This window comes from Gordonia sp. CNJ-863 (assembly GCF_001942325.1).
In the GTDB taxonomy this organism is placed as follows: domain Bacteria; phylum Actinomycetota; class Actinomycetes; order Mycobacteriales; family Mycobacteriaceae; genus Gordonia; species Gordonia alkanivorans.
In genome coordinates this window covers 1-57,671 of the sequence record NZ_MKKG01000006.1, presented here as the reverse complement: position 1 = coordinate 57,671, position 57,671 = coordinate 1, and the positions used below count along the sequence as shown (strand labels likewise).

33 protein-coding genes and 7 pseudogenes (1 of these 40 running past the window's edge) are annotated in these 57,671 nt (G+C 68.0%); 23 read left to right on the top strand and 17 right to left on the bottom strand.

Annotated features, from left to right (window positions below; genetic code table 11):
- A protein-coding gene (locus BJF87_RS03460) for a hypothetical protein (RefSeq protein ID WP_006358828.1) crosses the window boundary here: on the top strand, window positions 1-695 show its 3' portion. 184 nt of this gene lie to the left of the window's left edge; only the last 695 of its 879 coding nucleotides appear in the window; the start codon falls outside the window, past its left edge; its stop codon occupies window positions 693-695.
- Between the two features lie 62 nt (window positions 696-757).
- Window positions 758-2,004: pseudogene (locus BJF87_RS03455) on the top strand (lipase family protein).
- 25 nt (window positions 2,005-2,029) lie between these two features.
- On the opposite strand, the gene BJF87_RS03450 reads toward BJF87_RS03455, so the two are convergent.
- The 3 genes from BJF87_RS03450 to BJF87_RS03440 all read right to left on the bottom strand — a co-directional run bounded on the left by BJF87_RS03450 (window position 2,030) and on the right by BJF87_RS03440 (window position 4,515).
- Window positions 2,030-2,242: a hypothetical protein gene (locus tag BJF87_RS03450; RefSeq protein WP_006358826.1), complete on the bottom strand. Its 213-nt coding sequence runs from the start codon at window positions 2,240-2,242 to the stop codon at window positions 2,030-2,032.
- A gap of 168 nt (window positions 2,243-2,410) precedes the next feature.
- Window positions 2,411-2,815, bottom strand: coding sequence for a four-helix bundle copper-binding protein (locus BJF87_RS03445; protein ID WP_035754237.1), 405 nt, complete (start codon window positions 2,813-2,815; stop codon window positions 2,411-2,413).
- 98 nt (window positions 2,816-2,913) lie between these two features.
- Entirely contained in the window at window positions 2,914-4,515 is a 1,602-nt protein-coding gene (locus BJF87_RS03440; protein ID WP_006358824.1) for a Rieske 2Fe-2S domain-containing protein, read from the bottom strand.
- Window positions 4,516-4,642: 127 nt separating this feature from the next.
- Between BJF87_RS03440 and BJF87_RS03435 the strand changes: the two genes are divergently transcribed.
- The 4 genes and pseudogenes from BJF87_RS03435 to BJF87_RS03420 all read left to right on the top strand — a co-directional run bounded on the left by BJF87_RS03435 (window position 4,643) and on the right by BJF87_RS03420 (window position 7,296).
- Entirely contained in the window at window positions 4,643-5,257 is a 615-nt protein-coding gene (locus tag BJF87_RS03435; protein ID WP_006358823.1) for a TetR/AcrR family transcriptional regulator, read from the top strand.
- Window positions 5,258-5,292: 35 nt separating this feature from the next.
- A complete protein-coding gene (locus BJF87_RS03430; RefSeq protein WP_006358822.1) occupies window positions 5,293-6,051 on the top strand; it encodes a 1-acyl-sn-glycerol-3-phosphate acyltransferase in 759 nt (252 codons plus the stop codon).
- Window positions 6,052-6,068: 17 nt separating this feature from the next.
- Window positions 6,069-6,466 (top strand): annotated as a pseudogene (locus BJF87_RS03425) (hypothetical protein).
- Window positions 6,463-7,296, top strand: coding sequence for a Cof-type HAD-IIB family hydrolase (locus tag BJF87_RS03420; protein WP_006358820.1), 834 nt, complete (start codon window positions 6,463-6,465; stop codon window positions 7,294-7,296). The pseudogene BJF87_RS03425 and the gene BJF87_RS03420 overlap by 4 nt, the downstream one beginning before the upstream one ends.
- Before the next feature lie 7 nt (window positions 7,297-7,303).
- On the opposite strand, the gene BJF87_RS03415 is transcribed toward BJF87_RS03420, so the two are convergent.
- Entirely contained in the window at window positions 7,304-8,902 is a 1,599-nt protein-coding gene (locus tag BJF87_RS03415; RefSeq protein WP_075862647.1) for an N-acetylmuramoyl-L-alanine amidase, read from the bottom strand.
- A 460-nt stretch (window positions 8,903-9,362) separates the two neighbouring features.
- Between BJF87_RS03415 and BJF87_RS03410 the strand changes: the two genes are divergently transcribed.
- A complete protein-coding gene (locus BJF87_RS03410) occupies window positions 9,363-10,850 on the top strand; it encodes a SpoIID/LytB domain-containing protein (RefSeq protein ID WP_006358816.1) in 1,488 nt (495 codons plus the stop codon).
- On the opposite strand, the gene BJF87_RS03405 is transcribed toward BJF87_RS03410, so the two are convergent.
- From BJF87_RS03405 to BJF87_RS03385, 5 genes are all read right to left on the bottom strand, one after another.
- Entirely contained in the window at window positions 10,847-11,533 is a 687-nt protein-coding gene (locus tag BJF87_RS03405) for a GAF and ANTAR domain-containing protein (protein ID WP_006358815.1), read from the bottom strand. The genes BJF87_RS03410 and BJF87_RS03405 overlap by 4 nt on opposite strands.
- 111 nt (window positions 11,534-11,644) lie before the next feature.
- Window positions 11,645-12,250: a class I SAM-dependent methyltransferase gene (locus BJF87_RS03400; protein ID WP_006358814.1), complete on the bottom strand. Its 606-nt coding sequence runs from the start codon at window positions 12,248-12,250 to the stop codon at window positions 11,645-11,647.
- Window positions 12,247-13,029, bottom strand: coding sequence for a PIG-L deacetylase family protein (locus BJF87_RS03395; RefSeq protein WP_006358813.1), 783 nt, complete (start codon window positions 13,027-13,029; stop codon window positions 12,247-12,249). The genes BJF87_RS03400 and BJF87_RS03395 overlap by 4 nt, the downstream gene beginning before the upstream one ends.
- A complete protein-coding gene (locus tag BJF87_RS03390; RefSeq protein WP_006358812.1) occupies window positions 13,026-13,988 on the bottom strand; it encodes an acyl-CoA dehydrogenase family protein in 963 nt (320 codons plus the stop codon). The genes BJF87_RS03395 and BJF87_RS03390 overlap by 4 nt, the downstream gene beginning before the upstream one ends.
- Complete coding sequence (locus BJF87_RS03385; RefSeq protein ID WP_006358811.1) at window positions 13,985-14,692, bottom strand: glycosyltransferase family 2 protein; 708 nt, start codon at window positions 14,690-14,692, stop codon at window positions 13,985-13,987. The genes BJF87_RS03390 and BJF87_RS03385 overlap by 4 nt, the downstream gene beginning before the upstream one ends.
- Before the next feature lie 164 nt (window positions 14,693-14,856).
- Between BJF87_RS03385 and glf the strand changes: the two genes are divergently transcribed.
- From glf to BJF87_RS03320, 13 genes and pseudogenes are all read left to right on the top strand, one after another.
- Window positions 14,857-16,065 (top strand): UDP-galactopyranose mutase, encoded by a 1,209-nt coding sequence (gene glf / locus BJF87_RS03380; RefSeq protein ID WP_006358810.1) that lies wholly within the window; start codon window positions 14,857-14,859, stop codon window positions 16,063-16,065.
- Window positions 16,066-18,009 (top strand): glycosyltransferase, encoded by a 1,944-nt coding sequence (locus BJF87_RS03375; RefSeq protein ID WP_006358809.1) that lies wholly within the window; start codon window positions 16,066-16,068, stop codon window positions 18,007-18,009. It begins immediately after the preceding gene.
- Window positions 17,990-18,748 (top strand): phosphatase PAP2 family protein, encoded by a 759-nt coding sequence (locus tag BJF87_RS03370; protein ID WP_040004119.1) that lies wholly within the window; start codon window positions 17,990-17,992, stop codon window positions 18,746-18,748. Before BJF87_RS03375 ends, BJF87_RS03370 begins: the two co-directional genes overlap by 20 nt.
- Window positions 18,745-19,665 (top strand): decaprenyl-phosphate phosphoribosyltransferase, encoded by a 921-nt coding sequence (locus BJF87_RS03365; protein ID WP_006358807.1) that lies wholly within the window; start codon window positions 18,745-18,747, stop codon window positions 19,663-19,665. The genes BJF87_RS03370 and BJF87_RS03365 overlap by 4 nt, the downstream gene beginning before the upstream one ends.
- Window positions 19,652-21,732: pseudogene (gene zomB, locus BJF87_RS03360) on the top strand (flagellar motor control protein ZomB). Before BJF87_RS03365 ends, zomB begins: the two are co-directional and overlap by 14 nt.
- Window positions 21,733-22,133: 401 nt before the next feature.
- A complete protein-coding gene (locus BJF87_RS03355) occupies window positions 22,134-23,123 on the top strand; it encodes an alpha/beta hydrolase family protein (RefSeq protein WP_035754246.1) in 990 nt (329 codons plus the stop codon).
- Between the two features lie 278 nt (window positions 23,124-23,401).
- The gene (locus tag BJF87_RS03350; RefSeq protein WP_081724853.1) at window positions 23,402-24,862 is read left to right on the top strand and encodes an alpha/beta hydrolase-fold protein; all 1,461 of its coding nucleotides are present in this window, start codon (window positions 23,402-23,404) and stop codon (window positions 24,860-24,862) included.
- Window positions 24,863-25,045: 183 nt separating this feature from the next.
- Window positions 25,046-25,593 (top strand): annotated as a pseudogene (locus BJF87_RS03345) (DUF732 domain-containing protein).
- Window position 25,594: 1 nt separating this feature from the next.
- A complete protein-coding gene (locus BJF87_RS03340) occupies window positions 25,595-26,602 on the top strand; it encodes a cutinase family protein (protein WP_035754252.1) in 1,008 nt (335 codons plus the stop codon).
- A 180-nt stretch (window positions 26,603-26,782) separates the two neighbouring features.
- Window positions 26,783-27,793, top strand: a complete 1,011-nt coding sequence (locus BJF87_RS03335) for an LLM class F420-dependent oxidoreductase (RefSeq protein WP_006358800.1) — start codon at window positions 26,783-26,785, stop codon at window positions 27,791-27,793.
- Between the two features lie 258 nt (window positions 27,794-28,051).
- A pseudogene (fadD32, locus tag BJF87_RS03330) lies at window positions 28,052-29,955 on the top strand (long-chain-fatty-acid--AMP ligase FadD32).
- 63 nt (window positions 29,956-30,018) lie between these two features.
- Window positions 30,019-35,406 carry a polyketide synthase Pks13 gene (pks13, locus tag BJF87_RS03325; RefSeq protein WP_139319411.1) on the top strand — a complete coding sequence of 1,796 codons (5,388 nt, stop codon included), beginning with the start codon at window positions 30,019-30,021 and terminating at the stop codon, window positions 35,404-35,406.
- Window positions 35,403-36,953: an acyl-CoA carboxylase subunit beta gene (locus BJF87_RS03320; protein ID WP_075862646.1), complete on the top strand. Its 1,551-nt coding sequence runs from the start codon at window positions 35,403-35,405 to the stop codon at window positions 36,951-36,953. Before pks13 ends, BJF87_RS03320 begins: the two co-directional genes overlap by 4 nt.
- 81 nt (window positions 36,954-37,034) lie before the next feature.
- On the opposite strand, the gene BJF87_RS03315 is transcribed toward BJF87_RS03320, so the two are convergent.
- From BJF87_RS03315 to BJF87_RS03285, 7 genes are all read right to left on the bottom strand, one after another.
- Window positions 37,035-40,400, bottom strand: coding sequence for an arabinosyltransferase domain-containing protein (locus BJF87_RS03315; RefSeq protein ID WP_075862645.1), 3,366 nt, complete (start codon window positions 40,398-40,400; stop codon window positions 37,035-37,037).
- Window positions 40,393-43,650, bottom strand: coding sequence for an arabinosyltransferase domain-containing protein (locus BJF87_RS03310; RefSeq protein ID WP_084813143.1), 3,258 nt, complete (start codon window positions 43,648-43,650; stop codon window positions 40,393-40,395). The genes BJF87_RS03315 and BJF87_RS03310 overlap by 8 nt, the downstream gene beginning before the upstream one ends.
- 150 nt (window positions 43,651-43,800) lie before the next feature.
- Window positions 43,801-45,009, bottom strand: coding sequence for a DICT sensory domain-containing protein (locus BJF87_RS03305; protein WP_075862643.1), 1,209 nt, complete (start codon window positions 45,007-45,009; stop codon window positions 43,801-43,803).
- Between the two features lie 269 nt (window positions 45,010-45,278).
- The gene (locus BJF87_RS03300) at window positions 45,279-45,818 is read right to left on the bottom strand and encodes a Dps family protein (protein WP_006358793.1); all 540 of its coding nucleotides are present in this window, start codon (window positions 45,816-45,818) and stop codon (window positions 45,279-45,281) included.
- A gap of 163 nt (window positions 45,819-45,981) precedes the next feature.
- Entirely contained in the window at window positions 45,982-49,308 is a 3,327-nt protein-coding gene (locus BJF87_RS03295; RefSeq protein ID WP_006358792.1) for an arabinosyltransferase domain-containing protein, read from the bottom strand.
- Entirely contained in the window at window positions 49,301-52,624 is a 3,324-nt protein-coding gene (locus BJF87_RS03290; RefSeq protein WP_396246692.1) for an arabinosyltransferase domain-containing protein, read from the bottom strand. The genes BJF87_RS03295 and BJF87_RS03290 overlap by 8 nt, the downstream gene beginning before the upstream one ends.
- 63 nt (window positions 52,625-52,687) lie before the next feature.
- On the bottom strand, window positions 52,688-56,050 hold the full coding sequence (locus tag BJF87_RS03285) for an arabinosyltransferase domain-containing protein (protein ID WP_075862641.1): 3,363 nt from the start codon (window positions 56,048-56,050) through the stop codon (window positions 52,688-52,690).
- Window positions 56,051-56,118: 68 nt separating this feature from the next.
- Between BJF87_RS03285 and aroQ the strand changes: the two are divergent.
- The 3 genes and pseudogenes from aroQ to BJF87_RS03270 all read left to right on the top strand — a co-directional run bounded on the left by aroQ (window position 56,119) and on the right by BJF87_RS03270 (window position 57,468).
- Window positions 56,119-56,588 (top strand): annotated as a pseudogene (gene aroQ, locus BJF87_RS03280) (type II 3-dehydroquinate dehydratase).
- An 87-nt stretch (window positions 56,589-56,675) separates the two neighbouring features.
- A complete protein-coding gene (locus BJF87_RS03275; RefSeq protein ID WP_075862640.1) occupies window positions 56,676-57,158 on the top strand; it encodes an ATPase in 483 nt (160 codons plus the stop codon).
- The gene (locus BJF87_RS03270; protein WP_075862639.1) at window positions 57,151-57,468 is read left to right on the top strand and encodes a helix-turn-helix transcriptional regulator; all 318 of its coding nucleotides are present in this window, start codon (window positions 57,151-57,153) and stop codon (window positions 57,466-57,468) included. The genes BJF87_RS03275 and BJF87_RS03270 overlap by 8 nt, the downstream gene beginning before the upstream one ends.
- Before the next feature lie 30 nt (window positions 57,469-57,498).
- On the opposite strand, the pseudogene BJF87_RS26550 reads toward BJF87_RS03270, so the two are convergent.
- A pseudogene (locus BJF87_RS26550) lies at window positions 57,499-57,671 on the bottom strand (HNH endonuclease); the annotation flags it as partial.

Genomic DNA, 57,671 nt, shown 5'->3' with positions numbered 1-57,671 from the left:
GCATCGGGTTTCTCGGCAACCTCGTGGCGGCGCGGATGATCCCGCTGTTCCTCGCGCAGCCCATCGTCAGCGCCAATCTGGTCGTGACGGTGGTGCTGGCGACCATCGTGCTGAAAGCAAAGCTGTCCCAGCGTGATTGGATCGCGATCGGCGTCGTCGTGGTGGCGTTGGTGCTGCTCGGGTTCGCCGCGGGCGACGAGGGACGCAAACACGAGTGGTGGCTGCACTGGGCCGTTCTCATCGCGGCGGTGGTCATCCTCGGTCTCGGAGCAGCGATCCTGCCGCGGATGCAGAGTCGGGTCGCGGTGCTGGCAGGTTTGTCCGGCGGTGTGCTGTTCGGCGTTCTCGCCGTGGCGGTCCGAATCCTCGACGGCCTGGACCCCTTCGATCTCGGTGAACTCTTCACCGACCCCGCCCTGTACGCGATCATCCTGGCCGGACCGGGTGGGTTCTACATGTTCACGGTGGCCCTGCAGAAGGGCGCGGTGAGTGCGGCGTCGGCGTCGCTGGTGGTCGGCGAGACCGTGGTGCCCGGCGTTATCGGGATCGTGGTCCTCGGCGACACCGTCCGGGAAGGCTGGGGACCGGTCGCGGTGATCGCGTTCATCGCCGCCGTCATCGGCGCGGTGGTCGTCGCGATGTCGCCGGTCATCGAAGAGGTCGAACGCGCGGGGGAGAGCACGCCGGTCGGCTGAACTGTGCCGTCTATACCGTGTAACCCGTCCAAAATCCGACAACACCGGCATCATTACTGCTCATGCGCCTGACATTGCGGTTCCTGGTGACGCTGACCTCCGTGATCGGCATGGGGGTCTCCCTGTGCCTGGTGGCCCAACCGGTCACCGCCGCGCCGCTGCCGAACCCGGTCGCGGCGCCGAGCCAGCTGCCGTCGCAGGACCCCTTCTATGTCCCGCCCCGCGGCTACGAGAACCGGGTGCCGGGTGCGGTACTGCGGACACGACAGGTTCAACTCGGTTGGCGCGCAACGAATGTGCCGATATCTGCGACACAGATCCTCTACCGCAGCACCAACAACTTCGGCAACCCGACGTCGACGGTCACCACCGTGATCTCACCGCCGGGTGTGGGACCGGGGGCACCGCGTCGTCTGGTGTCCTACCACTCGTTCTACGACGCGCTGGGCTCTCAGTGCGACCCGTCGTACACGCTGCGCGGCGGCAACATGTCCGAGCGGCCGATCGACATCAGCCTGGTCACCGGCCTGATGGCCGCCGGGTACACGGTGTCGGTGCCCGACTACGAAGGGCGTGGCCTGCGCTGGACGATTGCGCGGGAATCCGGCTACGCCGCACTCGACGGTCTCCGGGCGAGCCTGCGTCAGCTTCGTGCTCCGGCACGCACTCCGATCGGACTGTTCGGCTACTCCGGCGGATCGGTGCCGACGGGCTTCGGTGCGGAACTGGCGCCGAAGTACGCGCCGGAGCTGAACATCGTCGGGGCAGCCGCCGGCGGAGTGGTCGTCGATCCCATCCACAACCTGGGCTACGTCAACGGCAAGAAGGACTGGACCGGAGTCATCCCGGCGCTGATGGCGTCTACGACGAGACCTACGGCCTGAACCTGGCCGACTACCTGTCCCCGAAGGGCACGCGCATCCTGCGTCAGGTGGCCGGGCAGTGCATAGAACAATTCGCCGACGCATACCCGGGGCTCACCGACCGTCAGCTCCTGAAGCCCGGGGTCGGTGGCATCCTCGACGTTCCCGGTGCACGCCGGGCACTTTCGGCCAACATCATGGGGACGCTCGGTACCCCGCGGGCGCCGATGATGTTGGGAGTCGGGAACTCCGACGGCGTCGGCGACGGCGTGATGATCGCCGGTGACGTCGCGCGCCTGGCCGGGAGTTTTTGTCGTCGCGGAGTGCCCACGACGTTCACCGAGTACCGCGGCCAGTCACATACGGCGGCGTTCATCCCCTGGAGCGTCGAGGCTCTTGCATTTCTGGACAATCGGTTCGCCGGACGACCGACGGGAGGCTGCTGAAGCAACCGCCCGCCGGCCTCGGACGTCAGTCTGCGTCGGCTGAGGGGTGCTTGTTGGTGCCGCCGTCGGACACCTCGAAGTTCTTCCATTCGCCGTTGTCGTGGACCTGCATGACGGTCCCGAGGCTGTCGTCGGGCGCGGCGACGGTCTTGAACCAGTCGTAAGCACTGGTGGCGTCGTCGAAATCCTTCTCCTCGATGACCTTTTCGTCGGAATCCACGACGCGGTACTGAGCCATGATCTTCTCTCCTCACTGTCGGGTTCGACATCGCGCCTCGGTCGAGGCGCCTCTTGCGACGGTATCCACCCGCCTACCCACCGGAGTTCGACGGCAATCATCGACGTCGGATCGTGCCCGGCCGACAACACGTGCATAACGAACGACTACTGCGCGTTTACGCCGAGATCAGCCGAGCACGAGCAGCAGGGCGCGGCAAGCCTCCTCGCACTGTCGGCAGACGTCGGCACAGATCCGGCAATGCTGATGAAGGTCGGCGTGCTTCGCGCACTCGTCAGCGCAGGTTGCACATGCGACGGCACACGCTTCCAGGGTCTTCCGCACAACCGCGATGCCGGCCTCGGTGCGCCGGAGCAGCACTCGCTCGGTGATGGAACACAGGTCGGCGCAGTCGAGGTCGGCGCGGATGCACTCGACGAGGTGCTCGACGCCGCTCTCGCCGAGGCATGCGTCCGCGCACGAGGTGCAGGCCTGCGTACATTCGGCGCACGCCTGGATACAGGCCGCGAGCACGGCGTCGTCGATGTCGTCGCGGACCGGATGTGCCTCGAGTATCTCGGTCACAGTTGTCATGTGGGGTGGAATACCCCCCATTTCAGGGCTGAAACCGCCCGAGTTCCTGGTCGCCGACCGGCCTTCCGGCGTAGGTCCGTTCGGACGCCGTCATCGCGTCAGTCGAGCTTGCTCGCGCGCAGCTCGTGGCCCTTCGACGTCAGGCAGCGGCCCGACGCCAGGTCCCACTGCCAGCCGTGGAGATTGCAGGTCAGCTTCTCGCCCTCGATGACACCGAACTTGCCGAGATCGGCCTTCAGGTGCGGGCAGCGGCGCTGGATCTCCCAGCCGTCCTTGGTGATCGACGCAGAATCGTCGTGTGCCTCGGCGAACCAGCCGTCGGCGTAGGCGATGCGCTCGTCGGTCAGGCACTTGAAGAAGGTGTACAGGAACTCGTTGTATCCGCCGATGCGCCACGTGGTGAAACGCGTGGACAGGAAGATGGTGTTCACCCAGTCCGGCTCGTTGTCCCGGAGAACCGTGCGCACGAGTTCGGTGGCGATTCGGAAACCGTAGCGGTACTTGCCTTCTCCCTCCTTCGGCTCACGCACGATGCGGTTGGGGAAGTCGAGTACGACGGTCTCGGTGGCGTCGTTCGCCGGACCGCCGCCCGGGGTCATCACCAGGCCGACGGGGTAACCGATGCCGTCGCAGATCAGATCCGACTGGGCCATGATCGGCTCGAAGAGTTCGCGGAGGGCGCCGATCAGCGGTTCCCCCTCGGCGGGCGCCCAGGTGGCCTTGTCCGCGGCGATCACCGGTGCGAACTTCTCCTTCATCCGCTCGAGGTAGGCGCGCTTGTTCTCGCCGAACACGTCGCCCGGCGCGTACGGGTGGCTGACCTCGTTCAGCGTCGAACCGGTGAAGTCGGCGACCGATCCGGAGACCATCATCAGGCCGCGATGCTTCTCGCCGTCGTCGGTGCCGTGGATGCGCATCTGCTCCAGGAAGGTCTCCTGATCGGGGAAGATCGAGGTGTCGTCCGCGGTGTCGGCGGAACCGAAGTCGTTGAGGTGGAAAAGATCTTCGTCGAGGAACATCGGCGGACCGGCCGACGGCACGACCCAGGTCGCACCGACCTGCTCGATGTACGATCGCGCGCGGTCCATTCCGCGCTGACGCTTCTGAGATGCGAAGTTGGCCTTCGACTTCCGCGGGATGTCGTAGACCATCGGGTACCAGATGGCGCCTGAGTACTGCAGCAGGTGCACGTCGACGTGGCCGAACGCGTCATCGATGACGTCGAGGTCGATCGGGCGGGCGTCGTTCATGTTGAAGCAGACGGTCTCGCCGTCGGAGACGACCAGGCCGCTGTCGCCGATCGGCCCGTCGGCCGGGGCGCGCAGCGCGATGATCATGACGTCGAGCGAACCCTTGTCGTTGGTCACCGTCGTCTTCACCGAGTCGGTGGTTTCGACGAACTTGGTGAAGCCGAGCTTCTCGAGTTCACCACGCAGGTCCGGCACCGGGTAGTCGGGGAGCAGGACCGTCGCGTCCTTGTTGACGTTCTCGCGAAGGTTCTTCTCGTCGAAGTGGTCACGGTGGAGGTGCGAGACGTAGAGGTAGTCGCAGTCGCCGAGCGTCTTCCAGTCGAGCTCGGAATTGTCCGGGAACGGCACCCACGAGGCGAAGTAGGTGGGGTTGACCCAGGGGTCGCAGAGGATCGATCCGGCGTTGGTCTGGATGTGGAAACCGGCGTGACCGATGCTGGTGATCTGCACGAAGGGGGCCTTTCCTGGTGTGCGCGGGGCTGCGCGTCAAAGCACTACAGTCCACCAATGTATCGAGCCGCGCGGACCGCCCGCGTGGGCCATGAGTCCCGCCGCGCGCAGATGCGACGATGAACACATGAGTTCTCCCAAGCTGTGGCGCGGGCAGACGCTCGAGGACCGGTCCACCGACCGGCGCGAGCAGATGCTCGCCGTCGCCGAGACCCTGCTGGGCACCGGCGGTACCGCTGCGGTGACGATGCGGGCCGTCGTGCGCGAGGCCGGCCTCAGCCCCCGCTACTTCTACGAGAGCTTCTCCTCGACCGAGGAGCTGGTCACCGCGGTGTACGACCGCGTCACCGAACAACTCCTCGCTCGGATCGCCGTCATCGAGCGGCCCGCCGACCGGCGGGGAAACGTCCGTGCGCTGCTCGAGGGCTTTCGCGAGTTCTTCCAGGACGAGCCGGGGCGGGCTCGCATCCTGTTGCGCGAACCGCTCGCCGACGACGTCCTCCGCGCCCATCGTGCCGCCACCGTGCCCGGATTCGTCCAGGCCGTCCTGGCCATGGTCACCGACGAGAACTCACTCGCCCCCGAACGCGTCGCGGTGATCTCCTCGGCGCTCACCGGGGCACTCGTGGCGCTCTACCTCGACCACATCGACGGCCGACTCGCCCTCACGCCCGAACAGCTCTCCGACGCCGCCGTCGACCTCGTGTTCGCCGTCACCCGCATCGGTGCCGACCAGGCCTGACCTGCCGCGTCCGATCACTGGTTAAGCTTTCCGGCATGGAACCCGTCTACGACACCGTGATCACCGCCGCCCGCCTGCTGTGGCTGGCCGAAGGTCTCAAGTTCAAGGTGTCGGGCGTCGAGCATGTACCGGCCGAGGGCCCCGGCGTCGTCGCGATCAACCACACCGGCTACCTCGACTTCACCTACGCCGGCATCCCCGCCCATCTGCAGGGACGTCGCAAGGTGCGGTTCATGGCGAAGAAAGAGGTCTTCGACAACAAGATCTCCGGCCCGATCATGCGCTCGCTCAAGCACATCCCCGTCGACCGTACCGCCGGTGCGGACAGCTACCGGGCCGCGGTCGAGTACCTCAAGCGCGGCGAGCTCGTCGGCGTCTACCCGGAGGCGACGATCAGCCGCAGCTTCGAGCTGAAGGCGTTCAAGTCGGGTGCGGCACGCATGGCGATCGAGTCCGGTGCGCCGATCATCCCGACCGTGATCTGGGGTGCCCAGCGCGTGTGGACCAAGGGACATCCGAAGCAGCTCGGCCGCACCGGCTACCCGATCTCGATCGGGGTCTGCGAAGCGCTCGAGCCCACCGGCGATCCCGACGCCCTCACCGCGAAGCTGCACGAGGTCATGAGCGCGAAGTTGCTCGAACTGCAGGACGCCTACGGCGAGCACCCCAAGGGTGAGTTCTGGGTTCCCGCACGCCTCGGCGGGTCGGCACCGACGCTCGAGGAGGCGAACCGCATGGACGCCGAGGAGCAGGCCGAACGCGCCGCCAAGCGCGCTCAGCGTGACAACCGCTGACCGTTAACCTTGGAGGAATGAGCAGCGGGCCGCGTCGAGGACGGGAGCCGGTCTACCGGACCCTGGAGATCATCGCGAACACGCTCGTCCGCGCCCAGGCGCTCGACCTGCACTTCACCGGGGTCCAGAACATCCCGGAGGTCGGCGGCGCGGTGCTGTGCATCAACCACACGGGCTACGTCGACTTCATCCCGGCCGCGTGGATTCCATGCTCCACGAGGTCCAGGACGCCTACGGCCCGCACCCGGCGGGCGAGTTCTGGGTACCGGCACGGCTCGGCGGATCGGCCCCGACACCACCGGAGGCCGCGGTCATCGAGGCCGACGAAGCGCTCCGCAAAGCCGAGGGCCGCGCCCGCAAGGCGGCCGAGAAACAACGTGAGGCCTACCAGGCCCGAGACAGAGGAAACAGATGACATTCGGTCCACCCACCCTCATCGCCAGCGACGTGGACGGGACACTGATCGACGACGACAACCGGGTGTCGTCGCGAACCGTGGCCGCGTTGTCGGCGGCCCGTGCGGCGGGCGTCGAGTTCGTGCTCGCGACCGGTCGCCCGCCCCGGTGGATCGCCGAGATCACCGACCAGTTCGCCGACACCGATGCCTTCGTCCGGTACGCGGTGTGCGCCAACGGCGCCATCATCTACGACGCCGAGCACGACCAGGTCCTGTGGTCGGCCAATCTCGAACCCGACGCCCTCGTGAAGTTGGGTGAGATCGCCTACCAGGAGATCCCGGGGTGTGGCATCGCCGCCGAGCGTGCCGGCCGGTCGGCGCACGACGCGGCGACGCCGCCGTTCGTCGCGAGCGCCGGTTACGAACACGCCTGGCTGAACCCGGATCACGTCGAGGTCGGCGACGACGAGGTGTTCAGCGAACCGGCGGTGAAGCTGCTCGTGCGCAAACCGGACATGCCGAGCGGCGAGATGGCCGCGCGGCTGCAGCCGTTCGTCGGCGACCTCGCCCAGGTGACGTTCTCCACCGACAACGGGCTCGTCGAACTGTCGGTGCCCGGTACGCACAAGGCGTCCGGACTCGCGCGTCTCTGTGAGGCCACCGGTCTCCCCGGCGACGGCCTGATCGCCTTCGGCGACATGCCCAACGACGTCGAGATGCTCACGTGGGCATCCCACGGCGTGGCCATGGGACACGGTCATCAGGCCGCGCTCGACGCCGCCGACGAGATCACCGTCGGCAACAACGACGACGGCGTCGCGAAAGTTCTCGAGCGCTGGTTCGGCTGACGCCCGCTCAGGCGGCGGGTGGGGCGGCTTCCGGTGCCGGTGCCGGTGCCGGTGCGGGTGCTCCCGGCTCGGCGGGAGGTGCTCCTTCCGGTGTCGCCTCGGGCGTCGCCTCCGGGGCCGGCGCAGCGCCACCTGCCAGCGCCCGGACCTGCTCCAGCGCCGAGTAGCCGTGCACGCCGGGGCAGCTGGTGCTGTTGTAGTCGCGGTGGCCGGAGATCATCGGCAGGTTGGATTGAGTCCCGGCCGCGAACTTGGTGCCCGCGAAACCCTCTGACCTGAGGTTCGCGGTGCCCGCAGGGTTCAGACCGGCCTTGCCGAGCCGCCAGCGCAGGAACCGTCCGGCCGCGGCCACTGCCGCCGCGGTGGGCTGCACCTCTTCCAGGTTGCCGATGAACGACAGGCCGACCGTGTCCTTGTTGAATCCGCCGGTGTGGGTGCCCTCCACGTTGCGGTCGAGTCCGCCGAACGCGCCTTCGAAGATCTGTCCGTACTTGTCGACGAGCACGTTGTAGCCGATGTCGCACCAGTTCAGGCTCTGTGCGTGGTACGCGTAGATGCCCCGCACGATCTCGATCGACTGTTGCGGTGTGTAGTCGTTGCTGCCCGCGGTGTGATGCACGATCGCGCCCTTGAGTTGCGGCGAGTACACCGGCTGCGAGCAGCGGATTCCCTCGTCCGCACCCCACTGCTGGCGTGCGACCACCTGCGGTCCGCCGGTCAGCGGGGACAGCAGCGACGAGCCCAGCGACAGCAGCCCCTCGGGGCTGATCAGGGTCGCCTTGAGGGTGTTGAGAGCCGTCTCGGCCAGCTTCGTCACGATCTCGCTCGCGGAGCCGACGGCCAGCTGCGCGAGGTCGCCGCCCTGGGTCTCGGCGGCCGGGATCGCCAGACCGTCCTTCGACGCGGCGACCTGCACCTCACGTGCATCGCCGACCCACACCGGTTCGGTGCCCGCCGGCTTCTCGGCACTCGGGGCGCCGCCCTTCGAGATCTGCTCCAAGACCGTCCACGGACTCCACTTCCCGTCGGGCTGTTTCGCGCGCAGCTTCAGGTCGACGTCGACGGGGCGGTCCCAGGTGAAGGCGACCATCTTGATGGGGTCCTCGCGCACGATGTGCGTCACCGCGGCACCCACCTCGCGCCCGTCACGCATCGTCGTCACGGGAGGGGGAGTGGTGCTCGTCGGTGCGGAAGCCGGATCCGATTCGGTTGTCGGCACGGGCGCCTCGGCGGAAGTGGTCTCCGGGGAGCTCGACTCGGTGGTGCTCGACTCGGTGGTGCTCGAATCGCGGGAAGCGCTCGGCACGATCCCCTTCGGCAGCGGGACCGTCAGATCGGGGAGGGGGAACGCATCGGGATCGATCTCCGGCAGCGTGACGCCGGCGGCGGCGAGGCCCGAGGACGCGACATCGAGGATGGCGGCGGGCAGCTCACGCATCGGTACCTGTTCGATCTCGGTGTTGGAGATCTTCTGCTTGTTGTCGACGAGCCGGGTGTCGCCGGCCTGCGGGCCTGAGGTGCTCGCGATCACCGCGAACGGACTCGCGACGACCGCCGCGGCGATGGCCGCGAGAGCGATCGAATGCTTCGGTCGGGGGTAACGCACTGGGGTCTCCTCGCCGGAGGGGGGATCCGGTCATCGATGCGATGTGTGCAGCCTCGCGCGCCGGGCGGGCGTCGAGGCGTGCTCGGTGTCGGCCGCCATCGTGATGCGGATCGGCGCTTCGTGGACATGACACACGCCGACGTCTGACCACTCGTGACTCTCTTGTTACTTATGAGGCCTGTGTTACTGGTGATATTCATGAGGTCACGATCCGGGAGACAACTCGTGATCCGGTTGTGATCTGCTCGACTTGGTGAACGCGAATGAGGTTCACTAATGTCACTTAAGTCCCAATCGTCACATCGGCCACGATTGAGTGAAAGTTGCAGCTTGCTGGAACTTCTGAGGCTGGTGTCGTCGCGACCGAAGGATGTGTTCTGTAGTGAACGAAGCCCGACCCAGACGGCTCCTGCCGGGGAGGCCGGCGACCGGCTCCCGGCCCGCACGGACTCGCGGAAAGTTGCTGACCTGGGCCGCGGCCGGGCTCGCGCCCGCACTGCTGGCCGGAGGACTCGTTGCCGCGAGTTCGACGGAATCGACCCCCGGGGTCGAGCTTTCGGTCGGGTCGACGGTGACGCTGATCGGGCACGGTCATGGCCACGGCCGCGGAATGGGGCAATGGGGTGCGTACGGCTACGCCCGTAAGGGCTGGTCGGCACAGCAGATCCTGCGTCACTTCTACGGTGGAACCACCGCGGGGAAGGTGGACAGGCCCGAGATCATCGTGGCCCTCACGGGTCAGAACTCGGTGAATGTGCATGCGGACGCCGGAATGCGCGTCGGAGGTCAGACGGTGGCTCCCGGACAGGCGGTCAGCCTGTCCGGGGGCACGGCCGCCATTCGCAGCGGCTGCGGCGGTAACGTGCTCCGCTCCGTCCCGGCCACGTTCGTCGAACCGCTGAGCATGGCGCCGAACCGGCCCGCGGCCGAGTTCCTCAAGTTCTGTGGTTCCGAGAAGGCCTACCGAGGCGCATTGGGCCTCGAAGGTGGACGCGTGGTCAACCGCATCCACATCGACGACTACGTCAAGGGCGTCATCCCGCGTGAGAGCCTGCCCGCCTGGGCCGACTCCGGCGGCGCGGCGGCACTGCAGGCGCAAGCCGTCGCCGCCCGCACCTATGCACTCGCCGCGATCGCCGGCGGCAAGAAGATCGACGACACCCAGAACTCCCAGGTGTACGGCGGCGTCTCCGGCGAGGATCGTCGGACCAATGTGGCGGCCGACGCGACCGCAGGCCAGATCCTGCTGCAGAACGGCCAGCCCGCGTTCACCGAGTTCTCCGCCTCGACGGGTGGCTTCTCGGCCGGCGGCCGCTTCCCGGCCGTACCCGACGAGGGTGACACGGTCTCGCCCAATCACAACTGGACCGTGACCGTCTCGGCCGGCACCATCGGCTCGGCCTTCGGTGTGGGTGCTCTCCGGAGCTTCGAAGTGGTCGAGGCCAACGGCCTCGGAGCCGAACACGGCCGCGCTGTCAAGGTCCGTGCCGTGGGTTCCGGCGGAACCTCCGAGGTCTCTGGCGAAGAGGCACGCACCAAACTGAAGCTGAAGTCGTCGTGGTTCACCGTGCAGGGCCAGCCGGCGCCGCGCATCGTCAAGCCGCCCACCGGACCGTCCGGGCCCTCACTGGGACTCGACTTCGGTAGCTTCGGGCAGTTCGTCGACCAGATCATTCCCGGCGGCGCGAAGTTCCTGGAGATCGCCGCGTCGGCCATGGACGGCAAGTTCGCCGACCTAGGCGGGCTCTCCGGCCCCCTCGGAGAGGCGATGGGGCTCCCGTCGCTGACCCCGGACGCCGCGGGCGTCACGCAGGTCTACGAGAAGGGGATGATGTTCTTCACCCCTGCCACGGGACCGCGCGTGCTGGTCGGCAAGAGTCTCGAGCAGTTCCAGGAACGCGGCGGCATCCCGGCGCTGGGGTTCCCCAAGGACGACGGGCTCGGCTAGGAGCTCTCCGGCCCGGCTACGACGATCTGCGCCGCGACATCGACCAGCTTGGTGTTGGTGTCCTGTGACAGACGGGCGAGCAGCGCGAACGCGCCGTTGGCGTCGAGCTTGTAGCGCTCCATGATCATGCCCTTGGCCTGACCGATGATGTCGCGCGAGCTGAGCGCCGCCCGGAGCTGCTGCTTCTCCTGGATGGCGCCGAACGCGGTCGCGGCATGTGCGGCGAACAATTCGCCCAGCAGGCGCGCCTCGGATGGGAATGCGTGGGGACGGGTGCTGTGCAGGTTCAGCGCGCCGAAGTCGTCGCCGTCGATGTAGAGGAAGAAGCATGCCATCGAGCGGATGCCGATGTCGGCGGCCTCCGCGGCGAACCGCGGCCAGCGTTCGTCGACCAGCATGTCGTCGATCCACACGGTCACGTCGTTGACCGCGGCACGGATGCACGGCCCCTCGCCGAGCTCACGCTGCAGTTCGTCGGCCTCGCCGCCCAGGTCGCCGATGATCACCGGGGTCTCGACGACGCCGTTGGTCACGAGGGTCACCGATGCGTACTCCGCGCCCGGGATGGCGTCGACCGCATACTTGGTCATCGCCCGCACCGCAGTCTCGGTGTCGTCGCTCTGTTTGCGCATCTCGCCGGCGATGCGCGTCATCTGCGCCGAGAAATCCGTCACCTCGGTCACTCCTGCCTCCTCGAGAGACCGCGTTCCACGCGTCTCAGCCGGACCGACAGCTGAGCGCAGGAAACGAAACACTCGTTTGTCGAGGATCTATTATGCCGGATCGTATAACCCCTAGGAACTGACGAGTCCCTCTCGTTGCGCAACCGACCGTTCAGGTGACAAATGGAGAACATCGAGTCGGAAATCGGTGTCGGAGTACGACGTCGAGGCCACCATCGGAGACTCGGCCAGAGCGGCGTGGACGTCGTCACCCGACTGGGGATATTCGTCGACGGGCCAGCGCCAGTGGACGGCGACGACCTCCCCACCCGGAGCGAGGGCCGCGGGTAACCGGGCGATCAGTTCGGCGAGGGCGGTCCTGTCCAGGTAGTACAGCACCTCGCTGAGAACGATGAGGTCGAAGCGCTTCGACGGCCAGTCGGCCACGATGTCGCCGACCCGGACATCGACGTGCGGGTGCCCGGTGAGCCGCTGGCGGGCGAGGTCGACGGCGCGCGGGCTCACGTCCGTGCACATCAGCCGATCGCACCGCGTGGCCAGCCCCCCGCTGAGCACACCGATCGAGCATCCGGGTTCGAAGGCCGATCGGTAACGCGGCTTGGTCAGTGCGGCGAGCGTGAGTGCGTACTTGCGCTGTTCGTACCACCGCGAGGTGAATCCCCACGGATCGTCGTTCCCCGCGTACATGTCGTGAAAGTAGCTGTCCGGCAGTCTCATACGAACACGAACTCCCGATGGCGGAGCAATCTGGCCAGGATGTGCGGACCGAGGACGACGGCGTCCTCGGGTGCGTCCGACAGTGCATCGACCTGGGTGACGAAGGCCTCGACCGCCGCACGTTTGCGCTCGAGTGCCTCGTCGTCGAGGTCGAAGGTCTGCACCCGATGCCACGGGACGGCCGGGTCGTCGGGAGTTGCCCAGTGCCACATCCAGATCGGGTACATCCACAACGGCACACCGAACCGGTCGCCGACCCGTCGGGCGCAGCGGCCCACCGTCTCGTGGTCGGGGTGGCCGTCGTGCGCCCACACGGCCAGCAGGCCGGTGGCGACGTCCGGTTTCTCGGCGAGCACCCGGGACACGATCGCCTCGACCTCCTCCTCGTGTTCGGCGAGGGTGCCGTCGGGGAGGCCGCACCATCGCGATGGGGATAGGCCCAATAGTGCTGTCGCCGAATCGAGTTCGGTGCGCCGTCGACCGGCGAGCTGTTCCGGTGTGAGTGTCGGCGAGCCCGGGTGCGACGCCGCTCCGTCGGACAGGCACACCGTCACCACCTCGATCCCGCGGCGCGCGGCTGCGGAGATCAGTGCCCCGACCCCGAGCACCTCGTCGTCGGGATGCGCGGACAGCACGACGAGACGCTCCACCGACAGGTCGACGCCCGGCCACCGCCCCCGGGTGGCGAACCAGCGTTGCCACTCCGCCTCCGGGGTTCCCGTCTCTGCCACCGGGGTCGCGGCGAAACGTTCCGACATGCTGCCGGCATCCGAGGTCATGAATCCTCCTCCGACGAATCCGCGAGGGGGCCCGGGATGTTCTCGTCGACGAGTGACCCGAGAACCGCGAGGTCGGCGTCGGCGTGTGACTGCCGGATGTAGACGGTGAGGTCGGCGACCGCCTGTGCGTGATCGGGATCGGCGACCAGCGGCCCGGGGCCGAGCGCACGACCGACCCGGTCGATGACGGCGGTGGCGATCTGTTCGATCGACCACCGCAGGGCGAATGCCTCGCGCTGCGACGGAGCGGTGGGATCGGCGTCGATGTGCCGGGCAGCGGCTTCGATCGCGGCCCACCCGGTCGCGAGCTGTGCATCCACCGCACCCGCGTGCATCCGCAGGAGAGGGTCGTCGGAACGGCTCACCGCGCGGTACAGCGGTCGGGCGACGCGCCGAGCTCCGCCGAACCAGCACGCCGCGACTCCCATCCCGCCGTGCCAGAAGCCGGGACGGGCGAGATACGCCCCGACCCGACCGACTGCCGTAGCGGGCACCGAGTCGAAGGTGACGGTCCCGGTGTCGGTGGCGCGCATGCCGGCGGCGTGCCAGGACGAGAAGTCGGTGGACACGCCGGGGTGCCGCAGGTCGACTGCGAACAGGCGATTGCCGTCGGCCGTCGCGGCCGTGACGAGCGCATGGGTGCACGCCCCCGCGCCCGAGCACCACTCCTTGACGCCGACGAGCTCGAATCCGTCCGCGACCGACCGGGCGTCGACCCCCGTCCCAGGCGGCTGAGCAGCCCAGACACCCCAGAACTCGCCCGGACGGACCCCGCCGCCGACGATCTCGCCGAGAATGGCGTCGGCGTCGGCGTGCGCCTCGACGAGCCGCCCGGTGCTGATGTCGTCGGAGCAGAGGCGGGTGAGCGCAGCGAAGCGCCCGAGCGTCGTACCGGTGCCGGGCCGCGGCAGGCCGAACCCGGCGGAGTCGACGATCCCGCGGGCGGCTTCGGTGCTCATCGGGACGCCTCGGGAGCTTGATCGGTGAGTTCACGAAGATAAGAGGCGAAACCATCGACGGTCCGGCCGATCCGTCGCGTCGACGTACGAACCGGGGCATCGGCGCCCCACACGATCGGCACGGCGGAATCCTCGAGCCGCCGGACGAGGTCGACGTCCTCGTGCGCGTCGAGCTCCCGGAATCCGCCCGCTGCGGCATACGCGGTCGCTCGTATGCCCAGATTTGCCCCGTGCACGTGACGGTGACCGGGTCGGGCGTCGTAGCGGGCGTCGAACATCGACCCGATTCCCCGCGGCCATCCGTCGAAGCCGTCCGGAGTGACTATCCCCACGAAAGCGTCCGCACCGGAGTCCGCCGCCTCCACGTGGGTGAGCAGCCAGTCGGGCGGCACCGCCGAGTCGGCATCGGTCGTCGCGAACCAGGTGGTGTCGGCCGGTGTCGGTGATGCCGCGGCGAAGCCCGCCCGCCGCGCGGCACCGACGCACCTGGCGGTCACGTGCAGTGTCGTCACGTGGTCGGGTACCGCACCGGCGGAGTCGTCGTCGCAGGAGTCGAGCACCACGATCACCTGCACCGATTGCCGAAGTCCCGCGACCGCGGCGTCGAGTGCGGCGAGACAGGAGGGGAGTAGGACCTGCTCGTTGTGGGCGGGCACGACGACCACGATGTCCGTGATGGCGGACGCCACCGCGGGAGGTGGCATTGCAGCCACGGGTGCCGACAACTCAGGCGATGACGTCACGGTGCCCCGAACTACTCGAGAAGCAGAGGAACCGGCCCGATGGCTGCAGACCGACGATCGAACATTACCCGGCGACCACCGTGGCTCGGAGAATCATCAGGAAGGGTCCGTTACCCTGAGGACCCGTGGCAACCACTAGCAGCTTTGACCTGATCGTCGTCGGCTCCGGATTCTTCGGTCTCACCGTCGCCGAGCGGGCGGCCACCCAGCTGGGCAAGCGGGTCCTCGTGATCGAACGGCGCAACCATCTCGGTGGCAACGCCTACTCCGAGGCCGAGCCGACGACCGGTATCGAGGTCCACAAGTACGGCGCCCACCTGTTCCACACCTCCAACGACCGGGTGTGGGAGTACGTGAACCAGTTCACCGACTTCACGAACTACCAGCACCGCGTCTTCGCGCTGCACAACGGGCAGGCCTACCAGTTCCCGATGGGTCTCGGCCTCATCAGCCAGTTCTTCGGTCGCTATTTCTCGCCCGACGAGGCGCGCAAGCTGATCGCCGAGCAGGCCGGCGAGATCGACACCGCCGATGCCAAGAACCTCGAAGAGAAGGCGATCAGCCTCATCGGGCGGCCGCTCTACGAGGCGTTCATCAAGCACTACACCGCCAAGCAGTGGCAGACCGATCCCACCGAGCTGCCCGCGGGCAACATCACCCGGCTCCCGGTCCGGTACACCTTCGACAACCGGTACTTCAACGACAAGTACGAGGGCTTGCCGGTCGACGGTTACACCGCCTGGCTGGAGAACATGGCCGCCGACGAGCGCATCGAGGTCCGCCTGTCGACCGACTGGTTCGCCGTCCGCGACGAGCTGCGGGAGCAGAACCCGGACGCACCGGTCGTCTACACCGGCCCGCTGGACCGCTACTTCGAGTACTCGGCCGGCCGACTCGGCTGGCGCACACTCGATTTCGAGACCGAGGTACTCGACACCGGCGATTTCCAGGGCACCCCGGTGATGAACTACAACGACGCCGACGTGCCGTACACGCGGATTCACGAGTTCCGTCACTTCCATCCGGAGCGGGACTCCTACCCCGCGGACAAGACCGTCATCATGCGCGAGTTCAGCCGCTTCGCCAACGACGACGACGAGCCGTACTACCCGATCAACACCGCCGACGACCGGGCCAAGCTCTCGGCCTACCGTGAACTCGCCCGGACCGAGACCGCCAGTGCGAACGTGTTGTTCGGTGGTCGTCTCGGCACCTACCAGTACCTCGACATGCACATGGCGATCGCCAGCGCGCTCACCATGTTCGACAACACCCTGGCGCCGCATCTGCGTGACGGTGCGCCGCTGGTGTCCGACCCCGCAGGAGCCGAATAGATGACGGTGACCCCCGTGAACCAGGCCGAGATCCCCGATGCGGGCATCGGGCCGTCGAAGGCGAAATCCCTTCTGCAGCGCGTCATCTTCCCGCGCGCGGGTGAGCCGCTCGACGTGCGGTCGCTGTACCTGCTCGAGTCGGACTCCAACAACCGGCGGGCGCATGCGCCGAGCCGGACCTCGGTGCTGCTCGGCGGCGAATCGGAGGTCAGCTTCGAGACCTACTTCAACGGCTTCGCGGCCGCCTACTGGCGCCGCTGGAGCATCCTGGACTCGGTCGTGCTGCGCATCGAGGTGGTCGGCACCGCTCGAGTCGACCTGTATCGCTCCAAGATCGACGGCTCGCGCATCGGCATCGGCGGCGACCTGATCGCCACCGACGAACATGGCCGCGGTGTGGTCGAATTCGAACTCGACCTCGGCCCGTTCGAGGACGGTGGCTGGATCTGGTTCGACATCACCACTGACACCGACACCGAGATCGTCTCCGCCGGTTGGTATTCGCCGATCGACGCGCCGACCTCCGACGCCGACACCAAGCGCGTCACCGTCGGCATCCCGACCTTCAACCGGCCCACCGACGCGGTGAACGCGTTGGCCGCGTTGACCTCCGACCCGATGGTCGACGAGGTCATCGACGCGGTCATGATGCCCGACCAGGGCACCAAGAAGGTCGTCGACGAGCCGGGGTACGCCGAGGCCGCCGCGGCTCTCGGGGACCGGCTCCGCATCTTCGACCAGGGCAACCTCGGCGGCTCGGGCGGCTACGCGCGCATCATGTACGAGGCGCTGCGACTCACCGATTCGCCGTACATCCTCTACATGGACGACGACATCGCCATCGAGCCCGACTCGATCCTGCGCGCGCTCGCCATGTCGCGATTCGCCAAGTCCCCCATGCTCGTCGGCGGGCAGATGCTCAACCTGCAGGACCGCAGTCACCTGCACTGCATGGGCGAGGTCATCCGCCGCGACACCTTCATGTGGACCGCTGCGCCGTTCGTCGAATACGACCACAACTTCTCCGAATACCCGCTGCGGGATCGTGAGAACTCGAAGAACCTGCACCGCCGGATCGATGTCGAGGGCAACGGCTGGTGGATGTGCATGATCCCCCGCGAATGCGCCGAGACCATCGGCCTGCCGATGCCGCTGTTCATCAAGTGGGACGACTGGGAATTCGCGCTGCGTGCGGCCAAGGCCGGGTACCCGACGGCCACCATCCCGGGCATCGCGATCTGGCACATGGCGTGGAGCGACAAGGACGACGCCATCGACTGGCAGGCGTACTTCCACCTGCGCAACCGGCTCGTCGTCGCGTCCATCCACCATGACGGTCCGATCAAGGGCATCATCCGCTCGATGACCAAGGCGACCGCGAAACACCTTCTGTGCCTCGAGTATTCGACGGTCGCCATCCAGAACGAGGCGATCCGCGACTTCCTCGCCGGGCCCGAGCACATCCGCAGCCTGCTGCCGACCGCGCTGCCCAAGGTCGCGGCGATGCGCAAGGAGTTCCCGGACGCCGTCGTGCTGCCGTCGGCCACCGAGCTGCCCCGAACCTCCGGTGAGGCAACGCATCTGGGTACCTCGATCCCGCTGAACCCGATCAGCAAGGTCAAGGCGCTGGCCGCTGCCGTCGTCAACAACGCGCGCCCCGCCGACCCGCGGCATCACGAGGTCCCGCAGGCGAACTACCCGCCGATCGAGGCGCGCTGGTTCTCCCTCGGCCGCGTCGACGGTGTCACCGTCACCACGGCCGACGGTCGGGGAGTGGTGTACCGGCAGCGTGATCGCGAGAAGATGATCGCGCTCGCGCGTGAGCATTTCGCTCTGATCAAAGAACTTCAGGACAAGTTCGGCGACATGAAGCAGCAGTACCGCGCCGCACATCGTGAGTTGACCAGTAAGGAGAGCTGGGCGGGTGTCTTCGGAATCGAGTAGTCCCGACGTGCAGGCTGAGGAGTCGACAAAGCTCCCGGCCGACGACGCCCCCAGGCCCCTCGCGGGTGAGGAGAAGGTCCTCGTCGCCATCCAGACGGGCATCGGTTCCCGCCCGGGTGTGCGGTCGGCGGCGCGCGGTCTGTCGCACTTCGGCGAGCACGCCCTGGGCTGGCTGGCCATCTCGGGCGCCGGCTGGACGCTGGCGCGTGCCCGTGGCGATGTGCGATCGCAGCAGTTGTGGATCGAAGCCGGTGTGGGTGCCTTCGGCGCACACGCGGCCTCGGTGATCATCAAGCGCATCGTGCGCCGGCCCCGGCCGGCCCACCCGGCCATCGACATCGGGGTGTCCACGCCGAGCAAGCTGAGCTTCCCGTCGTCGCACGCCACCTCGACCACGGCAGCGGCGATCCTCATCGGCCGGGCGGCCGGCTGGGACGCCAGGGTGTTGCCCGCCGCGTTGGTGCCGCCGATGCTCCTGTCGCGTCTCGTACTCGGCGTTCACTATCCGACAGACGTCACCGCGGGTGCCGCGATCGGTGCCGCGAGCGCAGCGGCGGTCATCGCGGGCGATAAGGTGCTGCTCGAACCCACCCGGAATGCTCCGGCTTCAGGACGTGCCCGTCGCGCGGCGCGCGTCCTGACCCGGCTCGGCCTCACGGCCGCGGTGCCCGGCGGGCCGCTGCGACTCGCCGCGTCCCCCGTCATCGCACGGGTGACACGACACAGGGAGAGTGCATGAGCGAGGAGCCGATCGAGCACGGGAAGGTCGCCGGGCCCCCGAAGAACCTGACCGCCGGGCTGATCAAGGCGATCCGCCCGCGGCAATGGGTGAAGAACGTCCTGGTGCTCGCTGCGCCGCTGGCCGCGGGCAACATCACCGACGCCTCGGTGCTGGCCTCCGCAGGAATCGCGTTCGTCGCGTTCTGCCTCGCCGCGTCGAGCATCTACCTGGTCAACGACGCGATGGACGTCGAGTCCGACCGTAATCACCCGACCAAGCGGTTCCGTCCGATCGCCGCCGGCGTGGTCCCGGTGCCGCTGGCCTACGGCCTCGCAGCGGTGCTGCTGGCCGCGTCGATCGGCATCTCCTTCCTGGCGAACTGGCAGACCGCGGTGGTCATCGCGATCTACCTGGTCATCCAGCTCGGTTACTGCTTCGGCCTCAAGAACCAGGCCGTCATCGACATCTGCATCGTGTCGTCGGGATTCCTGCTGCGCGCGATCGCCGGCGGTGTCGCCGCCGAGATCGTGCTGTCGCAGTGGTTCCTGCTCGTCATGGCCTTCGGCTCGCTGTTCATGGCGGCCGGCAAGCGGTACGCCGAGCTGCAGCTCGCCGAGCGCACCGGCGCCAAGATCCGCAAGGCGCTTGAGTACTACACGACCACCTACCTGCGTTTCGTGTGGACGTTGTCGGCCACCGGCGTCGTCGTCTTCTACGGACTCTGGGCCTTCGACAAGGGCTCCGACCATGACACCAACGTCGCGTACGCGATCTCGATGGTGCCGTTCACGGTCGCGATCCTTCGCTATGCGGTCGACGTCGACGGCGGTGCGGCGGGCGAACCCGAGGAGATCGCCCTCGGCGACCGTGTACTGCAGCTGCTGGCCGTGGCCTGGTTAGTATGCGTGGGTGTCGCGGTCTATGCAGTCAATTGACGGTCTGCAGTCCACCGACGGTGTCGGTATCGATTCCGTCGACGAACCCGAGGTAGAAGGCACCCGGGCGTCTGGCACGCCCGTCATCGACAAGGCGCGCCGACGTCTCGCCGCGGTCAGTTTCCTGATCGGCGCAGTCGCCGTCAGCACGTTCTTCGCGATCGGGGCCTGGCAGCGGCGGTGGATCGCCGACGACGGTCTGATCGTGCTGCGCACGCTGCGGAACCTCTTCGCGGGCAACGGACCGGTGTTCAACGCGGGCGAACGCGTCGAGGCCAACACCTCGACCGCCTGGACCTACCTGCTGTGGTTCTGGGCGTGGGTCACCGACGGCCAGCTCGAGTACGTCGCCCTCTGGGTGGCCCTGGTGTGCTCGGTCGCCGCGATCCCGATCGCCATGTACGGCAGCGCACGTCTCTACGGCAACCGCCTGGGCGGCATCACCGGTGACGGCTGGACGCTGCTGCTCCCGTTCGGCGCCATCATCTACATCGCCATCCCCCCGGCCCGCGACTTCGCGACGAGCGGACTGGAGAACGGCCTCTGTATCTTCTGGGCCGCCGTCCTGTGGTGTCAGCTCGTCGCCTGGCTCGACGCGGTCCTCAGTCCACGCGCAAGGCCTCGGCGGCGACGCTCGCGCTCGCGTTCACCGCGGGTCTCGCACCATTGATCCGGCCCGAGCTCACCGTGTTCGGCGGACTGGTGCTGGTGCTGGTCTTCTTCGCGCCGCTCGGCTGGAAGATGCGCCTCGGCGTGGCCGTCGTCGCCGGTGCCCTGCCGGTGGGTTACCAGATCTTCCGGATGGGCTACTACGCCCTCCTGGTCCCCAACCCGGCGGTCGCCAAGGACGCCAGCGGTGCCAAGTGGGAGCAGGGTTTCGCCTATCTGACCAACCTGTTCGGTCCGTACATTCTGGTGCTGCCGGTCGTGCTGGCCGTCGTCGCCGGTGTGATCCTCATCGTCGGCGCACGTCTACGCGCGGATGCCGGTGCGAGCACGGCCGATACCGACCGCTCCCGGCCGGCCGCGCTGTCGGCCCGGCTCCAGTCGTCGACCGCCGTGGTGACCGTGGTCGCCGTCGCCGGTCTCGTCCTGATCGTCTACTGGATCCGCCAGGGCGGCGACTTCATGCACGGCCGCGTGCTGCTCGTGCCGCTGTTCGTGACGCTGCTGCCGCTCATGGTCGTGCCGCTGACGGTCCCCGCGCACCTCGGTGCCGCCTTCGGCCGGCGTCGTGCCGTGGAGAAGTCCGTCATCGACGACGATCCGGAACCCGTCGAGGTGTCCCCGGCCGAACGTCGCCGGACCCGCGTCGGACTGGCCGGTGCGGTCGCCATGGCCGGACTGTGGATCACCGTCCTGGTCTGGGGGATCAGCACCCACGCGAACGTGCTTCCCAATGCCGGCATCGACATCGGACGCAGCGGCATCGTCGACGAGCGTCGCTTCTACGTGACGAACATGGGCAACGAGAACCCGGTGACCGCCGAGGACTACCTCGCCTACCCGCGCATGAGCGCGATGGTCGAGAAGATCGACAAGTATCGCGAGGACGGCGGCGTCATCCTGCCGTCGTTCAACTACGACGAGTGGTACGTCGCGCAGCTGCCCGCGGTGATGCCCCGTGGGGCCGAGCGCAAGGTGACGGTCTACTTCCTCAATCTCGGCATGACGAGCATGAACGCGCCTCTCGACGTGCGCGTCATCGACCAGATGGGTCTGGCGTACCCGCTCGCCGCTCACACCGAGCGGCTCGAGGACGGCCGTATCGGGCACGACAAGATCCTGCCCAGCGAATGGGTCGTCGCCGAGGCCGGGGCCTACCCGCGCAAGCCGGTCCTGCCGGGGTACCTCGACGAGGACCTCGTCCGCCAGGCGCAGGTGGCCCTGCAATGCCCCGAGACGAAGGACCGGTTCGCCTCCTTCGAGGGACCGTGGTCGTTCACCCGCTTCAAGCACAACCTGAAGCAGGCGTTCACGTTCAACAGCTATCGGATCCAGCGGGAACCGGAGTACGAGATCGCCCGGTGCGGACTCGAGATGCCGCCGCCCGTGAATCCGGACTAGTCGGACATCCGAGGGTCACGCGGGTGCGCGCGACTCTCACATACGAACCCAAACAAACCCGCAGAGAACCCGTACTCTGCCCTGAGGACTTGCCCCGGAACATCTCGGATCGGTAACGTCCCGGCGTCAGAGGTCGATAATCCGGTCGTGACCGAGGTGTCGTGGCAAGTGCCGGGGCACGCTCGGTGGCGGGGGTTGTGATCGCTATCACAAGGTTTGTCACGCTCGGGGGCATCGAATAGGCTCGCCGACGGCGAATCGCATGCGAGATCGGCTCGGAACCATCGTCGCGCCGCGCACAGCGCCGGGCGACGAGAGATGTGAGACGCACAAGAACCGGTCGGGTTCTGCGGGAGGCGAGACCTCCCCGATCCGATCGGCCGAAGAGGGAGATTCTGTACATGCGTGAAGCTGCCACTCAGGCGAACAAGCCTGCGCGCGGCCGGATGGGTAACCGGCTGGTCGCCGCACTCGTAGCCGTGCTGACAGTTGTGGGTCTCACCGGCGTGGTCGCCGGACAGGCCACCGCCCGTATCGGCGGAACGCAGGTCGGCAAGCAGGAATTCTTCATCAACGGCTGCGGAATGCCCGATGTGAAGGTCCGCGCCTGGAAGCGACCGGGCAACTACAAGACCGTCATCCTGCTCGACGGCATGCGCGCCCAGTACGACTACAGCGGCTGGGAGATCAACACCAACGTCCAGGAGATGGTGAAATCCGGCGTCAACGTCGTCGAGCCCATCGGTGGACCGGCCAGCTTCTACACCGACTGGGATGCACCCAGTAACTTCAACGGCCAGAAGTACCGGTACCGCTGGAACTGCGCCATCACCAGGTCGCTGGTCGGCGCCCTCGACAAGCGCGGTTTCCGCGTCGGGCCGTCGAACCGCTACGCGATCATGGGCCTGTCGATGGGCGGTAACGCGGCCCTCGTCATCGGCGCGCAGAACCGCCAGCACTTCGACCGTGCCGGCTCGCTGTCGGGCTACAACTTCCTCAGCGCTCCGGGTATGCGCACCGCACTGCGCCTGGCGATGTTCGACGTCGATCCCAAGCCGTGGAACATCGACGCCATGTGGGGCCCGCCGTGGAGCATCCGCTGGTTCCAGAACGATCCCTTCTGGAACATCGGCAACATGCGCGGCATGAAGCTCTTCGTGGGCTCGGGCAACGGTCTCTTCGGCCGGTACAACGCACTGCCGAACGTGTTCGACGACCTGTTCAAGGGTTCGACGCTGGAGCTGCTGGCGTTCACGCAGTCGAAGGCCTTCGAGGCAGCCGCGTTCGTCCAGGGCGTGCCGCTCATGACGTACTACGCCAATGGCACGCACGCTTGGGGCTACTGGCAGGACATGGTCTGGAACGCCAAGAACCGCGGATTCTTCCGCTGATCGGCAACAGACCGGCCTGACACGGCCTTCACGGCGCCCCGTCCGGGATTCCCGGGCGGGGCGTCGTCGTGTTCCCGGGACGAACTGCCACCGGCCCCTCTTGGTATCAACTGTCACACAAATCCCACGAGTCACAGCGTGGCGTTCGGACACCGGGGCCGGATTCCGTGTAAGAAACTCCTGAGGCGTTTGGTAATGATGATGCAGTTGTGACTGACGGGGAATCGGTCAGGACGTGCGGACGCCGTTGTACTGGGTCGAAGGAGTTCTGGAGAGTGATGCGGCGAAACAGTGGTACACGACCGTTCGGTGCCCGAGTGGCCTGGCGAACGGTGATGGCCGCCGTGGTGGCGATGATGGCCGTGATGACACTTGTCGTGGGTCAGGGCCTTGCGGGCGCCGAACCCGCGCCGGCACCTGCCCCGGCCTCGCCGGCTGCCCCGGCACCGGCATCTCCGGCTGCGCCCCCGTCATCGGCGGCGCCGGCAGCCGCACCGGCCCCGGTTCCGCCGGGCAAGGTGACCAACACGTACTGGTACACCGATCGCCGGGTCGCCCTCTGGGTGTACTCGCCGTCGATGAACACCAACATCCAGGTGCAGATCCTCCTGGCGCGCGACTGGCACGCCAAGCCCAAGGAGAAGTTCCCGCAGCTGACGATGCTCGACGGCCTGCGTGCGCAGGACGATCAGAGCGGTTGGGTTCTCAACACCAAGATCGTCGACTTCTACAAGGACAAGAACGTCAACGTCATCCTGCCGATCGGTGGCGAGTCGAGCTTCTACACCGACTGGAAGGAACCCGACCGCGGCAAGAACTACAAGTGGGAGACGTTCCTCATGCGGGAACTGCCGCCCATCCTCGAGAACGACTGGCGTTCGACGGACGTCCGTGGCATCGAGGGTCTGTCGATGGGTGGTTCGGCCGCGATGATGCTGGCCGCGCGCAACCCCGGCTTCTACAAGTTCGCTGCGTCGTTCTCCGGCATCCTGCAGTTCAGCTCCTTCGGTATGCCGCAGGCCATCCAGTTCGCCGTCCGTGACGGCGGCGGCTACGACTCGATGAAGATGTTCGGCCCGCCCTCCGACCCGGCCTGGAAGGAACACGATCCGTACGTCCTGGCCGACAAGCTGCAGGGCACGAGTCTCTACATCTCCTCCGGCAACGGCATGGTCGGCGCGCACGACAAGCCGTCCGACATCCCGCTGCTCGCGACGAACTACTCCGGCGTGGGTCTGGAGATGCTCAGCCGCGTCACGTCCCAGCAGTTCGCGGTTCAGTTGAACCGCAAGGGGATTCCGGGACAGGCGGTCTACCGTCCGTCCGGCACGCACACCTGGCCGTACTGGGAGTTCGAGATGATGCAGGCGTGGCCGCAGGCCGCGGCCGCACTCGGTCTCTCGCGCGACGCGGTGGCCTGCCGTGTCGACGGCGCCTTCCGCAAGCTCTGGGACGCCAACAAGGGCGATCTGGGCGGTTGCCTGACCCCGTCGTACGGCGTCCCCGGTGGCAAGGCCCAGGACTTCGCCAACGGCCGCATCTTCACCGGCCCGAAGGGCCCGAAGATCGTGACCGGTGCCATCGGCGGTGCCTACGTGGCCGCCGGCGGTCCGGGCGGGCGTCTCGGCAAGCCGCTGAGCAACGAGGAGCCGACCCGCGACGGCAAGGGCCGGGTCAACTACTTCGAACACGGCCGCATCACCTGGACGGCCAAGGACGGCACCAAGGTTCTGAAGTGACTGCCCAACCTCGACCGCACGTGTGCGGGCGCTGAGACTTCGCTGAGGAATCGAGGCGTTCGTGCAGGTCGCGCCGGTGGGCGGGATCGTCGAGGTGCGTGGGGACGGTAGCCTGACGGAGCGTGCGGTGCAGTGTCCGACTGTGCCGCGTCCGGCGGGATAGAGGTTCGACAGGAAGTGGCGATGACAACGAAGTGTGCTCGGCTGGTGTTGCCCTTGGCGGGGCTCGCACTCGCGCTCGGTTCGGTCTCGGCGTGCTCCGACGACTCGACGGCCAGTGCACCGATCACCAACAACCCGGTCACCACCACGTCGCTGTACTCGGCCGCGGGATCGTCCACACCCGCGTCGGGTTCGGCGTCGGCCGAGCCGACCACCGAGGTCTCGGCCGCGCCGTCGGGCAATACCTCGAAACTGCCCGAGACCGAGCCGAACCCGAGCACCAGGTCCCGGACAACTTCCCGGGCCCCAGCGGCGCTCCGCTCGACGCCAAGGCCAAGGCCTACCTCGCGGCGCTGAAGGCGGACAACGTCACCTTCATGGGCGACAGCGACAACTCCGTCTCGCTCACCATGGCGAAGTACGTGTGCGGCGCCAAGCAGAAGGGCGCCGACCCGGGCATGGTGAAGGCCTTCGTCACCGCGTCGGTCGGACCGGGCACCAAGACCGTCGAAGAGGCGAACACCAAGGCCGACAAGGTGATCCGCGCGGCAGAACGGCACTACTGCTGACGTGATGGCCAGACGTGCCGCGGGCCGCGCTCGGAAGAGCCCCGCCCGGCGGCTGGGGAAGTTCTCCCTGTTCCTCCTCGCGCTCGCGATCATCGCGATCGTCCTCATCGTGCTGCTCATCCTGGTGTGGCTGAGGCCCGGGCCGACCCCGCCGATCGGGCCCGGGGTGCCGTCGACGCCGTCGAAGGAGCGGCCTGAGGCGCAACCCGCGGATTGTCCCGACGTGCTCACCGTGGTGATCCCCGGCACCTGGGAGTCGAGTGCGACCGACGATCCGTATACGCCCACGGCCAACCCGAACTCGTTGATGTTGCGTGTCTCGAGCGCACTGGGCAAGCAGTTCGACTCGTCGCGGACCGAGATCTACACGGTGCCCTACACCGCTCAGTTCCGGAATCCGACGAACCTCGCCGACCGGCAGGCCGACTACAACGTCTCGCGCACGCAGGGGTACAAACGCGCGGCCGGAAAGATCATCAGCACCAACAAGCGCTGCCCGCTCACCGGCTACGTGCTCATGGGCTTCAGCCAGGGGGCGGTGATCGCGGGCGATCTCGCCAGCAACATCGGCAACGGCCGGGGCGTGCTCGCCGACGGTGACCAGGATCTCGTTCTCGGGGTCGGGCTCATCGCCGACGGACGACGCCAGCCCGGCAAGCAGAACGACGTGGACCCCAGCCCCGACGGCGTCGGTGCCGAGATCGCGCTGGGCGGCATGGGCAAGATCGTCCCCGGCATCACCATGACCGGCCCGCGCAACGGTGGATTCGGCGATCTCGAGGACCGCGTGCAGTCCATCTGTGCGCCAGGCGATCTCATCTGCGATTCGCCGACGGTCGTCAATCCGCTCGCCGCCGTGTCGAAGTTGGCCAATGCGGCGAGCAACCCGATCCACGCGATGTACGGCACGCCGCGGTACTGGGAGAAAGACGGGCAGACCGCGACGCAGTGGATGTACTCGTGGGCCGAGCGCCTCATCGACGAGGCCCCGCGTCCGAAGCACAGCTGACCCATCGGCGTCCCGCGGTCGGTCAACTTGCGGTAACCCTGTCGCCAACACCACCGATTCGTTTTGCGGGGCCGTCACGCTGCATTAACGTGTTGGGCTGGCCCGGGGTTCACCCGGGCGAACGAACACACGGGATGCCGCACGGCGTCCCCGACGGCCGGACACGAGGAGAGGACAGCGATGACGCAACCCCCGAATGATGCGGGTGGCAGCTCCTCCGGTCTGCGCAAGTTCCGCTTCGGCGCGGGTGGTGAGGGCAACAAGGACGAGGGTGGTGCCCGCAAGTTCGTCAAGCTGGCCCAGACCGCCGAGGAATACGGCTACGACACCTTCGCGGTGCCCGATCACCTGGGCAACCAGGTCGGTCCGCTGGCCGCGCTCGGTGCGCTGACCCAGGCCACCAGCACGATCCGCCTCGCGACGTCGGTGCTGGCCAACGGCTGGCGCCACCCGGCTCTCCTGGCCAAGGAGGCCACCACGATCGACGTGCTGAGCAAGGGACGACTCGAGCTCGGCATCGGCGCAGGCTGGATGAAGGAAGAGTTCGACAAGGCGGGGATCGAGTTCGAGTCCCCGGGCGTCCGTATCCGCCGTCTCGACGAGGCGCTGACCATCCTCGACGGACTCATGCGCGGCGAGACCGTCGACTTCGACGGCGAGTTCTACAAGATCAACGGCCTCGAGGGCAGCCCGCGACCCCGCCAGGGACCGCGACCGCCGATCGCGGTCGGCGGTGGCGGACCGAAGATGCTGGCGCTCGCCGCCAAGCACGCCGACATCATCTCCGTCGCCCCGGGCACCACGCCCGACGGCAAGATGAAGCTGTCGGACATGACCATCGAGAAGACGGCCGAACGTGTCGACCGCATCCGCCAGGCCGCGGGTGACCGGTTCGACGACATCGAGCTGAACTGGACGATCGCCGTCATCGTGATCACCGACGATCGTGTGGCAACCGCCGAGATGGCGCTGAAGGCCCTCGAGCAGGGCTACCCGCCGAACATCGCGCACGACACCGAGTTCACCGTCGACGACGTGTTGTCCTCGCCGTACATCGCGATCGGCAGTTTCGAGGAGATCGCGGATCAGATCCGCGAGGTCCGTCGCCGGACGACCATGTCCTACGTCGGGGTCTTCCCGACCCAGATGGACGCCTTTGCGCCCGTTCTGGCCCAGTTGAAGGGGGAGTAGGATGACCGTCTGTCTCGCGTGTGAACGACGAGGTGGTGGGTGTTGACCCGAGGGTGTACGTCGATGAACCGACGTACGCTCTTTCGAAGCTGAACTTGACGATCACAAGTTTTTCGTTGTGTAACTGGACGTGCGCTACCGTATCCCGCGGTCGGCACAGGACGTGGATGGCAGAAGCGCCGGGTGTTGTCGCCGAAGGACGTCACCGGGAACTGCACTCGCGTGGGGGAGTCCACGAGGGGGCCACAGGAGTAATGAATGCTGAAGACTGAACTCGAAGACTTTCTCGATGAGACGGGAAACATCTCCTTCACCGAGGAAGCGACGCTTGTCGACTACGTCGAACAGAACGTGCGTGAGCAGGCCGACACGCTGGCTTACCGGTTCATCGACTACAGCCGCGAGCGCGACGGCGAAGCCAGGACCTGACCTGGGCGCAGTTCGGCAAGCGCCTGCGCGCTGTCGCCGCACGCCTGCAGCAGGTGACCAAGCCCGGTGATCGTGTTGCGATTCTCGCGCCGCAGTCGCTCGAGTACGTGATCGGTTTCTTCTCCGCGCTGTACGCCAGCAACGTCGCGGTGCCGCTGTTCTCGCCCGACGAGCCCGGCCACACCGATCGACTGCACGCCGTCCTCGACGACTGCAAGCCGACGGCGATCCTCACCTCCACCAAGTCCGCCGAGGCGGTCCGCGACTTCTTCGCGCCGCTGCCGGCCAAGGAGCGCCCGCGCGTCATCGCCGTCGACGCGGTGCCCGACTCGGTGGGTTCGAGCTGGGTCGCCCCGATCGCGGGCAAGGACCACAACAAGGACACCGTCGCTTACCTGCAGTACACGTCCGGTTCGACCCGCGTCCCCGCGGGCGTGGAGATCACCTACCAGGCGGTCGCCGCGAACGTCCTGCAGATCTCCGACACCATCCAGATCGACCGCAACGCCCGCGGCGTCACCTGGCTGCCGATGTTCCACGACATGGGCCTGCTGACGGTGATCCTTCCGGCGCTCGGCGGCCGGTACATCACGATCATGAGTCCGCAGGCGTTCGTCCGCCGGCCCGGCCGCTGGATCAAGGAACTCGCCGCGGCCGCCGACGGCGCGGAAACCTACGCCGCGGCCCCGAACTTCGCCTTCGAGCACGCCGCCGCACGCGGTCTGCCGAAGGAGGGCGAGGAACTCGACCTGTCGAACGTCATCGGCCTGATCAACGGCTCGGAGCCGGTCACGGTCAGCTCGATGAAGAAGTTCAACGAGGCCTTCGCGCCCTACGGCCTGCCGAAAACCGCCATCAAGCCCTGCTACGGCATGGCCGAGGCCACCCTCTTCGTCTCCGCGACCCAGCGTGAGAACGAGGCCAAGGTCATCTACGTCGACCGCGACGACCTGAACGCGGGCAAGCTGACCGTTGTGGAGGAGGGCACGCCGAACTCGGTCGCGCAGGTGTCCTGCGGCCAGGTCGCGGTGAGCCAGTGGGCGGTCATCGTCGACCCGGAGACGGCATCCGAGCGTCCCGACGGCCACGTCGGCGAGATCTGGCTGCACGGCCTCAACATCGGCGCCGGCTACTGGAACAAGCCGGCCGAGACCGAGGAGACCTTCCACAACAAGCTCGTCACCCCGCTGTCGGAGGGCAGCCACTCCGAGGGCGCCCCGGCCGACGGCCTGTGGATGCGGACCGGCGACTACGGCGTCTGGCTCGACGGTGAGCTCTACATCACCGGTCGCGTCAAGGACCTGGTGATCGTCGACGGACGCAACCACTACCCGCAGGACCTCGAGTACAGCGCCCAGGAGGCCAGCACCGCGCTGCGTCCGGGCTTCGTCGCGGCCTTCTCGGTGCCGGCGAACCAGCTGCCCGCCGTGGTCTTCGAGTTCGCCGGCAGCGGTCTGACCCCCGATCCCGACGACGCTTCCGAGCAGCTGGTCATCGTGGCCGAGCGCGGCCCGGGCCGCAAGGCCGACCCGCAGGAGGTCGCCGACACCGTGCGTGCCGCCGTCGCGCAGCGCCACGGCGTCATGGCCCGCGACGTCCTGCTGGTTCCCGCCGGTTCGATCCCGCGCACCTCGTCGGGCAAGATCGCGCGCCGGGCGACTCGTACCGCCTACATCGACGGCAGCCTGCGCGGCGGCTACAAGCAGACGGCGTTCCCGGACGCGGCGGAATAGCGCGTCCACAACAGTCACCCGGCACCCGGTTTCGGGTGCGACGAGAGCAGTAGTCTGGAAGCGATGTCTGAACTGAATACCGACGAGTCACGCGGCACCGATCTGCCCGACGACTCGTCCCTCGAGACCCCCGGTTCGGTAGACGGAGCAACCGCCGACGCGACCAACGCGACGTCGAACGGTGAGGCCACACCAGGCGAGACCGCCGGTGACCTCACCGTCGACGAGCTGCGGGACTGGCTGCGCGAATGGGTGTCGCAGGCGACGGCCGTGCCGGTCGCCCAGATCGACGTCGACCGCCCGATGGAAGAACTCGGACTCTCCTCGCGCGACGCGGTGGCGCTCGCCGCCGACGTCGAGGACAAGACCGGGGTCATCCTGACCGCGACCGTGGTCTACAACCACCCGACGATCTCGTCCCTGGCACAGCGCATCATCGACGGCGACCCCGACGAAGGTCTCGACGACACCGCCGACACCTTCTGGCGGCGTGAGCGCAGCACGGACGACGACATCGCGATCGTCGGCCTGTCGACCCGCTTCCCCAAGTCCGGCACCACCCCGGAGTCGACGTGGGAGGCGCTCGTCGGCGGCGTCGACGGCATCTCCGATCTGCCCGAGGGCCGATGGACCGAGTTCACCTCCGATCCGCGGTTCGCCGAGATCCTGGAGTCCTCGAACATCAAGGGCGGCTACCTCGACGACGTGCGCTCGTTCGACGCCGACTTCTTCCAGATGAGCCCGCGCGAGGTCGAGATGGTCGACCCGCAGCAGCGGCTCGCCCTGGAACTCACCTGGGAAGCGCTCGAGCACGCCCACATCCCGCCGAGCGACCTCAAGGGCGCACCGGTCGGTGTGTTCATCGGTACGTCGACCAACGACTACCAGCTGCTCGCCACCCTCGGACTCGGCGAGGGCGCCGAGGACACCGCGGCCTACGCGCTGACCGGTACCTCGACGGCCATCGTCGCCAACCGCGTCTCCTACTTCTACGACTTCCGCGGACCGTCGATCGCCATCGACACCGCGTGTTCGTCGTCGCTGGTGGCGATTCACCAGGCGGTTCGCAGCCTGCGCACCGGCGAATCCGACGTCGCCCTCGCCGGCGGCGTCAACATGCTGATCACGCCCGCCGCGACCCTCGGTTTCGACCGCATCGGCGCGCAGGCCAAGGACGGCCACATCAAGGCCTTCTCCGCCGACGCCGACGGCATGATCCGCGCCGAGGGCGGCGGTCTCGTGGTGCTGAAGCGCATGGCCGACGCCCGCCGCGACGGCGACGAGGTCCTCGCGGTCATCGCCGGCTCGGCCGTCAACTCCGACGGACGTTCGAACGGCCTGCCGGCCCCGAACCCCGAGGCCCAGGTCGAGGTGCTGCGTTCGGCGTACACCGACGCGGCGATCGACCCGCGCACCGTCGACTACGTCGAGGCCCACGGCACCGGCACCATCCTCGGCGACCCGATCGAGGCCGACGCCCTCGGCCGCGTCGTCGGTCGCGGCCGCACCGCCGACAAGCCGATGCTGCTCGGTTCGGTGAAGACCAACTATGGACACATGGAGTCCGCTGCCGGTGCGGGTGCGATCGCCAAGGTCGTCCTCGCGCTGAAGAACGGGATCATCCCGGCGTCGCGCAACTACAGCGGTCCCAACCCGTACATCCAGTTCGACGCGACCAACCTCAAGGTGATCCCGGAGGCCACCGAGTGGCCCCGCTACTCGGGTCACGCCGTCGCCGGTATCTCCGGCTTCGGCTTCGGCGGCACCAACGCGCACGTCGTGGTCCGCGAGGTCCTGCCGAGCGACCTGAAGCCGGAGACGGTTCCGGTCGATGCCTCGGCAGCAGAGCTCCCGGCCACGGAATCCCTTCCGGGCGAGCCGGATCTCGACGATGACGAGGACGAGTACCTGACCGAGGCCGAGCGGGCCGTTCTGGCCGCGCAGGCCGCGAATGTCGAGCCGGCGCTCGCCGAGACCGCGGCCGACCCGGCCGAGGGTTTCGCGCCGTGTGCCGTCGAGGGTTCGGTCGTCCCGCTGGTGATCTCCGGCTTCCTGCCGTCGCGCCGCCGCAAGACCGCCGCCGACCTGCTCGAGTGGCTCGAGTCCGACGAGGGCCGGGCCACCCCGCTCGCCGACATCGGCCGCGCGCTCGCGCACCGCAACCACGGCCGTTCACGTGCCGTCGTGATGGCCCGCACCCATGACGACGCCATCACCGGTGTCCGGGCGATCGCCGACGGCAAGGGCAATCCCCTGGTGTACTCCTCGGATTCGCCGGATGCGGCGTCGGCCGTGTGGCTGCTGTCGGGCTTCGGTTCGCAGCACCGCAAGATGGCCAAGCAGCTCTACACCGAGAACCCGATATTCGCGAAGTACGTCGACCGCGTGGACGCGCACATCCAGAACGAGCTGGGTTACTCGATCGCCGACATGTTCCTCGACGACGAGCAGACCTACGGCATCGAGACCAGCCAGGTCGGCATCTACACCATCCAGGTCGCGCTCGCCGACACGCTGCGCCACCACGGTGCGGAACCCGGTGTGCTGGTGCCGCATTCGATGGGCGAGGCGTCGGCCTCCTACATCAGCGGCGGCCTGTCGCTGGAGGACGCGACCCGCGTCATCTGCCAGCGTTCGCGGCTGATGGGCGAAGGCGAGTCGATGCTGCAGGGCGACGACATCCGTCTGATGGCGCTGGTCGAGTACAGCGCCGAGGACATCAACGACGTCCTCGTCGACTACCCCGACCTCGAGATCTGTGTCTACGCGGCACCGACCCACACCGTCATCGGCGGTCCGGAGTCGCAGGTCGACGCGATCGTCGAGCGGGCCGAGGCCGAGGGCAAACTCGGCCGCAAGCTGGCGACCAAGGGGGCGAGTCACACCTCGCAGATGGACCCGATCCTCGGCGAACTCGCCTACGAGCTTACCGGCATCGAGCCGCGGCGGCTCACCACTGGGTTCTACAGCTCGGTCGACCGCGAGGTGTTCTACCGCGCGGGCCACGAGCCGGTCCACACCATCGACTACTTCCTGAAGGGTCTGCGCCACAGTGTGTGGTTCAGCCAGGCCATCTCGAAGTCCGTGGAGAACGGTCACCGCACCTTCCTGGAGCTTTCGCCCAACCCGGCGGTCCTGATCTCCGTTGCGGCCGTCACCTTCTCGGCCGGCCTGCACGACGCCGAGCTCATCGAGACGCTGCGTCGCAAGGAAGACGAGAGCTTCGGTCTGGTCAACGCGCTGATGAAGCTGTACGTGCACGGCCACCCGGTCGACGTCGCGTCGCTGTTCGGCGCGGGTGGCTATGCGGCCGTTCCGCGAACCCGCTTCGAGCGCAAGGAGTTCTGGCTCAAGGCGAAGCTGTCCTCGGGCGGCTCGGCCGGTTCGGTCCCCGGATCGCATGTCGCGCTGCCCGACGGCCGTCACGCCTGGGAGGTCAATGCCGCAGCCGTCACCGACCCGCGCGCTTTGGTGCACGCCGCCGCCGCTCAGGTGCTGAAGAACGCCTCGGTGGGTGCGGCGGTGTCGCACGGTGACGTCCCGACGACCGGCACCATCACCACCACGTTGAGCCCGCATCCGGGTGGCGCGTCGGTGAGCCTGCACGTCAAGGCGGACAAGAATTTCCGCCTGTTCTTCGAGGCCGCTGTGACCGGCGACCTCGACGAGACCGCCGCGACGGCGTCCGCGCCCGCTGCGGCCCCCGAGTCCGGTGCCGCGGCGTTCGCCGACGACAAGGTCGTCGTCGAGGACGAGATCGTCGACGACATCGGCAACAAGTGGAATCCGGAATCCGGTGAGACCGTGGGCGATCGCCTCGCGATCATCGTCGGCGAGTCGATGGGTTACGACCCCGAGGACCTGCCGCGCGAGATCCCGCTCATCGAGCTGGGCCTGGATTCGCTGATGGCCGTGCGGATCAAGAACCGCGTCGAGTACGAGTTCGACATCCCGCAGCTACAGCTGCAGGCGATGCGCCAGGCGAACCTGGCCGACGTTCAGAAGTTCGTCGAGTTCGCGGTCACCCACCGCGACCAGCTCGACGATCTCGCCGAGAACGCCGCCAGCGGAGGCGAACTCGACACGGCAGCGCTCAACGCCTACATCGACGAGCAGAACGCCCAGGGCGCGACCCCGGGCGTGCCGGCCGTCGAGGAGTCCCCGGAGCCCAAGCAAGAGGTGGCCCGGGATGTCGTGGACGTGGAGGACGCCGTCGCGACCTCCCCGGGCACCGATCCGGAACCGGTCGCGGCCGCCAAGCCGGCCACCGACATCACCTCGCAGAAGGCGGTCGCCGAGGCCGCGGGTTCGGATGTCCCGCCGCGTGATGCGGCCGAGCGCCTGACCTTCGGCACCTACGCGGTCGTGACCAAGAAGTCCGCGGGCGGCATCTTCAACAAGCTGCCGGTCCTGTCGGAGGAGACGGCCCAGCAGCTCACCGACCGCCTCAACGAGCGCACCGGTGGCGACATCGACGTCGAGGACATCCTCGACTCGGAGACCATCGAGGAGATGTCGAACTACGTTCGCGAGCACCTCGATGCCGGGGCGTCGACCGACGGATTCCTGCGCTACCTGCGTCTGGTTCCCGAGGGCAAGAAGGTCTACGACCCCGCTGCGGGCGACCCGACCCCGATCCTACTGTTCCACCCGGCCGGCGGCAACACCTCGGCCTACGAGGCGCTGCTCAAGCGGCTGCCCGACGACCAGCCGGTCATCGGTTTCGACCGCGGCGTCGAGGGAACGATCGAAGACCGTGTCCGCGAGTACATCCCGCGTCTGCGCGAACTGCAGCCGAACGGGCCGTACGTGCTGGTGGGCTGGTCGTTCGGCGGTGCCCTCGCCTACGGCGTCGCCCAGGTTCTCCGCGAAGCCGGCGAGGAGGTCGCCTTCGTCGGCCTGATCGACGTCGTGCGTCCTCGCGAGGACATGACCGAGACCCCCGAGACCAAGCGCGCCCGCCTGGAACGGTGGAAGGACTTCGCGATCCGCAACTACGACCTCGACCCCGAGGTGCCGATCCCGATGGAGAGGCTCGTCGAGGCCGACGACGAGGGTCAGTTCGCGATCATCATGGAGATGATGTCGATGTCGGGCACCAAGATCCCGGGCGGCATCATCGAACACCAGCGGACCTCGTTCATCGAGAACCGCGTGCTCAGCAACATCGCGCCGGAACCGTACGACGGCAAGGTCGTGCTGTACCGCGCGGACAAGATGCATGCCGGGGCGATCGAGCTCGAACCGCAGTGGGCCGAGATCGACGAGGACGGCCGGTGGGGCGAGGTCGTCGACGACCTGGAGATCATCCACATCGGTGGCGACCACCTGTCGATCGTCGACGAGCCCTACATCGCCAAGATCGGCGCCGATCTGGCACGCGTCTCGGACGGCTTGGTAAGAAGTAGCCTCACGAGACATCGTGGTCGCGTAGAAAGTGAAGGACCGTGACTGACACCACCGCAGGCAAGCTCGCCGACCTCCGGCAAAAGCTGGAGGCCGCTCGCGAACCCGGAGGGGAGAAGGCAGTCACCAAGCGTGCGGCGAAGGGGATCTGCTCCCCTCGCGAACGCCTGGCCATGCTGTTCGACCCCGGGACGTTCGTCGAGAGCGGCGCGCTCGCCAAGATGCCGGGCGCCGCGGAGAGCGGGTACGGCGACGGTGTGGTCACCGGCCACGGCCTCGTCCACGGACGCCCCGTCGCCGCGTTCTCGCACGACCAGACCGTCTTCGGCGGCACCGTCGGCGAGATGTTCGGCCGCAAGGTCGCATCGCTGATGGAGTGGGCGGGCAAGATCGGCTGCCCGATGGTCGGCATCAACGACTCGGCGGGCGCCCGCATCCAGGACGCCGTCACCTCGCTGGCCTGGTACGCAGAAATGGGCCGACGCAACGATCTGCTCTCCGGTCTCGCACCGCAGATCTCGGTCATCCTCGGCAAGTGTGCGGGCGGTGCCGTCTACACGCCGGCCAACACCGACATCCTCGTCGCCGTCGAGGACAAGTCGTACATGTTCGTCACCGGCCCGGACGTGCTCAAGCAGGTCAACGGCGAGGAGATCTCCGCCGAGGATCTGGGCAGCGCCCACAACCAGGCGCGCTGGGGCAACATCCACCACATCGCGCCCGACGAGAAGGCCGCGTTCGACTGGGTCCGCGAGTACCTGCAGTACATGCCGTCGAGCGCGTACGAGGAACCGCCGGTGATCAACCCGGGACTCGAACCCGAGATCACCGAGTCGGATCTGTCGCTCAACGACTTCATGCCGGACAACGACAACGCCGGCTACGACATGAAGGACATCATCATCCGGCTGTTCGACGACGGTGCCTTCCACGAGGTGGGAGAACTGTTCGCGCCCAACATCATCACGGGTTACGCACGTGTGGACGGCCGGTCGGTGGGCGTCGTCGCGAACCAGCCGAGCGTCATGTCCGGTGTGCTGGACACAGATTCGTCGGAGAAGGCGACGCGTTTCGTCCGGATCTGCAACGCCTACAACATCCCGCTGGTGTTCCTCGTGGACACGCCGGGCATCCTCCCCGGCCTCGCCGAGGAGCAGAAGGGCACCATCCGCCGGTCGGGTCGCTTCCTCTACGCCTACGTGGAGGCCGACGTCCCCAAGGTCACCGTGGTGCTGCGCAAGGCCTACGGCGGCGCCTATGCGGTGATGGGCTCCAAGCACCTCGGTGCCGACATCAACTTCGCCTGGCCAACAGCCAAGATCGCCGTCATGGGTGCCGAATCGGCCGCCGCCGTGCTGACTCGTCGTCAGACCGAAGGGCTCTCGGCTGCCGAGGCCGACAAGGTTCGTCGTGACTTCATCGACTTCTACAACACGATGATGGCCACGCCCTACCTCGCGGCCGAACGCGGCTACGTCGACGCGGTCATCGAGCCCGCCGAGACCCGCCTGCAGCTCCGGAAGGCGTTGGCGCAGTTGCGCGACAAGCAGGTCCTCAAGACCCCGCGCAAGCACTTCCTGATGCCGATCTAGCGCACCCCCACCCCTTTTCCGTAAACCCTCCCCTTCACGAGGTGGCGGGTTTACGGAAAAAGGGAGGGTTTGCGGAGGGTGTCAGTTGCCGATCGCCCGCATCGGCCCCGGTGTCCAGAGGCCGTTGTGGGTCTCGGTGGTGATGATCAGCTCCGCGTCCTTCTGCGGCAGGATCGGGGTGAGGCCCTGGAGCGAGCCCCAGTCCTTCGCCCAGTCGTTGCGCAGGTACGACGGGTAGACGCGGCCGCGCACCTCGTTCTCGATGATGCCCAACGGACCACCGGCGTCGCCGGCCATCCAGCGCTGCGAGTTCACCCGCTCGCCCTCGCGGTCGGGGGAGATCCGCCAGACCGGCGTCTCGAGGACGCCGTATTTGACCTGAGCGGGTCGCTGGCACGGGAACGCGAGTCCGGCCTCCCAGTCGATGAGGACGGGATCCTCGCTGCCCACGAGCTTGTTGAGCGTCTCCATCGACGACACCCGCGGCGGGGTGACGGCGAGCCACTGATCGCGCAGCGGAGAGGTGTCCTCGGCGAGCACGCGGACCACGGAGGCGCCCGGAGGTGCCTGATCCAGCGGGAAACGCAGGTTGCGCCACTCGGGTGCGCCACCGATGTCGAGCGGCATCATCTGACCGGCGGGGGCCACCGTGCCGTCCGGTGCGACGCGGCCGAACTGCAACCGCACCTTCTGGCCCGGCCGGACGACCGCGAGATCGTCGATGTACTCGACGTAGCCGGCCACGGACATGGTGATCAGCGGCTGGGCGTCGGAACGCCCTTGGGGCAGCTGGTACCAGTCGGAGGTGAGGTTCCCGGTCCCGGTGGGGGAGTTGTAGGTGCCCAGCACCGGGGTCTTGGACGGTGACAGTCCGAACGGCAGCTTCACCGTCGAGCCGTTGACGCCCGCCTGCGCGGTACGACCGCCGCTGGTGTCGGTCGACGACGTGGTGGTGTCGTCGGAGCTGCTGCCGTCCTCGGTCGGATCGGTCTGCGTGCGATCGACCTCGGCGGTCGAGGTGCCCGCGGAGTCGTCGGACTCCTCCTCGGTGTCCTCGGAGAGATCCGACGCGACGCCGTTGGGATCGAAGCCCGCCATGCCCGCGCCCGCGAGGGCCGCACCCGGCGACGGATTGTTCTGTCCGGCAACGCGTGCCGGGGCGAGGAGTCCGGCGGTCGGGTCGCTCTCCACGAGCACGGCGTCGGCGAGCGCACACGGTTCGCCCTTGAGCGCGTTCACGTTCGAGCTGAGCCACGACCACGAATTGCGCTGCGTCCAGTCTGCTTTCGCGAACGAGACCAGGGTGAACACCAGCATGATCGCCGACACGATGATGATCGACGGACTCCGCAGGCGTGAGAACAGCGACGTCGACGAGCCCGCACGGACCGCCTCGTCGACGTAGTCGTCGCGGAAGTGCTGCCAGAGGCCCAGCAGTGTCAGTGCGACCGCAACGGCGAGGATGCCGGTCCACAGCGGGATGCCCTTGACATCGGGAACGGCGTCGCGCCAAGGGATTCCGTAGCTGCCGACGTACCACCACTGGTTGCGTCCGGAGAACGCCAGGGCGAGGACGTAGGCGCAGGCGGCCGCGAACAGCGTGCGATTCCGGCGGCGCCGCATGATCGTCCGGTCCGCACACGCGGTCGCCACCGCGGCGAGCGCACCGCCGATCGCCGCGTACACACCCATCTGGTGGGTCCACTTGGTGGGCAGGAACGCCATCAGCACAACCGAACCCGCGACCATGGCCAGCAGACGCCACGTCGGTGCCGTCGCGATGCCGGGCAGATGCCGCCGGTTGAGCAGCATGATCACCACGAGGACGAAGCACGTGAACACGATCAGGACACCGAAGCGTCGGGCGATGCCGCCGTCCGCGGTCGGGTTCATCAGCATGTAGTAGCGCATCGGTTCTTCCCACCACTTGTTGGTGGGACCGACCTGACCGTTGACCGACACCGCTTCCAGGATCGGGGCGAGCGGCTGGTCGGCGAAGATCTCGAACATCACCGCCAGACCCGCGGCCAGGATCGGCAGCAGCAGCGGAAGGGCGCCATCGCGCTTGCGGCGCACCATGAACCGCTTGAGCAGCGGCCGGATACCGGCGATGAGCGCGATCGCCGCGATGACCCCGGTGGGGTGGATGGTCAGCGTGAACGCCGCCGAGATGATGGCGACCGTCAGCGGGAAGAACCGCCCGGTGGCGATGGCCCGTTCGACGCAGACCCACGTGAACAGGGTTCCGAGTGCGATCAGCGGTTCGACGCGCAGACCGTTGTTGTACGGCATCCACACGGCGAGGAAGACCAGGGCGGCGGCCCAGATCGCGGGCGTCGACTCGCGGACCGCACGACCCAGGCGGGGGATCGCGGCACGGGAGATCAGCCACCACGACGTCATCGCGAAGATGAACGGCAGCAGGCGGAGCCACGGGGTGGCCGTGCTGACGTCCATCCACACCGACAGGTACTGGTAGTGCCAGCCGAACGGATCCTGCGGCACGCCGAAGTAGCGGTAGTAGTTGTCGAGATAGCCGGCCTCGCGGGCGATCCGGCCCACCGTCACCTGATATCCGTCGTCGGCGGTGTTGCCGCCGACGAACAGCCAGATTCCCAAGATGAGTGCGACGAATCCGTCGACCGGGCGGACCCGCCACCAGCCGGCCGGGAAGATCTTGTGGTGCCCGCGGGCGTCACGGGCGTCGAGAACCGCCAGGGCGGCCAGCGACAGAATGGTCGCCGCCACGCCCAGCACCAGCAGCCAGAACTTGAGACTCGTGGGGGTGGAGACGAATCGGGTGTCGATGGTCGACCGGAAGGACAGTCCCTCGGTGGACACGGTCGACGGCAGTCCCGAGTAGACGCCGATGATCTGCGGACGCGCGTTCGGGTCCTGGAGATCGAACTCGTGGATCGCACTCGCGGTCTCGGGCACGCCCTGGATCGAGCCGCGGCTGCCGTCGGTGTCCGCGTCGACGACGATGCGGCAGTCCGGGGCGTTCTGGGCGGCCGTGCGTGGAGTGTTGAGCAGCACCACGTTTCGCTGGACGACCTGCAGGGAGTCGGCGGTGGCCCGGATGAACAGGCCGACCTTCCCGGCCTCCGCACCGCCCTCGGGCACCGTGGACAGCAGGACGCCGCCGGTGCGCGGGAGCGACGCACCCAGCGCACACGGGACGGAGACCTCCATCGACACCGGCACGAACGACACGTTCGGTGCGGCGACGTTGGCGACCGAACCCTGCTGCGGCCAGACGAGTTCGGACTTCGTGTAGTCGACCGGCAGGAACGGGCTCAGCAGCGCCAGCAGGATGCCGAGCGCGCCCGCCGCCATGGCGACGATGCGCGCCTTGCCCGCATGGCGTTCGGAGAAACTCTGCTCCCGTTTCGCCGGCGGCGAGTCGTCGTGCTCCGCTTCGATGGGAGCGTCAACGCGGTCAGTCATCTTCGGGCACCACCCTGATCGGGCCGGGTCGTGACCATCCCCATGTGGTCGCCGACCCGGTTGTCACGTCCGCCGGCCGCGCCTGCGGCACCAGCGGGTTGAGTCGCTGCAGGTTGCCCCACTCGCGATACCAGTCGTTGTCGAGATACGTCGCCACCGTCGACGGCCGGGTCAGTGCCTCGACGGTCGTCAGCAGGCCGCCGTCCTCGGCGGCCATCCAGGTCTTGGATTGCGAGTTGGCGATCCAGGATTCCGGCAGGATTCGCCAGTCGGGGACGTCGAAGACGCCCTCGTGGGCGGTCATCGGCCGCTGGCACGGGAACCAGGCGCCGGCGGCGAAGTCGATGAGAACCGGATCGGTCGAACCGACCACCTGCTGCAGGGTCTCCAGGACCGGAGCACGCGGCGGCGTGATCGCGAGCCACTGGTCGGCGTCGAGGTTGTTGTCCTTGGCGACGAGGCGCATCACCGTGGCATCGGCGGGCACGCGGTCCATCGGGATGCGGAGATTGCGCCACGGCCGGTTCGACCGCTCGGCGTCGATCGGGACCGCGGGTGCGCCGACCTCGACGAACTCGCCGTCGACCTCGCGGCCGAACTCGACCTGCAGCGTCTGCCCGAAGATCGGGACACCGTCGCGGTCGTAGGTGAACACGGCACCCGCGGCGGTGACGACGATCAGCGGCGAGGCGTCGCGATCCGGGAGGCGATACCACCCGGTGGTCAGCGTGGCCTGTCCGTCACTGGTCTCGTGGCTGCCCATGACCGGCGTGGTGGCCGGGTCGAGGCCGTACGGGAGTGCGGCGGTGCTGCCGTTGACCCCGCGCGGGCCCACGCCGCCCGCGGTGCCGGGGTTGGAGCCGTAGACGATGAAGGTCTTGGAGAGGTCCGCGGAGGTGTTCATCGCGCCGGGCTTCTGGGCACCGGCCTGCGGTGTCAGGTCGGGCTTCACGCCGTTGGGGCTGAAGCCGTGCGAGTCGCCCTCCAGGGTCTTCGACGCCGATCCGCCGTCAGCGGGGGCGAGTGTGCCCTTGTTGGGGTCCGGCTCGACGAGCACCGCGTCGGCCATGGCGCACGTGTTGCCGCGCAGGGAGTCGAGGTTGGCCGACAGCACGGTGAACGTGTCGGACCGGCTGACCGCGGCCTTGGCGAAGACCGCGAGCTCGCAGACGACGATGAGGACGGCGATCACCGCGATCGGTGCCGAGGCGACACCGATGCGCCAACCGGCCGGAGCGGCGCCCTGATCGTGGGCCAGGCCGGTCTCGTCGACGTAGTCCATGCGCAGGTGCTGCCAGACGGCGAACACTAGCGCGACGACGGCCAGCGCGAGCAGCACCGTGGACACCTGCATCCCGGCGATGACCGGTGCCTTGTCGAACCAGGCGATGCCGAAGTTGTACGGCCACGGCCACGCGTTCTTGCCGGCCGCGGCGGCGGCGCACGCCACGAGCAGGCCGGCGATCAGGATCGACAGGTTGCGCAGCGTTCGGCTCGCCGCCTGGCCGATCGCGACACAGGCGACGGCGGCCAGCGCCGCGCCGAGGCCGGCGAAGATGCCGAACTGGATCGTCCACTTGGTCGGCGTGAACGACAGCAGCAGGATCGTCAGCAACGATGCGCCCAGGACGCGCCACACGGCCCCGGGGTCGACTCCGTCGATTCGCTTGCGACGCAACATGATCGCGAGTACGAGGAACATCGACACGGCGAACAGCAGCACCGGGATGCGTCGTGCGAGTGCACCGTCGGTGTGGTTCACGGCCAGGAAGTAGTAGCGCAGCAGCTCCTGGTACCAGGCCAGCGTCGGTCCGACCGAGTAGCGGATGCGGATCGCCTCGAAGACCGTCGCCAGCGTCTGGTCGCGGAAGACGACGATGACGACGAGCGCACCCGCACCGAGGACAGGTGCGAGGAGCGGCAGCAGACCGTCTTCACGACGGCGGCGGACAAGGATGCGCAGCAACGGCCGGGCGCTGGCGATCAGCAGAGCCAGCGCGACCAGGCCGTGCGGGGCCAGTGCGAGCGTCAGCAGCGCGGTGAGCGCGGCGAGTGCTGCGGGGAGCATCCGGCGCGTCGAGACCGTGACCTCGACCGCCCACCAGGTGAGGAGCGTGCCGAGCACGATGATGCCCTCACTGCGCAGACCCGAACACATCGGCAGCCAGAACGCCAGGAACACCGCTGCACCGGTCAGCATCGCCCACTGGGACCGGCGGACGGCGCCGCCGAGACGCGGCAGCAGCACCCGGCTGAGGATGAACCAGGCGGCAAGGCCGGCGATCAACGAGGGCAGACGCATCCACAGGCCGGTGGTCGAGATCGTCGACCAGTAGGCGAGGAAGTTGTAGTACCAGTCGAACGGCGCCTCGGGGATGCCGTAGAAGCGGTAGTAGTCGGCCAGGTAGCCCGCGTCCGCGGCGTTGCGGCCCATGTTGAGGATGTAGCCGTCATCCGGCGACCCGGCACCCAGGAAGTGCCACACGACGAGCGTCAGGGTGACGCCGATGTCGGTCGGCGTCGGCCGCAGCACCTTTCCCCAGCGGAGCCTGCCGCCCACCCGGCGGTGGTAGCCGTGGATGCGGTCGAGTCGGCCCACCGCGATCAGCGCGACGATCGCCGCGACGACGCCGATGATCATGACCAGCCACTTGATCACCGACGGCGAGGAGTCGAAGCGGTCGTCGATCTCGATCCGCACGTCGATGCCCGACGCCCGGACCTGCTCGGTGGTCAGGCCGGTGAACACACCCGCGATCTGCGGATTCGACGACGGCTCGGCCATGCCCACATCGCCGCCACCGGCGCTCGCCGCACCCGGGGGCAGGCCGACGAACTGGGCGCCGGTCGTGGTGGCGTCGGAGAAGATGCGTAGGTCGTCGCATCCCGCCAGAGCGGAACGCGGTACCGAGGCCAGGGTCTTGTTGCGGACCGACACCGTCACATTCGCGGCGTCGGCCACCACGAAGAGACCGTTCTCACGCGCCTTCGTGGCGCTCGCCGGCATCGTCGACAGCACCGTCGTGGTCGCATCGCCCGGCGTGGCCGCCAGCACCCGGCACGGGATGGTGATCTGCACATCGCGTGCGGTCTGCGCGACCAGCGGTGCGGTGACCGACGCCGACTCCGCGCCCAGCTCTTGGCTCTGCGGCCACGTGATCGACGCCGTCGACGTGGTGACCGGCAGGAACGGGGTCAGCACACCGGCGGCGAGGGCGACCAGTCCGGCCACCGCGGCCACGATCGCCACGGGCCGCGAGGAACGATCGGAAGACTGCGCTACGGGGGTGTCGGCGCCGACGGTGGGCTCGTCTGATTCGGACACTCCAGGCGACTTCGGCACAGGCGCATCGTAGTCAGCGATGCTGTGACAATCCCAAATCGAGCTCCCGTCGGGAACTCAGGCGAACCTGGCCAGGATCGAGTGAACGGCCTGCGTGACGGTCATCCGGTCATAGGTCTGGACGAACTCGAAGGTGCGCTCCAGGTCGGGGCCGGCGTCGTGCTGGTCGCGCGCGGAGAGCAGTGCGGCGAAGTGCGGGCCGAGGACCGCGACGTTCCACTCGTTGATCAGGTCGTCCTCGGGATCGAGGGGCGCCCGGTGCACGTTGCCGTCCCGCACGTCGGGGAGCCCGACGCCGTAGACGCCGGCCAGGCCGGTCTGGGTCGACATCTCCCGCCACCGCTTGGCGGTGCGGGGAGTGAAGTGCTCGGCGAACTGGAAGGTGCCCAGCACGATGGCGGCGCCCCCGATCGCGGCCTGGTGCTCCAAGGCCTTGCTCATCTCGATGAGCAGGCGCTTGTTGCCCATGCGCGGCTCGATGGAGGTCGATGCGATCCGATACGGGGTCGACTTCTCCGAGTCCGGGGTCGTCCACACCGGCATGTCGGGCAGCGGGACGATGGTCCGCGTCGCCAGAGTCGACGGGTCGGACACCGGCGGGTACAGATCGCCGATACCGAAGGCCGCGCCCATCGTCTGGGCGGTCACCCGGCACGACTCGTCGTCGACGCCCTCGGCGATCACCACGGCATGACTGCGTTCGGTGTGCGCGGCAAGGGCGTGGGCGAGCTGTGCGGCATCGGCGGTGGCCTGCTTGGCGAGGAGCTCGGCACCGGTCACGATGATGTCCGGTTCGACGAGCGACAGCAGAGTGGCGGCGTGTTCGCTGCGGACCAGGCCGTCGACACAGATGATCTTGCCAGCGGCGCGGGCCCGCGCGACCCGGGCCAGCGTGCGCTGGGGACTGCGTTCGACGGAGTCGGGCAGGATCACCATGACGTGGCGCTCGAGCGTGTGAGTGGTCTCCTCGTCGAGATTGTCGATCAGTTCCAGATCGAGGTTGACCAGGAGCGGAAGGATTTTGGCCAGCGACTGCGCGCGCGGGCTGGCGGCCATCTTCCGCTTACGTTCGTCCAGCACCGGGTGCTCTTCGACGAGCCGTGCGGCCCGCTTGAGGGCGGCGGCGGTGGCGAGGCGGGTTCCGGCGGGTCCACGGAGCTGTAGTTCGACGGCAGCCAACGCTCCGTCCGACAGCCGGCACACCGGCGCGAACTGCATGTGGAGCTCCAGATCGTCGAACAGCGTGAATGATCGTGTTTCAGCCACACGTACCTCCCCGTCAGAGCGAGGGCGCCCCGATCGATCCGGCGGACGCAATTGTCTTCACATCCTGTTCACGGCCTAAGCCTGTGCCCAGAGTAACAGTGCGTCGACGGTTGGACGTGCGACAACACCCGTACCACATCGAGAGATCAACTCTCGCAACGTGTTCGGGTCAAGAGGGGGGAAACCGCGGCCGCGAGCTGGTGGTGGGGGCGGTCGCGACCGCGGTTTAAGTGCGGGACCGGGCGATGGCCCCGCACCCGGTCTAGCGGTCAGCGTGCGGCGTCGGCGGCTTCCTTCTCGCTGCTGGCGCCGGCGTGACTCAGCTCGCCCGTGTAGCTCTCGAGATGGGCGCGGACGAACCACTGGAACTTCTCGAGTTCAGCGGTCTGCCCGATCAGGACGTCCTCGGTGATCGGGTCGATCTCACCGATCTTCTCGATCGCGTCTCGGTGCGAGGTGATGAAGCCCTCGTAGACGAGGTCGAGGGCTCCGAGGTGTGCCTGTGCGGTGTCGCGACCGATGGAGTAATCGCTCCACGAGCGGTCGGTCTCGATCGCCTTGGCCGTGCCCTTGGGCGACGAACCCAGGGTCGCGATGCGCTCGGCGACGGTGTCGGCGTAGCCGCGGACGAGTTCGACCTGCGGGTCGATCATCTCGTGTACCCCGATGAAGTTCGCGCCGACCACGTTCCAGTGGATGTGCTTGAGGGTGAGATGCAGGTCGTTCAGTGCGCTGAGGCGCTCCTGCAGGATCCCGGCCACCTCATCGGCCGATTCCGTGCTGAGTCCTGGTGCCGTGAATTTACTCATGACACGACGCTAGGCCGCGGTCACGGCGGGATCGAGGGTCGCGCGGGATGAGTGACGCGACCGAGATTGGAGGTCACGGTGCGGTAACGAACGGAGGTCGCCTGGTTTCGACGAGGGTGTTGCGGGTAGCACCGCGACACCCTCGTCGGACCAGGTCAGAGCCTCAGTACCCGCTGGAACGCATCGGGGCGGGGTCGTACAGCCCCGACCGTCGTGCCTCCCCGAGTTCGATCTCGGCAGGCGGGGCCGGGATGATCTCGGTGAACCGCTGCAGGCCGCCCCAGTCGCGGCCCCAGTTGTTGCGCAGGTACGTCGGTAGCAGCGTCGGACGCAGCATCGCCTCGGTGATGCCCAACGGTCCGCCCGCGGTGCCCGACATCCAGGTCTGGCTGTTCTTCCGGGTGGCCTCGGCGTCGGGCATGATCCGCCACTTCGGCACCTCGAGTACACCGTGCCGGACCTTCATCGGCTGCTGGCACGGGAAGACCAGACCGGGCAGCCAGTCGATGAAGACCGGGTCGGTCCGGCCGACGACATCGTCCAGGGTCGCCAGCCTGCTGACGCGCGGCGGGGTGATGGCCACCCACTCCGACGACGCCGCTGCGGTGTCCTCGACCAGGATGCGCACCACGGTCGACTGTGCCGGCGAATCGGCCAGCGGGAACCGCAGGTTGCGCCAGGTCGGGACCTCACCGATGTCGATGGGGAACATCTGTCCCGTCGGCACCACCCGGCCGTCGGCGCCGACACGACCGAACTGCGCGATCACCTTCTGGCCGGCGTGGACGACGCCGATTCCGTCGACGGCCTCGACCGACCCGGCGACCGCCATGGTGAGCAGCGGGGCGTCGTCGGAACGTTCGGGCAGCTGGTACCAGTCCGTCGTCAGGGAGGCGGAGCCCGACGGCGAGCCGTAGCTGCCGAGAACCGGTGTCGCAGCTGGGTTCAGCCCGAACGGCAGACGGACCGTCGACCCGTTGATCCCGCGCGCACCCTGTCCGCCCTCGGTGCCACCCTGCGCCGACGACGAGTCGGCGGACTCGTCCGCACCGGCGCCGGTCTGCGCGGTGTTCTGGGCGGTCGTGGTGGACGAGGTGTCGCTCTCGGTCGCGTCCACCGACAGCTTGTCGGGGACGCCGTTGGGCGTGAAGCCGGTCGAGTCCGAACCCGAGAGTGCCTGTGCGACAGCGGGTGCCGGACGTCCGTTGACTGCCGCCGGAGAGAGCAGGCCGGCGGTCGGATCGGCCTCGACGAGGACATCATTGGCCAGACCGCACGAGTTGCCGGTCAGGGCACGGGCATTGGACTTCATCCAGGACCAGGAGTCCCGTTGCTCGTAGGCGCCCTTCAGGAACGAGGCGACCATGAACAGCACCATCAGGCCGGAGATCACCGGCAGCGGTGAGAACTTGAGCTTCGAGTACCACCGGTCGCCACCGAGGGTCCGGGTCTGCTCGTCGACGAAGTCGTCGCGGAAGTGGAACCACAGACCGGCCAGGGCGGTGACCACCGCAGCGAGGAGGATGAACCACGCGACGTTGATCCCGCCGACGGCCGGCGGGCGGTCCCACCACGGCACGCCGTAGCTGCCGACGAACCACCAGCCGTTGGTGCCGGCGAAGGAGATCCCGGTGATCGCGAGGACGGCGGCCGCGAAGAAGGTGCGGTTGCGACGCGACCGGAGGACGGCCGGCGCCATCATCGCGCCCGCCGCGGCGGCGATACCGGCGGCGATACCGGCGTAGACGCCGAAGTGGTGGGTCCACTTGGTCGGGGTGAACGCGATGAGGAACATGGTGCCGAGCGTGACCGCGATCAGTCGCCAGATCGGGGCCCGTGCAACGCCGTTGGGATGCTCGCGACGGAGCAGGCGCAGGAGCACGACGAACAGGCAGAGGATCATCGCCAGCACGCCGAAACGACGCGCGAGGGTGCCGTCGGCGGTCGGCAGGATCAGGTAGTAGTACCGGATCGGTTCCTGCCACCACTCCAGGGTCGGCCCCACGTCGGAGGCGACCTTGTTGCCCGCGATCAGCGGGGCCAGGGGCTGGTCGAAGAAGATCTGGAAGAGCACCGCGGTACCGGCGGCCAAGATCGGCGCGAGCATCGGCAGCAGCCCGTCGCGGCGACGCCGGGACACGAGCGTCTTGACGATCGGCCGGATGCCCGCGAGCAGCGCGGCGACCGCCATCAACCCGCCGGGGGCGAGGGCGAGGGTGAAGGCCGCGGTCACCACCGCGATCGCGTACGGCAGCAGGCGCCGCGTCGCGATCGCCCGTTCCACGCAGCACCAGGTGAGCAGCGCGCCCACGGCCTCGGCGGGTTCGGGACGCAGACCGTTGTTGAACGGCAACCAGATTGCGAGGAAGACGAACGCCGCCGACCAGACCGCGGGCGTGCTGTTGCGGACGGTGCGGCCCAGACGAGGGATCACCTCGCGGCTGATGAGCCACCAGCCGAGAAGGCCGAGCAGAAAGGCGGGCAGGCGCATGAACGGCGCGGCGACGCTGATGTGCGACATCGCCGAGATGACCTGGAAATGCCAGCCGAAGGGATCCTGCGGGACACCGAAGTAGCGGAAGTAGTTGTCCGCGTAGCCGGCCTCGCTGGTGATGCGGCCGACGGTGAAGTTGTAGCCGTCGTCGGAGGTGTTGGCGCCGGCGAACCACCAGAAGGCCAGGATCGCGAACACCGCGACGTCCGGCGGGCGGATGGTCCACCAACCGGTCGGCAGGAAACGCTTGTGCGCCCGCCCGTCCCGGCTGTCGAGAACACCGAGAGCGATGAGCGAGAGGATCGTCATCACGATGCCGATCACGATCGCCGCGAGCTTCACCGGCGTCGGCGAGGTGACGTAGCGCGTGTCGATGGTGGCGCGCAGCGACAACCCGTCGCGGGACACGTCGGCGGGCAGATCGCTGTAGATGCCGACGATCTGCGGTCGCATCTCGTGGTCGGGGATGGCGAACTCGTTGAGACCACCATCGGCGGCGTCCGGGGCGGGCAGGCCCTCGAAGCGGCCGTCGACGCCCTCACCGTCGGCGTGCATCACGATCCGGCAGTTCGGGTTGGCCTGCGCCGCCGCACGGTCGGTGTCGAGGAGCACCACGTTGCGGTCGATCATCGTCAGCGTGTCGGCGGTGGCGCGGACGAAGAGGCCGCGAGCGGAGTCGTCCTGTCCACCCTCCGGCGTCGTCGAGAGGAGGACACCGCCTTGCGCGGGCAGGCGGGCGGCCAGCGAACACGGCACGGACATGTCCATGTCGATCGGGACGAAGGCCACCAGTGGTGCGGCCACATCCGAGACCGAATCGCCCTGTGGCCATTCGAGTTCGGCGGTGGTCTGGTTCACCGGCAGGATCGGCGTGACGATCGCGAGCAGGAAACCCAGCAGGCCGGTGACGACCGCGACGATCTTCGCGGTGCGATAGTCGCGTCCGGGCCGCTCGTCGGCCTGCGGGGCCGTGCTCGTGGGGTTGGGTTCACTCATCGGATTCGGGCTCCACCCTGATCGAGCCGGCGCGTGACCAGCCCCATTGCGTCGTCTGTGCGGTGTCGATCTGTGCGTTCGGTGCGTCGGGTACCAGTGGCATCAGCTTCTCCAGGGCGCCCCATTCGCGGACCCAGTCGTCCTTGAGGTAGGTCGACACGGCCTGGGCCGAGGTCGTCGCCTCCGAGATGGCCAGCAGGCCGCCGTCGACCCCCGCCTGCCAGGTCTTGGACTGCGAGTTGGTCAGCGGGTAGTCACCCAGGATCCGCCACTGCGGGACCTGGGCGACGCCGTGCGAGACACCCATCGGCTGCTGGCACGGGAAGTGCGAGGCCACCCCGAAGTCGATCAGGGTCGGCGCCGTCGTCCCGACGACCTCCTGCAGGGTCTGCAGCTGCGGCGCGCGCGGCGGGGTGATCCCGATGAACTGCTTGTCGCCGAGGTTGTTGTCCTGCAACGACAGTCGCATCACGGTCGCGGCCGGCGGTGCGGCCGCCATCGGCACCCGCATGTTGCGCCAGGGGCGGTTGAGGATCACCGGTCCGGGGTCGATGGGCAGGATGTCCGGGCCGACCTGCTGGAACGAGCCGTCGGGGCCGGGACGGCCGAACTGCACGACCATCTTCTGCCCGAAGTTGCGCACCCCGAAGGTGTCGATGGTCGAGACGGCGCCCGCGGTGCTGAACACGAGCAGCGGCGACGCGGCACGGTCGGCGGGCAGGTCGTACCAGCCCGTCGTCAGGCGCGCCTCGCCGTTGTATCCGTAGCTGCCGAGCACGGGCGTGGTGGCCGGGTCGAGTCCGTAGGGGAGCTTGGCGTTCGACCCGTTGACGGTTTCGGGTCCGCGGCCGCCGGTGGTCCCGGAGCCGAGTCCGCCGGTGATGGCGAACGGGCGTGCCATGCTCGCCGACACGTTCATCTGGCCCGGGCGCTGGCTTCCCGGTTCGGGCTGCAGGTCGCCGGGGATGCCGTTGGGGGAGAAGCCCACCGGGTTCTCGCCGCGCAGTGCCTCGGTCGCCGACGCACCGCCGGCGGGGGTGAGCATGCCGGTGTTCGGGTCGACTTCGACGAGCACCTCGTCGGCGAGGCCACATGGGTTGCCGCGCAGGGTGTTCAGGTTCTCGGTGAGCACCGTCGGTGCCGGATACCGGGTGACGGCGGCCTTGACGAACAGCAGCATCTCGACGACGACGAGGAGCCCGGCGATCACCGCGATCGGCGAGGACGCGAGGAACAGGCGGCGACGATCCGCGCGGGTCTCGCCGGGGCCGGTGTCGCTGTGAGCGAGTCCGCGATTGGTGACGTAGTCGAGTCGCAGATGTTGCCACACCGCCAGGGCGGCGGCGAGGACGGCGAGGATCAGGAACAGCGTCGACGCCCCGTAGCCGGCGATGACGGGCGCCCGGTCGAACCAGGAGATGCCGTACTCGTAGGCGAACGGCCAGGAGTTGTAACCGGCCATCGCCGCGGCCATCGCGAACAGCAGACCCGACACGAAGACGGTGAGGTTGCGTGCCGATCGTGCTGCGGACTGGGCGACGGCGAGGGTCGCGGCCGCGGAGATCGCCGCCGCGAGACCGGCGAGCACGCCGAACTGGATCGTCCACTTGGTCGGGGTGAACACGAACAGCAGCAGGGTCACGCCGACGGCACCGACGAGACGCCACACCGGGCCGGGGTCGACACCGCGAATCCTGGTGCGCCGCAGCATCACCGCGACCACGACGAACAGGCCGGCGAGAAGCAGCAGCAGTGGCACCCGCCGGGTCAGCGAGCCGTCGTCGGTGACGACCGAGATGAAGTAGTACCGCAAGAACTCCTGGTGCCAGGAGATCACCGGGCCGACGGTGTAGCGGAGCTTGATGGCCTCGAGCACAGTCGCGAGCGTCTGGTCCCGGAACACGATCACCAGTACGACCATCCCGGCGGCGACGATCGGCGCGACGAGCGCCGCGGTCGACGTCCACGTCGAACCGCCGAGCTCGTTGCGTCGTCGGAGCAGGATGTGCAGCAACGCGCGGGCAGCGACGAGCAGGATCGCGACACCCACGACGCCGTGCGGGGCGAGCGCGAGGGTGAACCCGGCGAGCGCCGCGGCCAGCGCCGCCGGCAGCAGGCGTCGGGTGGAGATGGCGTATTCGGCTGCCCACCAGGTCAACAGGGAGCCGAGGACGATGATGCCCTCGCTGCGCAGGCCGCTGCAGAACGGCAGCCAGAACGCCGTGAACGTGAGGGCGGCAGCCCAGGTCGCCCACGAGCTGCGACGCACCGCCGGGCCGAGACGCGGCAGCAGCACCCGGCTGAGCACGAACCACGACACGAGGCCGGCGACGAGTGCCGGGATGTGCATCCACAGGATCGACGGCGAAATCGACGACCACATCGAGAGGAAGCTGTAGTACCAGTCGAACGGCGCCTCGGGGATGCCGTAGTAGCGGTAGTAGTTGGCCAGGTAACCGAACCCGTCGGCGGTGCGGCCCATGTTGAGGACGTAACCGTCGTCGGGCGACCCGGCACCCAGGAACAGCCAGACCAGCAGGATCGCCGTCACGACCAGGTCGGCGGCGCGCGGCTTCAGTGAGTGCCACCAGGCGCGGGTGCGGACCCCGATCCGCCGGTGGTAGCCCTGGATGCGGTCGAGAAGGGCCAGCGCGACCAGGGCCACGATCACCGAGATCACGGCGAGGACCATCACGATGATCTTCAGGACCGTCGGCGAGGACTCGTACCGGTTGTCGATGTCGATCGAGACCGACATCCCGGCGTCGGCCGCGGCGCGGGCCTGCTCGGCACTCAGTTCGCTGAAGATGCCGGCGACCTGCGGTCGCTTCTCCGGCGGCAGGACCGTCGAGTCACCGAGGCCGACGAACTGGGCGCCGGGTCCGCTCGGGGCGGAGAAGATGTGCAGCTCGCGGCAACGGTCGAGTTCGGCGCGGGCCGCGGTGGCCGCGACGCTGTTGCGGAAGGTGACGGTGACGGCCTGATCGGATTTCGTCACCCACAGCGACGAGCCCTTCGACTTCGGCGCGCTCACCGGCATCGTCGACAGGACGACGCCGTTGCGGGCACTCGCCAGCGTCGAACACGGGATGCGGGCGTCGAGCGTCTGCGGGGTCTGCGCGATGAGCGGCGCCATCACCGACGACGTCTCCGCGGCGAGCTCCTGACCTGCGGGCCAGGTGATGTCGGCGTCGGTGGCCTTCACCGGCAGGAGCGGGGTGAGAGCGCACAGCACGACGCCGAGAACACCCGCGACGATCGCGATCAGACGGGCGGTACGTGCGGAAACACGGGACGTCGAGGCTGTCACAGGCACGGTGCTTGATCGTATGCGACCGGCACTCGCCCACCTAGCGCCCACCCTGAGCTGCGGCGCTCCTCAGTGCCGGATCGGCGCCGGGCTCCACAGGCCGCTGCGGGTCTCCGTGCCGGTGTCGATGTCGGCGAGGCTGTCCACGCCGCCGTACGGTTCGTAGCGCTCCAGCGCGCCCCAGTCGCGTCCGATGTCGGCCATCAGATACGTCGGCAGGGCGGTGGGCTGCTGCGACACGTCGATCCAGCCGAGCGGGCCGCCCCCGTAGTAGTTCTGCCATGCCGAGACCGCGGCCGCCAGATCCGACCCCGGCTTGATCCGCCACTGGGGGATCTCGGCGACACCCGCATCGTGGGTGAACGGCCGCTGGCACGGGAAGGCCAGACCCGACGTCCAGTCCACGTGCACCGGGGCGGTGCTGCCGACGACGTCCTGCAGCGTCCTCATCTGCGGGACCCGCGGCGGGGTGAGGACGATGAAGCGGTCCTCGTTGAGGTTGTCGTCGGTGGCGACGATGCGGACCGCGGTGGTGTCCGCCGGCAGCTCGCTGGTGTTGTAGCGCAGGTTCCGCCAGGCCGGGCGCGGGCCGGGGTCGATGAGTTCGGTCTCGCCGGCGGCGGTGAGGTCGGCGTCCTTGGTGTCCGGTCCGATCGGGTCGGCGGTGTACTCGAGCATCACGTTCGGGTTGTCGTATTCGCCGGCCACCGACATCGTCAGCAGCGGACGGTCGCGCCAGTCCTCCGGGAGGGCGTACCAGCCGGAGGTGAGCCGGGCCGGGACCTGGTCGAGCTTGGAGTAGCTACCCATGACCGGAGTGGTGTTCGGGTCGAGGAAGAACGGCAACGCGGCGCTGCTGCCGTTGACGCCGGGTTCGGCCAGTTCACCGCCACCGGTGCCGCCGGGGTTGGAGTTGACGATCTTCGGGTCGGCCCACACATTGCCGGACAGCACGCCCAACGAGCCCTCACTGGCCGTCGACGCGAGATCCAGCGGCACACCGTCGGGGGAGAAGCCGACCGTCTTCGGCGAGGTGCCGGGCGCCGGGGCCGCTCCGCCCAGCGGGTTGCTCAGCGACCCGTCGACGGGCCGCAGCATGTCGCGGTTGGGGTCGCCCTCGACCCACACCTTGTCGGCCATGCCGCACGGCTTGCCGGTGAGCGCGGCCAGGTTGGAGCGCGGCACCGAGTACGACGACGACTGGTGGATACCGGCGAAAACCGCGGTGATGATCTCGAAGACGACGATGGCCATCGCGAGATAGGCAAGCGGTGCGGCGGCGATCGACGCGGACACGCGCCGGTACCAGCGCCGGTCGGAGGTTTCGGGCTGCTGGGTGGGGTCCCCGTCGGGGGAGTGCGGGTCGGCGCCGGTGAACGGTTCCCGGAAGTGGAACCACAACGCGAGGAGGAGCAGTGCCAGCGCGGCGTACAGGAACACGCTGCCGAGCATCACCCCGCCGATCGTGACCTGCTCGTAGGCCCAGGGCATTCCCCACGCAGAGTAGTAGTAATAGGAGTTCGGCGCGGTGAACGCCAGACCGCCGATGAACAGGACGAGCGCGCAGAACAGGGTGCGGTTGCGTCGTGAGTGCATCGACTGCTGGCTCGCGGCGATCGCGGCGATGGCTGCCAGTGCGGCGGCGATACCGGCGAAGACGCCGAAGTGGTGGGTCCACTTGGTCGGCGTGAACATGAGGAACACCAGCGAGGCGAAGGTGATCGCGACGATGCGCCGGGTGGGTCCGATGGCCGTGCCGGGGATGCGGTTCTTGCGGATCAGGACCGCTGCGGACACCACGAGACCGAGGATCATCGCGAGGACCGCGAAGCGTCGAGCGACCGAGCCGTCGGCGGAGAAGGCGAACAGCGCCGAATAGCGACCGAGCTCGTTGTACCAGTTCATCGACGGTCCGAGCGCGGTCTTCATGCTCGACGCCTCGGAGAACGAGCGCAGGGTCAGGTTCGAGAACACCACGAAGACGACGAAGCTGCCGGCGGCCAGGATCGGTGCGATCAGCGCGACGAACGACCATCGCAGCGCGCGGGGCGAGGTCGAGTCACCGGTGATCACCCGGGCACGTTTGATCAGCGCCATGATCATCGGACGTGCGCCGGCGATCAGTGCCGCGACTGCGAGCAGGCCGGTGGGGCCGGCGGCGATGCTGAAGGCACCGACCAGGCAGGCCACCGCGGCGGGTAACAGTCGGCCGGTCGCGATGGCGCGCTCCACCGAACACCAGGTGAGCAGGGCGCCGAGGCAGATGATCGGCTCGGGACGCAGGCCGTTGTTGAACGGGAACCAGCAGGCGAGGAAGGTGAAGGCCGCGGTCCACGCGACATACGGGCGGGCGATCGCGGCGCGGCCGAGCCGCGGGATCACCTCGTGACTCACGATGAGCCACACCAGGATCCCGCAGGCGAGCGCGGGTAGCCGCATCCACGGACTGGCCACCGAGACATGGCTGAGCAGTCCGAAGACCTGGTAGTACCAGCCGAACGGCGCTTCCGGCGCGCCGTACCAGCGGAAGTAGTTGGCGGTGTAGTCGCTGTCCTGCGCGACCCGCGACATCGTCAGCAGGTAACCGTCGTCGGAGGTGTTCGGGCCGATCATGTGCCAGAGGATCAGCGCACCGATCACCACATAGTCGCGCGCGTTGAGGCGCCACCAGCGGGCCGGGAAGATGCGTCGATGACGGCGGCCGTCGGTCGCGTCGAGAGCGGCGAGTGCGGCCAGCGAGAGCAACGTCGAGGCGACACCGACGATGACGACGAGCCACTTCGAGATCGTCGGGGCCGTGTTGTACCGGGAGTCGACCGTGACGTGCGCGTCGAGACCCTCGATGGCGGCCGCGGGTCCGGACAGGTCGGTGAAGAGGCCGGTGACCTGCGGTCGCTGGTCAGGCGAGTTCTTGAAGGCCTCTTTGTCCTCGGTGGTGCCCTCGAGCGGGTCGCCGGCGTCGTTGGTCATGCCGACGAACTCGGCGGTCACCGCGTCGGAATCGGCGTGGACGACGATCTCGCGGCAGTCCTGCGTGCGCATGTCCTGGAGGCTCGCGGAGATCAGCGGGACGTTGCGGATGACCACCTCGACGCCCTGGCGGTCGGCGGGGGCGTCGGCGGCGCCCGTCTTGCGGATGAACAGGCCGCGTTCGGCGGACTTCTCCGCCTGCTTCGGTGTGGTCGACAGCAGCACCGAACCACCGGGAGGCAGGTCGTCGACCGCGGCGCACGGGATGGTGACGTCGAGGTCGACGGGGGTGTAGCCGATGAGCGGGGAGGCGACGGAACCGATCTGTCCGTTCTGGGGCCAGTTGATCTCCGCGGTCTTCTGCTCGACCGGCATCAGCGGGGTGGCGAGCGCGAGCAGAAAGCCGAGCAGGCCGGTGACGATGGCGACGATCCTCGCTCGTCGGACGGTCTGCGCTGGCACAAAGAGAGATGGTAGCCGCTGAGGTGTCTCGCCCCGGTCGGCGAGGCGGCTGAGACTATGGTGAACCCATGTCCGACTCCACGTCCGATACGGCCGGTGCGCAACCGCTGCCGATCCTGCTGCTCAACGGGCCGAACCTGAACACCCTGGGTACCCGTGAGCCGGCGATCTACGGCTCCGAGACACTCGATGATGTCGTCGACCTCGCCGAGCGGACCGCGTCGGAACTCGGTTTCGGCCTGCGTGCGGCGCAGACCAATCACGAGGGACAGATGATCGACTGGATTCACGAGTCGGTCGGGAAGATCAGCGGCATCGTCATCAACCCCGGCGGGTGGACCCACACGTCGGTGGCCCTCGCCGACGCCTGGTGGTGCCCGGCGTGCCGATCTTCGAGGTGCACATCAGCAATGTGCACAAGCGCGAGGCGTTCCGGCACCACTCCTATGTCTCACCGCTCGCGGCCGGCGTCATCGCGGGTTACGGCATCCGCGGCTATGAGTTTGCGATCCGACGACTCGCGGAGATCGTGGACTGAACCCGATTGCTGCAACCCAGGGGTTGCAAGTCACGAGCCATGATGCAACCATTGGGTTGCATCATTCGAAGTGACCCAGGAGGCGTCATGAGTGCGACCGATCCCGAAACAGTCAGTGCGGCAACCGATGAGAACTTCGATCGGGTCGAGCGGGAGATCGCCATCGAGGCGACCGCCGAGCGCGTGTGGCAGCTCGTCAGCGAGCCGGGCTGGTACATCAACGACAGCGTGATCACCGAGCACCGGATCGACCGCGACGGAGATCTGTCGACGGTGCACGATCCGGTCCACGGCGCCTTCGTCTTTCGTACCGTGAAACTCGACGAGCCGCGCTACGCCGCCTTCCGTTGGCTCGCCGACGCATCCGATCCCGACTCGGAGTCGACGCTCGTCGAGTTCTGGATCGCCGACTCCGGGCCCGGGGTGATCCTCAAGGTCGTCGAGTCGGGATTCGCCTCGCTGTCCGGTTCGGAGGCGGAGCGACGCGCCCGGTTCGACGGCAACGCCGAAGGGTGGAGGATCGAGCTCGAACTGGCACGCACCCACCTGACGAGCAGATCCGATGCCTGAGGTTGCTCCCGTCGAGATCTTCGGCGCTCTCGCCGACGAGAGTCGCTGGCAGATCCTCGTCAGATTGGGAACCGAACCGGCGTCGGCGTCGACCCTCGCCACCGAGTTGCCGATCAGCCGTCAGGCGATCGCCAAACATCTCAAGATACTGACCGATGCGGGCCTGGTCGCCGCGTCCCGCGCCGGCCGCGAAATACGTTACGAGGCAGCCGGTTCGGAGCTCTCGCGCCTCGCACGACATCTGGACACGATCGCGCGCGGATGGGATCGCCGTCTGGCCGGTATCAAGAAGGCCGCCGAACGCGACTGATCCGCGAGAGGTTGCTCGTGGAGAGACCTCTCAGAACGGCGGTGGACCGTCGGCCTGTTCACGTCGTTCACGTTCTCGCTGGTTGCGGGCACGCTCCGCCCGCCGGCGTGCGTGCTTGTGCGCGAGCCGGTTGCTGGTGGGCGGGGTGTCGTCCCCGGTGATGACCCGTGGGGTCGGTGGGGCTTGGGGTGGCTGTTCGTAGC

Bases quoted from the DNA above. Each gene is read 5' to 3' on its own strand.
- BJF87_RS03315 (WP_075862645.1), bottom strand. From the start codon at position 40,400: ATGACTGACCGCGTTGACGCTCCCATCGAAGCGGAGCACGACGACTCG.
- BJF87_RS03395 (WP_006358813.1), bottom strand. From the start codon at position 13,029: ATGACCTCGGATGCCGGCAGCATGTCGGAACGTTTCGCCGCGACCCCG.
- BJF87_RS03385 (WP_006358811.1), bottom strand. From the start codon at position 14,692: ATGCCACCTCCCGCGGTGGCGTCCGCCATCACGGACATCGTGGTCGTC.
- BJF87_RS03300 (WP_006358793.1), bottom strand. From the start codon at position 45,818: ATGAGTAAATTCACGGCACCAGGACTCAGCACGGAATCGGCCGATGAG.
- BJF87_RS03270 (WP_075862639.1), top strand. From the start codon at position 57,151: ATGCCTGAGGTTGCTCCCGTCGAGATCTTCGGCGCTCTCGCCGACGAG.
- BJF87_RS03375 (WP_006358809.1), top strand. From the start codon at position 16,066: ATGACGGTGACCCCCGTGAACCAGGCCGAGATCCCCGATGCGGGCATC.
- BJF87_RS03295 (WP_006358792.1), bottom strand. From the start codon at position 49,308: ATGAGTGAACCCAACCCCACGAGCACGGCCCCGCAGGCCGACGAGCGG.
- BJF87_RS03390 (WP_006358812.1), bottom strand. From the start codon at position 13,988: ATGAGCACCGAAGCCGCCCGCGGGATCGTCGACTCCGCCGGGTTCGGC.
- BJF87_RS03420 (WP_006358820.1), top strand. From the start codon at position 6,463: ATGACATTCGGTCCACCCACCCTCATCGCCAGCGACGTGGACGGGACA.
- BJF87_RS03430 (WP_006358822.1), top strand. From the start codon at position 5,293: ATGGAACCCGTCTACGACACCGTGATCACCGCCGCCCGCCTGCTGTGG.
- BJF87_RS03355 (WP_035754246.1), top strand. From the start codon at position 22,134: ATGCGTGAAGCTGCCACTCAGGCGAACAAGCCTGCGCGCGGCCGGATG.
- BJF87_RS03365 (WP_006358807.1), top strand. From the start codon at position 18,745: ATGAGCGAGGAGCCGATCGAGCACGGGAAGGTCGCCGGGCCCCCGAAG.
- BJF87_RS03445 (WP_035754237.1), bottom strand. From the start codon at position 2,815: ATGACAACTGTGACCGAGATACTCGAGGCACATCCGGTCCGCGACGAC.
- pks13 (WP_139319411.1), top strand. From the start codon at position 30,019: ATGTCTGAACTGAATACCGACGAGTCACGCGGCACCGATCTGCCCGAC.
- BJF87_RS03435 (WP_006358823.1), top strand. From the start codon at position 4,643: ATGAGTTCTCCCAAGCTGTGGCGCGGGCAGACGCTCGAGGACCGGTCC.
- BJF87_RS03335 (WP_006358800.1), top strand. From the start codon at position 26,783: ATGACGCAACCCCCGAATGATGCGGGTGGCAGCTCCTCCGGTCTGCGC.
- BJF87_RS03400 (WP_006358814.1), bottom strand. From the start codon at position 12,250: ATGAGACTGCCGGACAGCTACTTTCACGACATGTACGCGGGGAACGAC.
- BJF87_RS03450 (WP_006358826.1), bottom strand. From the start codon at position 2,242: ATGGCTCAGTACCGCGTCGTGGATTCCGACGAAAAGGTCATCGAGGAG.
- BJF87_RS03350 (WP_081724853.1), top strand. From the start codon at position 23,402: ATGCGGCGAAACAGTGGTACACGACCGTTCGGTGCCCGAGTGGCCTGG.
- BJF87_RS03275 (WP_075862640.1), top strand. From the start codon at position 56,676: ATGAGTGCGACCGATCCCGAAACAGTCAGTGCGGCAACCGATGAGAAC.